Annotated in this window: 59 protein-coding genes (1 of these 59 cut by a window edge); 41 read left to right on the top strand and 18 right to left on the bottom strand. The window is 64.0% G+C overall.

Features of this window, described 5'->3' with window-relative positions; genetic code table 11:
• From HOP51_RS09140 to hemH, 6 genes are all read left to right on the top strand, one after another.
• Positions 1 to 192 carry the 3' end of a YybS family protein gene (locus HOP51_RS09140; protein ID WP_234273622.1) on the top strand. 663 nt of this gene lie to the left of the window's left edge, so 192 of the gene's 855 nt are visible here — the last part of the coding sequence; the start codon falls outside the window, past its left edge; it ends in the stop codon at positions 190 to 192.
• A 15-nt stretch (positions 193 to 207) separates the two neighbouring features.
• Complete coding sequence (gene rplI, locus HOP51_RS09135; RefSeq protein ID WP_159550042.1) at positions 208 to 654, top strand: 50S ribosomal protein L9; 447 nt, start codon at positions 208 to 210, stop codon at positions 652 to 654.
• Between the two features lie 191 nt (positions 655 to 845).
• Positions 846 to 2234 carry a replicative DNA helicase gene (gene dnaB / locus HOP51_RS09130; RefSeq protein WP_234273621.1) on the top strand — a complete coding sequence of 463 codons (1389 nt, stop codon included), beginning with the start codon at positions 846 to 848 and terminating at the stop codon, positions 2232 to 2234.
• Between the two features lie 77 nt (positions 2235 to 2311).
• Positions 2312 to 2605, top strand: coding sequence for a hypothetical protein (locus HOP51_RS09125; protein ID WP_234273620.1), 294 nt, complete (start codon positions 2312 to 2314; stop codon positions 2603 to 2605).
• 153 nt (positions 2606 to 2758) lie between these two features.
• Positions 2759 to 3061, top strand: coding sequence for a DUF6482 family protein (locus tag HOP51_RS09120; protein WP_234273619.1), 303 nt, complete (start codon positions 2759 to 2761; stop codon positions 3059 to 3061).
• A 158-nt stretch (positions 3062 to 3219) separates the two neighbouring features.
• Entirely contained in the window at positions 3220 to 4296 is a 1077-nt protein-coding gene (gene hemH / locus HOP51_RS09115) for a ferrochelatase (RefSeq protein ID WP_234273618.1), read from the top strand.
• A gap of 73 nt (positions 4297 to 4369) precedes the next feature.
• Here the strand turns inward: hemH and HOP51_RS09110 are convergent, their stop codons facing one another.
• From HOP51_RS09110 to HOP51_RS09085, 6 genes are read right to left on the bottom strand one after another with little or no spacing between them, the layout of a single operon-like run.
• Positions 4370 to 4804, bottom strand: coding sequence for a Na+/H+ antiporter subunit G (locus HOP51_RS09110; protein ID WP_234273617.1), 435 nt, complete (start codon positions 4802 to 4804; stop codon positions 4370 to 4372).
• A 13-nt stretch (positions 4805 to 4817) separates the two neighbouring features.
• Positions 4818 to 5087 carry a K+/H+ antiporter subunit F gene (locus HOP51_RS09105; RefSeq protein ID WP_159550058.1) on the bottom strand — a complete coding sequence of 90 codons (270 nt, stop codon included), beginning with the start codon at positions 5085 to 5087 and terminating at the stop codon, positions 4818 to 4820.
• Positions 5081 to 5578: a Na+/H+ antiporter subunit E gene (locus HOP51_RS09100; protein WP_234273616.1), complete on the bottom strand. Its 498-nt coding sequence runs from the start codon at positions 5576 to 5578 to the stop codon at positions 5081 to 5083. Before HOP51_RS09100 ends, HOP51_RS09105 begins: the two co-directional genes overlap by 7 nt.
• Complete coding sequence (locus HOP51_RS09095; protein WP_234273615.1) at positions 5575 to 7131, bottom strand: monovalent cation/H+ antiporter subunit D; 1557 nt, start codon at positions 7129 to 7131, stop codon at positions 5575 to 5577. Before HOP51_RS09095 ends, HOP51_RS09100 begins: the two co-directional genes overlap by 4 nt.
• Complete coding sequence (locus HOP51_RS09090; protein WP_234273614.1) at positions 7128 to 7472, bottom strand: Na+/H+ antiporter subunit C; 345 nt, start codon at positions 7470 to 7472, stop codon at positions 7128 to 7130. The genes HOP51_RS09095 and HOP51_RS09090 overlap by 4 nt, the downstream gene beginning before the upstream one ends.
• A complete protein-coding gene (locus HOP51_RS09085) occupies positions 7473 to 10283 on the bottom strand; it encodes a monovalent cation/H+ antiporter subunit A (protein ID WP_234273613.1) in 2811 nt (936 codons plus the stop codon).
• Positions 10284 to 10712: 429 nt separating this feature from the next.
• On the opposite strand from HOP51_RS09085, the gene HOP51_RS09080 reads away from it, so the two are divergent.
• From HOP51_RS09080 to HOP51_RS09045, 8 genes are all read left to right on the top strand, one after another.
• Positions 10713 to 13046: a putative monovalent cation/H+ antiporter subunit A gene (locus HOP51_RS09080; protein WP_234273790.1), complete on the top strand. Its 2334-nt coding sequence runs from the start codon at positions 10713 to 10715 to the stop codon at positions 13044 to 13046.
• Complete coding sequence (locus HOP51_RS09075) at positions 13039 to 13470, top strand: Na+/H+ antiporter subunit B (protein WP_159550067.1); 432 nt, start codon at positions 13039 to 13041, stop codon at positions 13468 to 13470. Before HOP51_RS09080 ends, HOP51_RS09075 begins: the two co-directional genes overlap by 8 nt.
• A gap of 51 nt (positions 13471 to 13521) precedes the next feature.
• On the top strand, positions 13522 to 13869 hold the full coding sequence (locus HOP51_RS09070) for a Na+/H+ antiporter subunit C (protein WP_234273612.1): 348 nt from the start codon (positions 13522 to 13524) through the stop codon (positions 13867 to 13869).
• Positions 13866 to 15440: a Na+/H+ antiporter subunit D gene (locus tag HOP51_RS09065; RefSeq protein WP_234273611.1), complete on the top strand. Its 1575-nt coding sequence runs from the start codon at positions 13866 to 13868 to the stop codon at positions 15438 to 15440. The genes HOP51_RS09070 and HOP51_RS09065 overlap by 4 nt, the downstream gene beginning before the upstream one ends.
• Positions 15437 to 15910 (top strand): Na+/H+ antiporter subunit E, encoded by a 474-nt coding sequence (locus tag HOP51_RS09060; protein WP_234273610.1) that lies wholly within the window; start codon positions 15437 to 15439, stop codon positions 15908 to 15910. The genes HOP51_RS09065 and HOP51_RS09060 overlap by 4 nt, the downstream gene beginning before the upstream one ends.
• Before the next feature lie 27 nt (positions 15911 to 15937).
• Entirely contained in the window at positions 15938 to 16207 is a 270-nt protein-coding gene (locus tag HOP51_RS09055; RefSeq protein WP_234273609.1) for a monovalent cation/H+ antiporter complex subunit F, read from the top strand.
• Positions 16200 to 16604 (top strand): monovalent cation/H(+) antiporter subunit G, encoded by a 405-nt coding sequence (gene mnhG / locus HOP51_RS09050; protein ID WP_234273608.1) that lies wholly within the window; start codon positions 16200 to 16202, stop codon positions 16602 to 16604. The genes HOP51_RS09055 and mnhG overlap by 8 nt, the downstream gene beginning before the upstream one ends.
• A gap of 119 nt (positions 16605 to 16723) precedes the next feature.
• A complete protein-coding gene (locus HOP51_RS09045) occupies positions 16724 to 17995 on the top strand; it encodes a lytic murein transglycosylase (RefSeq protein ID WP_234273607.1) in 1272 nt (423 codons plus the stop codon).
• Between the two features lie 30 nt (positions 17996 to 18025).
• Here HOP51_RS09045 and HOP51_RS09040 read toward each other — a convergent pair whose 3' ends face one another.
• Positions 18026 to 18667: a hypothetical protein gene (locus HOP51_RS09040; protein ID WP_234273606.1), complete on the bottom strand. Its 642-nt coding sequence runs from the start codon at positions 18665 to 18667 to the stop codon at positions 18026 to 18028.
• A 137-nt stretch (positions 18668 to 18804) separates the two neighbouring features.
• Here HOP51_RS09040 and rloA3 point away from each other — a divergent pair, with 137 nt between their 5' ends.
• Entirely contained in the window at positions 18805 to 19368 is a 564-nt protein-coding gene (rloA3, locus tag HOP51_RS09035) for a retropepsin-like aspartic peptidase RloA3 (protein ID WP_234273789.1), read from the top strand.
• 18 nt (positions 19369 to 19386) lie between these two features.
• Here the strand turns inward: rloA3 and HOP51_RS09030 are convergent, their stop codons facing one another.
• On the bottom strand, positions 19387 to 20100 hold the full coding sequence (locus tag HOP51_RS09030) for a 16S rRNA (uracil(1498)-N(3))-methyltransferase (protein WP_234273605.1): 714 nt from the start codon (positions 20098 to 20100) through the stop codon (positions 19387 to 19389).
• Positions 20101 to 20193: 93 nt separating this feature from the next.
• Between HOP51_RS09030 and phaR the strand changes: the two genes are divergently transcribed.
• The 7 genes from phaR (at position 20194) to HOP51_RS08995 (ending at position 25265) form a co-directional block, all read left to right on the top strand.
• Positions 20194 to 20670, top strand: a complete 477-nt coding sequence (phaR, locus tag HOP51_RS09025; protein ID WP_234273604.1) for a polyhydroxyalkanoate synthesis repressor PhaR — start codon at positions 20194 to 20196, stop codon at positions 20668 to 20670.
• 112 nt (positions 20671 to 20782) lie between these two features.
• Positions 20783 to 22078 carry a phosphoribosylamine--glycine ligase gene (gene purD, locus HOP51_RS09020; protein ID WP_234273603.1) on the top strand — a complete coding sequence of 432 codons (1296 nt, stop codon included), beginning with the start codon at positions 20783 to 20785 and terminating at the stop codon, positions 22076 to 22078.
• A 41-nt stretch (positions 22079 to 22119) separates the two neighbouring features.
• Positions 22120 to 22560 carry an acyl-CoA thioesterase gene (locus HOP51_RS09015; RefSeq protein ID WP_234273602.1) on the top strand — a complete coding sequence of 147 codons (441 nt, stop codon included), beginning with the start codon at positions 22120 to 22122 and terminating at the stop codon, positions 22558 to 22560.
• Positions 22560 to 23432, top strand: coding sequence for a phosphoribulokinase (locus tag HOP51_RS09010; RefSeq protein ID WP_234273601.1), 873 nt, complete (start codon positions 22560 to 22562; stop codon positions 23430 to 23432). Before HOP51_RS09015 ends, HOP51_RS09010 begins: the two co-directional genes overlap by 1 nt.
• 73 nt (positions 23433 to 23505) lie before the next feature.
• Positions 23506 to 23850, top strand: a complete 345-nt coding sequence (locus HOP51_RS09005) for a histidine triad nucleotide-binding protein (RefSeq protein ID WP_234273600.1) — start codon at positions 23506 to 23508, stop codon at positions 23848 to 23850.
• 154 nt (positions 23851 to 24004) lie between these two features.
• Complete coding sequence (gene coq7 / locus HOP51_RS09000; RefSeq protein WP_234273788.1) at positions 24005 to 24649, top strand: 2-polyprenyl-3-methyl-6-methoxy-1,4-benzoquinone monooxygenase; 645 nt, start codon at positions 24005 to 24007, stop codon at positions 24647 to 24649.
• A 10-nt stretch (positions 24650 to 24659) separates the two neighbouring features.
• On the top strand, positions 24660 to 25265 hold the full coding sequence (locus HOP51_RS08995) for a DNA-3-methyladenine glycosylase family protein (RefSeq protein WP_234273599.1): 606 nt from the start codon (positions 24660 to 24662) through the stop codon (positions 25263 to 25265).
• A gap of 6 nt (positions 25266 to 25271) precedes the next feature.
• Here HOP51_RS08995 and HOP51_RS08990 read toward each other — a convergent pair whose 3' ends face one another.
• The 3 genes from HOP51_RS08990 to HOP51_RS08980 form a co-directional block, all read right to left on the bottom strand.
• A complete protein-coding gene (locus tag HOP51_RS08990; protein WP_234273598.1) occupies positions 25272 to 25691 on the bottom strand; it encodes an OsmC family protein in 420 nt (139 codons plus the stop codon).
• A gap of 74 nt (positions 25692 to 25765) precedes the next feature.
• Complete coding sequence (murU, locus tag HOP51_RS08985; protein ID WP_234273597.1) at positions 25766 to 26437, bottom strand: N-acetylmuramate alpha-1-phosphate uridylyltransferase MurU; 672 nt, start codon at positions 26435 to 26437, stop codon at positions 25766 to 25768.
• A complete protein-coding gene (locus HOP51_RS08980) occupies positions 26434 to 27477 on the bottom strand; it encodes an aminoglycoside phosphotransferase family protein (RefSeq protein ID WP_234273596.1) in 1044 nt (347 codons plus the stop codon). The genes murU and HOP51_RS08980 overlap by 4 nt, the downstream gene beginning before the upstream one ends.
• 138 nt (positions 27478 to 27615) lie before the next feature.
• On the opposite strand from HOP51_RS08980, the gene HOP51_RS08975 reads away from it, so the two are divergent.
• The 8 genes from HOP51_RS08975 to HOP51_RS08940 all read left to right on the top strand — a co-directional run bounded on the left by HOP51_RS08975 (position 27616) and on the right by HOP51_RS08940 (position 35469).
• Complete coding sequence (locus HOP51_RS08975; protein WP_234273595.1) at positions 27616 to 30066, top strand: LPS-assembly protein LptD; 2451 nt, start codon at positions 27616 to 27618, stop codon at positions 30064 to 30066.
• A 51-nt stretch (positions 30067 to 30117) separates the two neighbouring features.
• Entirely contained in the window at positions 30118 to 30771 is a 654-nt protein-coding gene (locus HOP51_RS08970) for a SurA N-terminal domain-containing protein (RefSeq protein WP_234273594.1), read from the top strand.
• Between the two features lie 5 nt (positions 30772 to 30776).
• A complete protein-coding gene (pdxA, locus tag HOP51_RS08965) occupies positions 30777 to 31826 on the top strand; it encodes a 4-hydroxythreonine-4-phosphate dehydrogenase PdxA (protein ID WP_234273593.1) in 1050 nt (349 codons plus the stop codon).
• A gap of 27 nt (positions 31827 to 31853) precedes the next feature.
• Complete coding sequence (rsmA, locus tag HOP51_RS08960; RefSeq protein ID WP_234273592.1) at positions 31854 to 32666, top strand: 16S rRNA (adenine(1518)-N(6)/adenine(1519)-N(6))-dimethyltransferase RsmA; 813 nt, start codon at positions 31854 to 31856, stop codon at positions 32664 to 32666.
• Positions 32663 to 33061, top strand: coding sequence for a Co2+/Mg2+ efflux protein ApaG (apaG, locus tag HOP51_RS08955; protein WP_234273591.1), 399 nt, complete (start codon positions 32663 to 32665; stop codon positions 33059 to 33061). The genes rsmA and apaG overlap by 4 nt, the downstream gene beginning before the upstream one ends.
• Positions 33062 to 33146: 85 nt before the next feature.
• Positions 33147 to 33974 (top strand): symmetrical bis(5'-nucleosyl)-tetraphosphatase, encoded by an 828-nt coding sequence (locus HOP51_RS08950; RefSeq protein ID WP_234273590.1) that lies wholly within the window; start codon positions 33147 to 33149, stop codon positions 33972 to 33974.
• A 23-nt stretch (positions 33975 to 33997) separates the two neighbouring features.
• Positions 33998 to 34336 (top strand): thiosulfate sulfurtransferase GlpE, encoded by a 339-nt coding sequence (gene glpE / locus HOP51_RS08945; RefSeq protein ID WP_234273589.1) that lies wholly within the window; start codon positions 33998 to 34000, stop codon positions 34334 to 34336.
• Complete coding sequence (locus HOP51_RS08940; RefSeq protein ID WP_234273588.1) at positions 34333 to 35469, top strand: polynucleotide adenylyltransferase; 1137 nt, start codon at positions 34333 to 34335, stop codon at positions 35467 to 35469. The genes glpE and HOP51_RS08940 overlap by 4 nt, the downstream gene beginning before the upstream one ends.
• Before the next feature lie 13 nt (positions 35470 to 35482).
• On the opposite strand, the gene folK is transcribed toward HOP51_RS08940, so the two are convergent.
• On the bottom strand, positions 35483 to 35992 hold the full coding sequence (gene folK, locus HOP51_RS08935; protein WP_234273587.1) for a 2-amino-4-hydroxy-6-hydroxymethyldihydropteridine diphosphokinase: 510 nt from the start codon (positions 35990 to 35992) through the stop codon (positions 35483 to 35485).
• Positions 35992 to 36357, bottom strand: a complete 366-nt coding sequence (gene folB / locus HOP51_RS08930; protein WP_234273586.1) for a dihydroneopterin aldolase — start codon at positions 36355 to 36357, stop codon at positions 35992 to 35994. Before folB ends, folK begins: the two co-directional genes overlap by 1 nt.
• Positions 36358 to 36482: 125 nt before the next feature.
• Between folB and plsY the strand changes: the two genes are divergently transcribed.
• On the top strand, positions 36483 to 37088 hold the full coding sequence (gene plsY, locus HOP51_RS08925; RefSeq protein WP_234273585.1) for a glycerol-3-phosphate 1-O-acyltransferase PlsY: 606 nt from the start codon (positions 36483 to 36485) through the stop codon (positions 37086 to 37088).
• Positions 37089 to 37116: 28 nt separating this feature from the next.
• Here the strand turns inward: plsY and tsaD are convergent, their stop codons facing one another.
• Positions 37117 to 38148 carry a tRNA (adenosine(37)-N6)-threonylcarbamoyltransferase complex transferase subunit TsaD gene (tsaD, locus tag HOP51_RS08920; RefSeq protein WP_234273584.1) on the bottom strand — a complete coding sequence of 344 codons (1032 nt, stop codon included), beginning with the start codon at positions 38146 to 38148 and terminating at the stop codon, positions 37117 to 37119.
• Between the two features lie 224 nt (positions 38149 to 38372).
• On the opposite strand from tsaD, the gene rpsU reads away from it, so the two are divergent.
• The 3 genes from rpsU to rpoD all read left to right on the top strand — a co-directional run bounded on the left by rpsU (position 38373) and on the right by rpoD (position 42658).
• Positions 38373 to 38588: a 30S ribosomal protein S21 gene (gene rpsU, locus HOP51_RS08915; RefSeq protein ID WP_010629611.1), complete on the top strand. Its 216-nt coding sequence runs from the start codon at positions 38373 to 38375 to the stop codon at positions 38586 to 38588.
• A gap of 143 nt (positions 38589 to 38731) precedes the next feature.
• Positions 38732 to 40555: a DNA primase gene (gene dnaG / locus HOP51_RS08910; protein WP_234273583.1), complete on the top strand. Its 1824-nt coding sequence runs from the start codon at positions 38732 to 38734 to the stop codon at positions 40553 to 40555.
• Positions 40556 to 40804: 249 nt separating this feature from the next.
• A complete protein-coding gene (rpoD, locus tag HOP51_RS08905) occupies positions 40805 to 42658 on the top strand; it encodes an RNA polymerase sigma factor RpoD (RefSeq protein ID WP_234273582.1) in 1854 nt (617 codons plus the stop codon).
• An 89-nt stretch (positions 42659 to 42747) separates the two neighbouring features.
• On the opposite strand, the gene HOP51_RS08900 is transcribed toward rpoD, so the two are convergent.
• From HOP51_RS08900 to HOP51_RS08890, 3 genes are all read right to left on the bottom strand, one after another.
• Complete coding sequence (locus tag HOP51_RS08900; RefSeq protein WP_234273581.1) at positions 42748 to 44319, bottom strand: AbgT family transporter; 1572 nt, start codon at positions 44317 to 44319, stop codon at positions 42748 to 42750.
• 194 nt (positions 44320 to 44513) lie between these two features.
• A complete protein-coding gene (locus HOP51_RS08895; protein ID WP_234273580.1) occupies positions 44514 to 45155 on the bottom strand; it encodes a hypothetical protein in 642 nt (213 codons plus the stop codon).
• Between the two features lie 42 nt (positions 45156 to 45197).
• A complete protein-coding gene (locus HOP51_RS08890) occupies positions 45198 to 46127 on the bottom strand; it encodes a LysR substrate-binding domain-containing protein (RefSeq protein ID WP_234273579.1) in 930 nt (309 codons plus the stop codon).
• A 183-nt stretch (positions 46128 to 46310) separates the two neighbouring features.
• Here HOP51_RS08890 and HOP51_RS08885 point away from each other — a divergent pair, with 183 nt between their 5' ends.
• From HOP51_RS08885 to HOP51_RS08860, 6 genes are all read left to right on the top strand, one after another.
• A complete protein-coding gene (locus tag HOP51_RS08885; RefSeq protein WP_234273578.1) occupies positions 46311 to 47690 on the top strand; it encodes an L-serine ammonia-lyase in 1380 nt (459 codons plus the stop codon).
• A 273-nt stretch (positions 47691 to 47963) separates the two neighbouring features.
• The gene (locus tag HOP51_RS08880) at positions 47964 to 48737 is read left to right on the top strand and encodes an ABC transporter ATP-binding protein (RefSeq protein ID WP_234273577.1); all 774 of its coding nucleotides are present in this window, start codon (positions 47964 to 47966) and stop codon (positions 48735 to 48737) included.
• Positions 48734 to 49486 carry an ABC transporter ATP-binding protein gene (locus HOP51_RS08875; RefSeq protein ID WP_234273576.1) on the top strand — a complete coding sequence of 251 codons (753 nt, stop codon included), beginning with the start codon at positions 48734 to 48736 and terminating at the stop codon, positions 49484 to 49486. The genes HOP51_RS08880 and HOP51_RS08875 overlap by 4 nt, the downstream gene beginning before the upstream one ends.
• Positions 49487 to 49664: 178 nt before the next feature.
• On the top strand, positions 49665 to 50885 hold the full coding sequence (locus HOP51_RS08870; protein WP_234273575.1) for an ABC transporter substrate-binding protein: 1221 nt from the start codon (positions 49665 to 49667) through the stop codon (positions 50883 to 50885).
• 60 nt (positions 50886 to 50945) lie between these two features.
• Positions 50946 to 51833, top strand: a complete 888-nt coding sequence (locus HOP51_RS08865; RefSeq protein ID WP_159550156.1) for a branched-chain amino acid ABC transporter permease — start codon at positions 50946 to 50948, stop codon at positions 51831 to 51833.
• Positions 51834 to 51837: 4 nt separating this feature from the next.
• Entirely contained in the window at positions 51838 to 52821 is a 984-nt protein-coding gene (locus tag HOP51_RS08860; protein WP_234273574.1) for a branched-chain amino acid ABC transporter permease, read from the top strand.
• 45 nt (positions 52822 to 52866) lie between these two features.
• Here the strand turns inward: HOP51_RS08860 and HOP51_RS08855 are convergent, their stop codons facing one another.
• Positions 52867 to 53772, bottom strand: a complete 906-nt coding sequence (locus tag HOP51_RS08855) for a LysR family transcriptional regulator (RefSeq protein WP_234273573.1) — start codon at positions 53770 to 53772, stop codon at positions 52867 to 52869.
• 129 nt (positions 53773 to 53901) lie between these two features.
• On the opposite strand from HOP51_RS08855, the gene HOP51_RS08850 reads away from it, so the two are divergent.
• Positions 53902 to 54298, top strand: a 397-nt coding sequence (locus HOP51_RS08850) for an alcohol dehydrogenase catalytic domain-containing protein (RefSeq protein ID WP_234273572.1), incomplete at its 3' end; no start/stop codon positions are given.

The following is a 54298-nucleotide window of genomic DNA, read 5'->3' as shown; positions in this document are numbered from 1 at the left end:
GTGCCGCTGCTGGTAGCAGGCATCGCGCTGGTGCATGGCTTCATCGGAATAAAGGGTATGAACGGGCTGTGGCTGATCGCGTTCTACGTGCTGCTGATCACCACTTGGCCCATGATTCTGATCGTGCTGCTGGCGGCCTTCATCGACGTGTTCGTGGATTTCCGCGGCCGTCTGGCCTCTCGCAGCGACTGACAAGAGGTTAACGAGATGGAAGTCATTCTGCTCGACAACATTGGCAAGCTGGGCGGTCTGGGTGACAAGGTTACCGTAAAGCCCGGCTATGGCCGTAACTACCTGGTACCTTACGGTCTGGCCGTGCCGGCCACCAAGGACAACCTGGAGGCCTTCCAGGCGCAGCGCGCCGAGCTCGAGGCCCAGGCCGCCGAGCGCAAGGCGATCGCCGAGTCCCGTGCCGCCCAACTGGCCGAGATCGAACTGTCGCTGGTCGCCAAGGCCGGTGACGAAGGCAAGCTGTTCGGCTCCATCGGCCCGCGTGACCTGGCTGAGGCGCTGGGCCAGGCTGGTATCGAAGTCGCCAAGAGCGAAGTTCGCATGCCGGAAGGTCCGATTCGCCAGACCGGCGAGTACGACATCGACCTGCACCTGCATGCCGAAGTCGACGCCACCGTTCGTGTGGTCGTGGTCGCCGAGTAAGGTAAGCGTCAGGCTTCATCCGAGCCGACAATGACGCCAAGGGGGCGCGGGGAGCTTTCCCTGTGCCCTTTTCCTTTTCGATCCTTTGCCGCGACCGATACCGGTTGCGGTTTTTGTCGATTCGAGAGGTAGGGCGGGCTCCGGGCATCGGGTAGAATGGCACGGCCCGTTGCCATCAAGGTTGCCACACCATGAACGACACGCTCGAGCTCGATCAGGAAACCGCTGCGCTCAAGGTGCCGCCGCACTCGCTCGAAGCCGAGCAGTCGGTGCTGGGTGGCCTGATGCTCGACAACCAGGCCTGGGACAACGTCGCCGACCGGCTGGTGGCCGACGACTTCTACCGCTACGAGCATCGCCTGATCTTCAACGCCATGAGCGGCCTTGCCGAAGCGGGCAAGCCGCTCGACGTGATCACGCTTTCCGAGGCGCTGGAGGGGCGCGACCAGCTCGATACCGTGGGCGGCCTCGCCTATCTGGCCGAGCTGGCCCGCAATACGCCCTCGGCGAGCAACATCCGCGCCTATGCCGACATCGTTCGTGAACGGGCCACGCTGCGCAAGCTGATCCGTGCCGCCAACCAGATCGCCGATGGTGCCTTCAGCCCCCAGGGCCGTCCTGCCGACGAGCTGCTCGATGAGGCCGAGCGGCTGGTGTTCCAGATTAGTGAGGAGCGTCCCAAGTCGGGCGGGCCGATCGGCATGAGCGAACTGCTGGCCAAGGCGGTGGATCGCATCGACGAGCTGTTCAACATGAAGGGCGAGATGACTGGCCTGTCGACGGGGTTTCGCGACCTCGATGACATGACCTCGGGGCTGCAGCCCTCCGATCTGGTGATCATCGCCGGGCGACCCTCAATGGGTAAGACCACCTTCGCCATGAATCTGGTCGAGCACGCCGTCATCGCCAGTGATCGGCCGGTGATGGTGTTCTCCATGGAGATGCCTGCCGAATCGCTGATGCTGCGTATGCTGTCGTCGCTGGGGCGTATCGACCAGACCCGGGTACGTACCGGTCAGCTCGAGGACGAGGACTGGCCGCGGTTGACCTCGGCGGTCAACCTGCTCAAGGACAAGCAACTGTTCATCGACGATACTGCGGCGCTATCACCCAACGAGATGCGTTCACGCATCCGCCGGGTGGTACGCGAGCACGGCAACCTGGCTCTGGTGATGATCGACTACCTGCAGTTGATGCAGATCCCCGGCTTTTCGGAGAACCGCACCGGCGAGATATCGGAGATCTCTCGCTCGCTGAAGGGCATGGCCAAGGAGTTCGGCTGCCCGGTGGTGGCACTCTCCCAGCTCAACCGCTCGCTGGAGCAGCGACCCAACAAGCGCCCGGTCATGTCGGACCTGCGCGAGTCCGGCGCCATCGAGCAGGATGCCGACTTGATCGCCTTCGTCTATCGTGACGAGGTCTACAATCCGGATAACCCGGACAACCAGGGGCTGGCCGAGCTGATCATCGGCAAGCAGCGTAACGGCCCCATCGGTACGGTGCACATGGCGTTCATCGGCAAGTACACCCGTTTCGAAGACTTGGCGCCGGACAGCTATGGCGAGGCATTCGGCGAGTGAGGCCCGGCGGCGCTTGAGCCTAGCGTGCGGCCCCGTATAATGCCGAGCCCCCGATAGACGAAAAGCGAGGAGTGACCATGGCAGGCGGATTTCGGCGCGGCAAGCGCCAGCGCACCCCCAAGCTGGAAGCGCGCGGCGAGCTCCAGTCGCTGGAGCGCGAAGGGCCGTTCAAGGAGTGGCTGGGCATGCCGGATCTCTATCGCTTTCACCTGGTCGTCGAGGGTGAGGCATACAGCTACCAGACCGAGGATGCCGAGCTCGCCGTGGCGGTAGGCGACCGCGTGGTGTTCCGCTACAAGGAGACCAAGGCGGGTAAGTGGGTCGACCGTAACTCCCTGGCCAAGGCGATCGATCCCTCCGCCTACCAGTAGCCGCCAGGCGCGCAGTCACGGAACCACTGCGCGCCATCGCTGTCACAAAAACGATATCTTGACGTCATGCAAATCTCATCGGGCACAGTCATGCTGTGCCCGACGCATATCTCGCATACGCCAATGAAACAATTCCAGGACATGGAGGGAACCATGGAATTCGAACAGCTGAAACACTTCGCCACCCGTCACGACAATTTCGAGGTGCGAGTCATCACTCACTCCGGCAGCCACTGCTACCAAGTGGAGCTGGAGGACATGGAAGGGGGACGCCACCTGCTGACCCGCCGCGGCAAGCCCACGGTGTTTCGCTCGCTCGAGGATGTCTATCTCGAACTGCAGCGCGCCGGCATCCATCGTGCCTTCCTGGTTCAGCACGTACCGCAGGACGAGGTCATCGGCCGTGAGACGCATTATCACGATCCGCTGACGTCACGCATGCCGCTGGTCTTCTAGGCTCTACCCGACACTGGCTATGCTTGGCCATGCTGCGCAGGGTGCCAACCTTGATCCAAGTTATACAAATTGGTTTCATAGTATAGCTTGATGCCCTGGCCAGGCTTGCGCCTGATACAATGGCTGCTCCTAGTCTTTCGTCACGAGGAGCGCAGCGCATGGCCGCATCGCAAGTGGAATCGGGCTCGTCGGAGTGCCAAGGTTCCGCCCATACTCCGGCACGGCATCCCGCGATCCCTCGGTCCAAGATCGGCGTCGTGCTGGCCAATCTGGGGACGCCGGACGACACCGACTACTGGTCGATGCGGCGTTATCTCAATGAGTTCCTTTCCGACAAGCGGGTCGTGGATTACCCGAGCTGGAAGTGGCAACCGTTGCTGCAACTGATCATCCTCACTCGCCGTCCGTTCAAGTCGGGCGAAGCCTATCGCAGTATCTGGAACAAGGAGAAGGACGAAAGTCCGCTGCTGACCATCACGCGGGATCAGACCCGCAAGCTGGCCGAGGCGCTCCGGCAACGTCATGGCGAGCGGGTTCTGGTGGATTTCTGCATGCGCTACGGCAACCCTTCCACCGACAGCGTGCTGCGCCGGATGCAGGCTGCCGGCTGTGATCGGATCCTGTTTTTCCCGCTCTACCCCCAGTACGCCTCGCCGACCACGGCCACGGCCAACGACCACGCTTTCCGCAGCCTGATGAAGCTGAAGTGGCAGCCGGCGCTGCGCACCGTGCCGGCCTATTTCGAGCATCCGGCCTATCTCGAGGCGCTGGCCAACTCAGTACGTGAAAAGTACGCTGCTGCGGATACGCCGCCGGAGGTGCTGGTGACTTCCTATCACGGCGTGCCCAAGCGTTTCCTGCTCGAGGGCGACCCCTACTACTGCCAGTGCCAGAAGACCACCCGGCTGCTGCGTGAGCGGTTGGGCTGGGAGGAAGGTGCCATCCAGACCGCATTCCAGTCGCAGTTTGGCCCCGAGGAATGGGTTGGGCCGCAGACCGTGGATCATGTGGCGGAACTGGCGCGTCAGGGCAAGAAGCACATCGCAGTGCTTTCACCGGCGTTCGCTTCCGACTGCGTGGAAACCCTCGAGGAGATAAACGAAGAGATCCGCGACAGTTTCCTTGCCGCCGGGGGGGAGCGATTCACCTACATTCCCTGCCTGAACGATCGTGACGACCATATCCAAGCGCTGCTGGCAATCGCCGAGAATGAGCTGGGCGGCTGGCTGGGTTGAGCCGCAATGACAGCGCAGCGCATGCGACGCCTTGCGGGAGGTGCCAGGCGGAACCGGCCCAGCGCCGGTCGTCTCAGCGGAACAGGCGAGGCCGCTTCTGCTTGCGAGACTTCCAGGGGTGCCTGGCACGGGCGGGCCTTGTCACACGGCTCTGGCCCACGTCCTCGTCGCGGAATTCCGGCACCGAGCCGCGGGTACCGGTGGTGAAGCGCAGGTGCATGTGCAGCCCGGTCTTGGCCAGCATGTGGCCGGTGACCGGAGCAGTGATGAACAGGAATAGCGTGATCAACAGTTCCTGGACGTGCAGTTCGCGCTGGGTGAGGGTGAAGTAGATCATCGAGGCGATCAACACGCAGCCAATCCCCAGCGTGGTGCCCTTGGTGGGACCATGCAGACGCATGAAGAAATCCTTGAACTGCAACATGCCGAGCGAGCCGGTAAAGGCGAACACGCCGCCAGCCACCAGCAGGAAAGAGATCACGCCCTCGGCGATCACGAAGAAGGTCATCTTTCACTCTCTCCTATTCGATGATGTCGCCGCGCAGCAAATAGCGGCAGATGGCCATGGTGCCGACGAAGCCGAGCATGGCGATCAGTATCGCCGCCTCGAAGTAGGTCTTGGTGTTGAGCCACAGTCCGAGCAGCACGATCAAGGCAATCGAATTCACGTAGAGCGTATCGAGGGCCAGCAACCGGTCGGGCACGTCGGGGCCGATGGCGAGCCGGTAGACGTTCATGGCCATGGCCAGCACGATCAGGGTCAGGCTGATCAACAGCGCAGTGTCTAGCATTCGAAGATCTCCTTCAGCGGCCGCTCGTAGCGCTCGCGAATCTCGCGGATCAGGGCCTGCTCGTCATCCATGTCCAGCACATGGATCAGCAGCGAGGAGCCGTCGAGGCGGATGTTGGTCGACACGGTGCCGGGCGTCATGGTGATAGTGTTGGCCAGCAGGGTGATGGCCAGGCGATCCTTCACTTCGAGCGGATATTCGACGAATCCCGGGTGCGGTTCGCGCCGCGGCAGCAGGATCAGCAGACTGACGTGCACGTTGGCCTTGACGATGTCCCACATCACCACCAGTACGAACCAGGCCAGCTTGAGTGGATGCTTGACTCGAGGCAGCGGCTCCCAGAAGCCCTGCGTCAGCAGCGGTATGCCCACCGCCAGCAGGGCCCCCAGCAGCACTTGGCCAGGCGCTAGGCTGCGTACCATCAACAGCCATACCACCAACAACACCAGCGACAGCGTGGGGGTGGGCAGGTAGCGTCCCAAGGCTCTCATGGCGTGTCTCCCGGATGCGGTCCAAGGGGTGGCGGATGGAGCTGGACGAGCTCGCGTTTCGGCGGCTCGCCGAGCAGCTGATGGATGATTGCCTGAGGGCTGGCCAACTGCTCGGCCGTGGCCTGGGCGTAGTGGCTGATGGGGCCGCCCAGGACGACCAGTATCGGAGCAGTGGCCAACAGCCAGACCACGCCGGCGAGCTGTGCCCGGCTGACCTTGCCGGCGGCGACCTCGCCCTTGTAGCTGGCCCAGAAGAACACCGAGCCGGCGCGGGATATGGCAATGAGCGCGCACAAACCCGCCATCAGCAGCAGCGGCCACAGCCACAGCCTGGCGCTGCCCTCGGCGGCCTGCAGCAGCAGCAGCTTGGCCAGTGAGCCTGCCAGTGGCGGCAGCCCGACCACTCCCACCGCGGCGACCAGGAACAGGATGCCGAGCAACTGCCGCTGATGCAGGCGCCGCGCGCGTACCAGGCGGGTGCCGGCCGTGCCGCGCTGCTGGCCGATCAGTTCGGCAATCAGGAACAGTGCTCCGCAGATCAGGGTGGTATGGGGCAGGTAATAGAGCAGTGCGGTCACGGCGGCGGGAGTGCCCAGTGCCGCCGCAGCCAGCAGGGTGCCGACCGAAACCAGTACCAGGTAGGCGATCAGCGGACGCAAGTCACGGGCCGCCACCACGCCGATGGCCGCGAGTACGATGGTGGCCAGGCCCGACCACCACAGCCAGCCGGCAATGGCGGAGGCAGCGGGCGTGTCGATGAAGATCAGCGACTGGACCCGCAGGATGGCGTAGAGACCGACCTTGGTCATGATGGCGAACAGTGCCGCGACCGGAGCGGGGGCTGCCGAGTAGGTGCGTGGCAGCCAGAAATAGAGCGGCAGCAGGGCCGCCTTGAGGCTGAAGACCACGATCAGCAGCAGTCCTCCGGCCGTGACCAGAGCGGCCTGGTCGCCAGACATCTCGGCCACGCGCTGGGCCATGTCGGCCTTGTTGAGTGTGCCGGTAGCGCCGTAGAGCACACCCAGTGCAATCAGGAACAGCGCCGAGCCGGCCACGTTGAGAATCACATAGTGCAGGCCGGCACCGACTCGGGCCTTGTTGCCTCCGTGCATCAACAGGGCATAGGAGGCCAGCAGCAGGATCTCGAAGAACACGAACAGATTGAAGATGTCGCCGGTGAGGAAGGCACCATTCAGGCCCATCAACTGCAGTTGGAAGATACCGTGGAAATTGCTGCCGCGCATGTCTTCGCCGGCGCAGGCGAAAAGCAGGCAGCCCATGGCCAGTACGGCGTTGAGGCTCAGCATCAGCGCCGAGAGCCGGTCGAGCATCAGCACGATGCCGTAGGGGGCTTGCCAGTTGCCCAGCGAATAGAAGGTGAGTTCGCCGCTTGCGGCCTGACGCAGCAACAGCAGACAGACGATCAGCAGTAGGGCGGTGAAGGCGACGCTGAGCTGGCGCTGGGTACGCTCGCTGGCCTTGCCTGAAAGCAGCAGCACCAGGGCGCCCAGCATGGGCAGCAGGATGGGAAGGGAAATCAGGTGCTGGCTCATTGCAGCATGTCTCCGTCTTCGCCCTGCTGCCCGTCCACGTGGTCGGAGCCGAGGTCGCCGCGGGCGCGGATCGCCAGGATCACGACGAAGGCCGTCATGGCGAAGCCGATCACGATGGCCGTGAGTACCAAGGCCTGGGGCAGGGGGTCGGCCGGGGCGAACGATTCGCCGATGACCGCGGCGGCATCGGTATGTAGCCCGCCGGAGGAGAACAGGAACAGGTTCACGGCATAGCCGAGCAGCGCCAGTCCGACGATGACCGGGAAGGTGCGGCCGCGCAGCAACAGATAGATGCCGCTGGCGGTGAGCACTCCGACGACGAGCGAGAACAGGGCTTCCATTCAGTGTTCCTCCAGTGTCGGGCGATTCACCGTAGTGACGCGGCCCAGGTTGACCAGGATCATCAGCGTGGCACCAATCACGGCCAGGTAGACGCCGACGTCGAACAGCATCGCCGTGGCCAGCTCGAACTCGCCGATCAAAGGCAGGTGGAAGTGACCGAAGGCCGAGGTCAGGAAGGGGTAGCCGAACAGCCAGCTGCCGAGCCCGGTGGCCAGGGCAACGGCCAGCCCCGAGACGGCCACTACCGGATAGGAGAGCGGCAGGCGCTCGCGGGTCCAGTCGTAGCCCCTGGCCATGTATTGCAGCAGCAGGGCAGTGGCGGTGATCAGGCCGGCGATGAAGCCGCCACCGGGCTGATTGTGGCCGCGCAGGAAGATGTAGACCGAAACCAGCAGCGCCAGCGGCAGCAGGATCTGGGCCACTACCGCCAGAATTAGCGGATAGCGGTGGCGTGACCAGCGGATGCCCTCGATGTTGCCGGCCGGCATGAACAGGCGCAGGCGGTTGAGCAACTTGAAGGTGGCGAGCCCGGCCAGGGTCAGCACGGTAATCTCGCCGAAAGTGTCGAAACCGCGGAAGTCGACCAGGATGACGTTGACCACGTTGGTGCCGCCACCACCGGGCACGCTCTCGCGCAGGAAATAATCGGCGATGGCCAGGGTCTCGCGGGTCAGGATGGCATAGTTGAGCATCGCCACCACCAGGCCCAGCGAGGCAGCCAGGATCAGATCGCGCAGGATACGCCGGCCCGAGACCATCAGTGGGGGGCGCTGGGGCAGGAAGAACAAGGCCAGGATCATCAGGATCATCGAGGCGACTTCCACCGACAACTGGGTCAGGGCGAGATCCGGGGCGGAGAAACGCACGAAGGTCAGCGATACCGACAGCCCCACTACCGAGAGCATCAGCAGCGACACCAGGCGCCAGCGGTGGCTCAGAGCACTGCCGATAGCGCCGAAGATCATCAGCCCGGCGCCGAGGAACAGCATGCCGTCCAGCGGCTGCATGCCGCGTTCGCCGGTCAGGTTCTCCAGTTGAGTCAGGCCGATGGCGGCCATGGCCAGCGCACTCAGGATGAGCAGCGCTTGGTAGCGCTGCAGCGAGCCGTTCTCCAGACGCAGGGTGAGCCACAGGGTGGCCCTGATCAGGCGTTGGATCGTCGCCTCGAAGATCAACCCCGCGTTGCGCTCGGGAAACAGCGCCGCAAGGTTGGCGAATCGGCGTTGCTGGCGGAGCATCAGCACACCGCCGGCCACCGCGGCCATGCTCATCAGCAACGGCATGTTGAAGCCATGCCACAACGCCAGTTGGAAGACCGGCGTCGTCTCGCCTTGTACCGCGAGGCTCGCGGCGTTGAGCAGCGGTGCCGCCAAGGTCATCGGGAACAGGCCCACTACCAAGCTGATGGCGGCCAGGAACAGGCCGGGAGCGAGCATGCCGCGCGAGGGGTCGTGTGCCTGCAGCGGGGGCTGGGCCTTCTGTTCGCGGGTCAGCTTGGGTTCGGCGAAGAACAGGCTCCAGATCAGGCGCAGGGAATAGGCCACCGAGAGCATGGCGGCGACCACCACCAACAGCGGGATGACGATACTCAGCGCGCCGAGCAGGTTATTGAGTAGGCTCTGCTCGAATAGCATCTCCTTGGACAGGAAGCCGTTGAACGGCGGGAAGCCGGCCATGGCGGAGCCGGCCAGAAGGGTCATGGTGCCGGTCAACGGCATCATCGACCACAGCGCACCGAGACGGTCGATGTCACGGGTACCGGTCTCGTGGTCGATGATGCCCACCATCATGAACAGTGCTGCCTTGAAGGTGGCGTGGTTGAAGATGTGAAAGATAGCGGCCACGATGGCGAGTGGGCTGCCGAGGCCGAGCAGCAGCGTGATCAGGCCGAGGTGGCTGACGGTGGAAAAGGCAAGGATGCCCTTGAGGTCGCGCTCGAGCAGGGCGAACCAGGCCGCATAGAGCATCGTCGCCAACCCCACCAGCGACAGGCTGACCGCCCACAGGGCGGTGTCGCCCAGCGCCGGGTTGAGGCGTGCCATCAACAGCACGCCGGCCTTGACCATGGTGGCCGAGTGAAGGAAGGCAGAGACTGGCGTGGGCGCGGCCATGGCATGGGGCAGCCAGAAATGGAACGGGAACTGGGCCGACTTGGTGAAGGCGCCCATCAGCACCAGCAGTACGATCAGCGGATAGTGCTGGGAGGTACGGATGAGGTTGCCTGCCGCCAGTACGTCGGCCATGGCGAAACTGCCCACCTCCTGGCCGATCAGCAGGATGCCGGCCAGCAGGGCGAGTCCGCCGGCGCCGGTCACGATCAGGGCCATGCGTGCGCCGCGTCGGGCATCGCTGCGGTAGCCCCAGAAGCCGATCAGCAGGAACGAAGCGATGCTGGTGAGTTCCCAGAACAGCCACAGCAGGATAAGGTTGTCCGCCATGGCGATACCGAGCATGGCGGTCATGAACAGCATCATGTAGGCGAGGAAGCGGCCATCGTCTTCTTCTGCCGAGAGGTAGTAACCGGCATAGAACAGGATCAGACTGCCGATGCCCAGGATCAGTAGCGCGAACAGCAGCGTCAGGCCGTCGATGCGCAGGGCCAGGTCGAGACCGAGAAGCGGTATCCAGGATAGCCGCAGGCTGATCACCTCGCCGGCAATGACGGCGGGTGCATGCAGGAGTACCAGGGCCAGGGCGAGAAGGGGAGCGATCAGCGTGGCTGCGACACAGAGCTTGCGGCCATAGCGAGAGGTCATTGCCGGCACGACGACGCCGACAGTGGTGAGAAGGGGGATCCACAGCAATGACATGGTGGTTCGTCCGTTCTGGCAGCGGCTCGGAGCTTGCACCAATGCGCCGTCGCGTGGTGGCGCGCCGAGTACCACACAAGCTGATTGTAATATTCGAGAATCGCCGGAGCGGGCTGCCGGGAGGGAATGAAAAAACGGAGTGAAATCGCTATACTAGCAAGCCATTTCGTCGTGAAATCAACGCTCACCGTAGTCAGCCGCGGCGCAAAGTCTAATGCTTTTGCGCTGCAATAAACAGTCTGGAACGGCTGCCGACGCTCATCCTTTGGGCGTATTTTTTCGGCTGAATCACCGTTTCTTGATCTGGTGCACTATCGGCGCAAAGCTCACGCGAAAGAGGCTTGACAAGGCTGGCTTGCCAGCTTCTCGACGCAACCGTGGCAGGGGTGTCCGTGCCCGGTGGATGGACTGACAGAAGGGAACTGCATGATGCAATTTGCCGTGCTTTCAGGGTTCGTGCTGGCCGCCTTTGCCCCGTTGTTGCATCAATGGTTCGGCCCACGGACCAGCTTCGTGCTGGCTGCATTTCCAGCCCTGCTGGCGCTTTGGTTCCTGGGCCAGGTGCCCACGGTGATGGAAGGGGAGGTGCTCTACCTCCAGTTGGACTGGGTGCCCTCGCTGGGCATGAGTCTCACCTTCCTCATCGACGGCCTGGCGCTGTTGTTTGCGCTGCTGATCACGGTAATCGGTACCTTCGTGTTGATCTACGCCGGCGGTTACTTGAAAGGCCATCGAGATCTGGCGCGTTTCCACATCGTCATTCTGGCCTTCATGGTGTCGATGCTGGGGTTGGTGCTGGCCGACGGCCTGCTGACCCTGTTCGTGTTCTGGGAACTGACCAGTATCACCTCCTATCTGCTGATCGGCTTCAGCCACGCTGACGTCGAGGCTCGCAAGTCGGCCCGCCAGGGCTTGTTCGTCACCTTCGGTGGTGGGCTGGCACTGATGGCAGGGTTGGCGCTGCTCGGCAGCGTTAGTGGCAGCTGGTCGCTGGCGGAGATTACTGCTTCGGGTGTCGACCTGCGCGAGCACGATCTCTACCTGCCGATGCTGCTGTGCCTGCTGCTGGCGGCGTTCACCAAGTCGGCCCAGTTTCCATTCCATTTCTGGTTGCCCAATGCCATGGCGGCGCCCACGCCGGTATCGGCCTATCTGCATTCGGCCACCATGGTCAAGGCCGGCATCTACCTGCTGGCACGTTTGCAGCCGAGTCTGGGTGGCAGTGAGGCCTGGATCGCCATCCTTTCCGTGGTAGGGGCGGTGACGATGTTCACCGGTGCCTTCCTGGCGATCCGCCAGACCAACATCAAGAAGCTGCTGGCCTATTCTACGATCATGGCGCTCGGCACCCTGACCATGCTGCTCGGTATCGGCACCGAGGGAGCGCTGATCACCTTCGTCACCTTCCTGCTCGCACACTCCCTCTACAAGGGAGCGCTGTTCATGGTGGCCGGTATCCTCGATCACGAGACCGGTACCAAGGACGTCACCGCCATGGGGGGGCTGCGTCCGCTGATGCCGGTGACCGCGATCATCGCCATGGTGGCGGCATTGTCCCTGGCCGGGGTGCCGCCATTGTTCGGCTTCATTGCCAAGGAACTGCTGTTCGAGGCAGCCCTGGAGGCTGAAGCCTACGGCTGGCTGGTCCTGCTGCTCTCCTTCGTTTCGGCCTTCCTTACCATCGCCGTGGCGGCCATCATCGCCCTGCGTCCGTTCTTCGGCGAGCGGCGTCCGACGCCACGTGTGGCTCACGAGGCCCCACTATCGATGCTGCTGGGGCCTGCCTGCCTGGCTGCGCTCTCGCTGTTGCTCGGCGTGCTGCCGGTACTGGCCGGGATGGGTGTACTCACCGCAGCGGCCTCGGCAGTCATGGGTGAGCCGGTGACCGTTTACCTGTCGCTGTGGCATGGCATCAACATTCCCCTGGTCATGTCGATCGTGACCTTGGTGCTGGGCTATCTGCTGTTCAAGCGCTGGGATCGTCTCCGCGCCCACCTGGCACGGCTCGACCCGATCATGACCCGAGGTCCCGAGGCCGGCTACGAGGCCGTCATGCATGGCATCACGGTGGTGTCCGACTGGCAGACGCGCATCCTGCAGAATGGCTACATGCGCAACTACATCCTGGTGATGGTGCTGGTACTGATCGCGCTGCTCGGCAACTCGTTGTTGGTACGGCACTCGCCTGAGATCACCTTCGAACTCGACGTGCGTTTTCACGAGGTGGTAGTGGCCATGCTAATGGTGTTGGGAGCACTGTTCGCGGCCATTGCCCGCTCGCGGCTCAGTGCCGTGGTGTCGGTGGGTATCATGGGCTTCTCCATCGCCTTGACCTTCATCCTGTTCAGCGCTCCCGATCTCGGCATTACACAACTGCTGGTGGAAACGCTGACGGTCATCCTGCTGGTGCTGGTGTTGTTCCGGCTGCCGCGCTTTGCCAGCCTGTCGACGCCTCTCGAGCGAGTGCGCGATGCCCTGGTGGCAGGTAGCGTGGGGGCACTGGTGACGCTGCTTATCCTCACCGCCTGGGGCATCGACCAGTTCGTGCCCATCTCGGACTACATGATCGAAAACAGCGCCCCGCTGGCGCATGGCCGCAACATCGTCAACGTGATTTTGGTCGACTATCGGGCGCTGGATACCCTGGGCGAGATTTTCGTGCTGGCGTTGGCGGCGATCGGGGTCATCGCCATGCTCAAGCTAAGGGCGCCGGACAAGGCTGCCAGGTCGACAGCCCAGGAGAAGGATTCAAGACATGGTTAAGTCGGGCACTCTGATACTGCACACGGCGGCACGCATCCTGATGCCGTTGCAACTGCTGTTCTCCGTGTTCCTGCTACTGCGTGGCCATGACGAGCCTGGCGGCGGCTTCATTGCGGGCCTGGTGGCGGCGGGGGCTTTCACCCTCTACCTGTTTGCCTTTGGCGTCAGCGCCACCCGCGAGGTGCTGCGCATGGTCGATCCTCGCGACCTGATCGGCATCGGGCTGCTGCTGGGCATGATTTCGGTATTTCCCGCCTGGTTCGTGGACCAGCCGTTCCTGACCGCCCAGTGGTGGACGATTCCGGGTGTCGATTTCTACGCCTCGACGCCGCTGATCTTCGATATCGGTGTCTATCTCGCAGTGCTGGGCTCGGTGCTGGCCATGGTCATGACGTTGATGGAGGTGGACAAGGATGAGCCCTGAACGCTTGGGTGCCACGGGTGCCGTATCGTCGAACCGATCGGGAGAAACACTATGGAACCGGTAATGGCAGTGGCCATCGGTCTGCTCTATGCCGCAGCCATCTTCCTCATGCTGCGTCGCTCGATAGTCAAACTGGTGATCGGCCTGATGCTGCTTTCCAACGCTGCCAATCTGCTGATCTTTACCTCGGCCGGCATGACCCGCGGGGCTCCGCCGCTGATCCCTGAAGGGATGGCCGCGCCGTTGGGTCCGGTGGCCGACCCCTTGCCCCAGGCCGTGGTGCTGACTGCCATCGTGATCGCCTTCGGCGTGCTGGCGTTCGCTGTGGTGCTGATCCGACGGGCCTATGAGATCGTCAAGGCCGATGACCTGGACAAGATGAAGGAAACCGATACGTGAGGCCCGAGGTCGCTCTTCCCGTTCTGCTGCCGTTGCTGTCGGGGGCCGTGTCGCTGTTGTTCTGGCGTTCGCGTCCCATGCAGCGTTTCACCGCCGTGGCCGGCAATCTCGCTCTGCTCGGTTTGGCCGTGTGGCTGCTGGTCGCGGTGATCCAAGAGGGGTACGTGGTCATCCAGATGGGCGGCTGGCCGGCGCCCTACGGCATCACCCTGGTGGCCGACGTGCTCAGTGCGGTCATGGTGGTACTCACCGCCATCATCGGCTTGGCCTTGGCCATCTACTCGCTGGCCTCCACCGGGCCGGGGCATGAGCGTTTCGGCTTCTATCCGCTCATGCACCTGCTACTGGCCGGGGTGGTTGGCGCCTTTCTCACCGGCGACATCTTCAACCTCTACGTGTGGTTCGAGGTGATGCTCGTGGCCTCCTTCGCGCTGTTGATCCTCGGCGGCGAGAAGGCGCAGATGGAGGGGGCGATCAAGTACGTTACCCTCAACCTGCTGGCCTCGGTGATCTTCCTTTCTGCCGTAGGCCTGCTATACGGCATGGTAGGGACCCTCAACATGGCGGATGCCGCCCAGCGTCTGGCCATGGCCGAGCACCAGGGGATGGTCGAGGTGCTGGCGGTGATGTTCATGGTGGCCTTCGGCATCAAGGCAGCGGCGTTTCCGCTGTTCTTCTGGTTGCCGGCCTCCTATCACACGCCGCCGGTGGCGGTATCGGCGCTGTTCGCCGGCCTGCTGACCAAGGTCGGCGTCTACGCGCTGTTCCGTGTCTTCACTCTGCTGTTCGACCAGACGCTCGGCTACACCCAGGACCTGCTGCTGTGGGGCGCGGCCCTGACCATGGTCACCGGGGTGCTCGGGGCGGCGGCGCAGTTCGAGTTCCGCCGTATCCTGTCGTTCCATATCGTCAGCCAGATAGGCTACATGATCCTCGGCTTGGCACTTTATACGCCGCTGGCGATCGCCGGGGGGATCTTCGCTGTGATGCACAACATCGTGGTCAAGACCAACCTGTTCCTGATCAGCGGCATCACCCGGCGGCTGCAGGGCACCTACGAATTGAAGAAGATGGGCGGACTGTACCGCGAGCGGCCCTGGCTGGCGGTGGCATTCTTCCTCTCGGCCTTTTCGCTGGCCGGGGTGCCGCCCCTGTCGGGCTTCTTTGCCAAGTTCGTCATCGTGCGTGCCGGTATCGAAGCGGAAGCCTACGTGGTCACCGCCGTGGCCCTGCTGGTGGGCCTGATGACGCTGTACTCCATGGTCAAGATCTGGAACGAGGTGTTCTGGAAGACTCTGCCGGAGGACAACCTGGTGCCGGCGGAAGAGGTGGTGGTGGGCGACGACAGCCGCATGGTGCCTGCCAGCCTGTGGCTGATGTACATGCCGGTGGCGGTACTGGCGCTGTTCGCGCTGCTGATCGGGGTATTCGCTGAGCCGTTGATGACGTTGATGAACCGGGTCGGCGACCAGCTCATGAATCCGCAGGGTTACATCGAGGCGGTGCTGGGGCAGGCGGCTGGCGTCGAAGAGGCGCTGATCAATGCCGTGGATGAGGAGGAGCTGCCATGACCGGTGCGATCTGGAACCTGCTGCTGGCGCTGGCTTGGGTCATCCTGTCGGGGGATTTCTCCGGTCTCAACCTGGTGGTCGGGCTGGTCTTCGGCTACATCACGCTGGTGCTGATCGAACCTCAAGTCGATGCCCTGGCCGGCTACCCTGGCCGAGTGCCGCGGATACTGCGCTTCATCGGCTTCTTCATCAAGGAGTTGGTGCAGGCCAACCTGCGAGTCGGCTTCGATATCCTGACGCCACCCTGGCACATGCGGCCGGGTGTCATCGCCATGCCGTTGGCTGCACGCACGGAACTCGAGATCACCATGGTCGCCAACCTGATCTCGCTGACACCGGGTACCCTCAGCCTGGACGTCTCCGACGACCGCAAGGTGCTTTATATCCACGCCATGTTCCTCGACGACGAAGAGGAGCTGCGCCGCAACCTGAAGGAAATGGAATGTCGCGCACTGGAACTGTTCCGTTGAGTTTGGCAAGGCCGAATGGGGAATGATATGGCCACTGTGATTTTGCTCAGCCAGGTGCTGATGAGCCTCGCCCTGATTCTGGCTTTCGTCCGGGTCGTGAGGGGCCCCAGCCTTCCCGACCGGGTGGTGGCGCTGGAGCTGTTCGCCAGCATCGTAGTGGGGTTGGTGGGGGTGTACGCCATTCGTACCGACGTATCCAGCTTTCTCGACGCCGCCATCGTGATTGCATTGATGGGCTTTTTGGCGGCCATCGGCTTCGCCCGATTCCTGGAGCGTGGAGGGCCGCGAGATGATTGAGACCATCAAGGGTTTTCTGATCCTGACCGGGGCCGTCTTCATGTTGCTGGCGGCGCTGGGAATCCTGCGCCTTCCCGACCTGCTCACCCGCATGCATGCGACCACCAAGGCCGCTGCCCTGGGGGTCATCCTGATCATGCTCGCGGTTGCGATGCATTTCGGTGAGGTGGCCGTGGTGGCGCGTGCCTTCGCCATCATCGTCTTCGTGCTGATGACTGCGCCGGTGGCGGCCCACGTAATCGGCCGGGCAGGCTATTTCGTCGGCTCCAAGCTGTGGAGCGGTACGGTGAAGGATGAGCTGCGGCCCAACTACGATCCGTTGACCCACGAGCTCAAGAGCGGCCTGGAAACGGACACCAATGCCGTACACAAGCCTCGCGACAATGATCCCCAGTGATGCCTGCCCCGGCCTGGCCGGTCGGTTACACAAAGCGACGTTTTACGCGGCTCGGGGGCTGGCCTGGAGGCTGCTTCTGGGCCATTATCGGTGGCCTTCGATGTAAAGGAATACGTGCCATGACTCGCCCACTTTTCCCTGCTGTTCTGCTGCTGCTGCTGGCCGGCTGCCAATCCGGCCCCATCCAGGATGTCGTGGCCGACGACCGTCAGGAGGAGGCCGCTGCGAGTGAATCTGCGATACCCGAGCTGGCTCCCAGCGAGGTGGAAAGCCCACCTCAGGACTTCCAGGCCTGGCTGCACGATTTCCGCCGTCAGGCTCGCGCAGAGGGCATCAGCGAGGCGACGCTGGCACGCGCCCTGGATGGTGCGCGTTACCGGCCACGCGTCATAGAACTCGACCGCTCCCAGCCGGAGTTCGTGCGCCCCATCTGGCAGTATCTGGACAGCGCCGTATCGCAGGCTCGCGTCAGCCAAGGGCGGGCCAAACTCGACGAACACCGCGATACGGCCCAGCGCATGGAGCAGCGCTATGGCGTGCCGGCGGAGATCATCGTGGCGATCTGGGGCATCGAGAGTAATTACGGTGGCAACTTCGGCGATTTCTCCACCCTGGAGGCGCTGGCCACGCTGGCCTTCGATGGTCGCCGCCGCGACTTCGCCCGCGGTGAGCTGCTGGCCGCGCTGCGCATCATCGAGGCGGGCGATATCGCCCCGGAACGCATGGTTGGCTCCTGGGCCGGGGCCATGGGCCATACCCAGTTCATTCCGTCGAGTTTTGAAGCCTACGCCGTGGATGGCGACGGCGACGGCCGTCGTGACATCTGGAACAGCATTCCTGACGTGATGGCCTCGACCGCCAACTACCTTGCCCGGGCGGGCTGGCGGCAGGGAGAACCCTGGGGAATGGAGGTGCGCCTGCCGGATGGTTTCGACTATTCGCTGGCCGACGACAGCCGCCGCTCCGCCAGTGAGTGGGCGGAACTGGGGGTGAGGGCGGTGGGCGGCGGCGAGTTGCCGCCGCTGGCCGAGGCCGCCATCCTGGTGCCCGCCGGCGCCAGTGGGCCGGCCTTCCTGGTGGGGCGCAACTATCGCGCCATCCTGCGCTACAACAATGCCACCAGTTACGCCCTGGCGGTCGGTACGCTGGCCGACCGCATCGCCGGGCGGCCCGGTGTCCAGGCCGAATGGCCGCGCCACGAGCGGCCGCTGTCACGCAGCCAAGTGCGCGACATGCAGCAGGCGCTCAACGCACGTGGCTTCGATGTCGGCGCGCCGGATGGCATCATGGGGCCCAACACCCGGCGCGGCCTGCGTGAGTACCAGCGCAGCGCCGGACTCACGCCGGATGGCTTTCCCACCGAGAGCCTGCTGCAACGGCTGCGGCAGTGATGCCGGGAGCCTGCGGAGCGAGTGGTGCCGTTAGTCGCGCCGGTTCCAGCCTTCGAGCGCTTCGCTGATACGGCGTCCGGCGCGTTCTGCGCCCTCCTGGGTGCGTTCCCAGGCGCTCTCGGCACGCTCGCCCACCCGATCGGCGCCCTCCTGGGTGCGCTCCCAGGTCTCCGCGGATCGCTCACCGACCCGGTCGGCGCCCCTGCGGGTCCGCTGCCAGGCGCTTTCGGCGCCGTCTCCCGCTTCGTACCAAGCGTCGCGGGCGCGCTCCCGCGCCGTCTCCCACCACGCCTGGTCGTAGCGCGGCAGGTCGTCGAGCGTGGCGGCGTCGGCTTCGACGATGACCGTGTGGACGACCTCGTCATCTCGTTCGGCATGGACCAGGCGGTAGTGGGTGTTGCTCACCACCAGGCGCTCGCCGCTCCGCTCCAGGCCGTCGCCCACATCCACTACCAGGGCATGGACCCGGAGGTCGTCGCCGAACAGCAGGTCGACGACCTCGCCGGACGGTCCGTCCGGGGTGACCTCGAAGTGCACCTCGGCGCCGAGCAGGGCCTGGGTGGAATAGAGCCCCTGGGCGTCGAACGGTGGCACGTCGGCAGAGGCGGGAGCGCCCAGCAGCGCCGCGAGGGAGAGTGCGAGGGGGAGGCGGGGCAGAGAGTTCCGTGTCATCGTGCTGCTTTCCTTCTGCGGGGTGACAGCCATAGTGTAGCCGACACCAGAGCACGTCTCGTACGGACGGCTGTCACATCCCTGTGTTTTCATGCTTATCATTCGCCAGCGAAAGGAGAACTGCGTTCATGAGGGAGATGCGTTTCGGCCGCCGCCTGCTCGGCGCGCTCATGGGGACCTTGCTGACGGTGTGCGCCGTCCAGGCCGCCGAGGAGCAAACGGTGTACGGCTGGGTGGAGAAGGCGACGATCGAGCCGTGGGGTATCGAGGTGAAAGCCAAGCTCGATAGCGGCGCGCTCACCTCGTCGTTGGATGCCCGTGACATCGAGGTCTTCGACAAAGAGGGCGAGGAGTGGGTGCGCTTCCGTCTCGAATTGCTCGACGAAGCCACCGACGAGGTGTTCGAGGAGAGCCTGGAGCTGCCGATATACCGCGATATCCGCGTGCGTGGCGCGGGGGGCCGCGACGAGCGCCCAGTGGTGCTGATGAAGATCTGCATGGGCGATATCATCCACGAGGAGCAGTTCAGCCTGCGCGACCGTGAGGAGATGCTTTATCCGCTGCTGCTGGGGCGGCGCACCATCTCGCACCTGGGCCTGCTCGATGTGACCGAGACCTTCCTCGTCGCGCCGGAATGCGGGGAGGATGCCGAGGTGCGGCGCTACGAGTCGGAAGAGGACGAGGCCAGCGAGGAGCCCTAGGGGGATAGGGCGCGGCGCCTAGAAGAGCCGGGCCAGCAGCGCTGTCACCGCCGTTTCGACCCGCAGGATGCGCGGGCCGAGGTGGATGCCCTCGCAGCCGGCGGCGAGCAGGCGCTCCACCTCGTGGGGAATGAAGCCGCCCTCGGGGCCCACCAGCAGCACGCAGGGCTCGTCGATGCCGCGTGGGCAGGACCGGGGCATGCCGGGATGGGCCAGTAGCCCGCGTCGTTGGGTGAGCAGCTCCGGCAGCCGCCCATCGACGAAAGGGCGAAAACCCTTGGTCAGGTTCACCTCGGGCATCACCGTATCCCGTGCCTGCTCCAGTCCCAGTACCAGGTGGTGGTGGATCTTTTCCGGGGCAAGCTCCGGCGACTGCCAGTAGCTCTTCTCCACCCGCCGGGTATGCAGCAGCGTGATCTGTTTCACCCCCATGGCCGTTACGTGCTCGAGACTCCTGGCCAGCATCCGCGGGCGCGGTAGGGCGAGCACCAGGTGCACCGGCAACGGCGGTGGCGGAGGGGTGTCGAGCCCATCGAGGGTGAAGCGGGCCTCGTCGTCGGAGAGCAGCATGAGCTCACCGCGACCGATGCCGCCGCCCGCCACGCCCAGGGTCAGGACATCGCCGACCCGGGCGCGATGGACCTCCTTCAGATGGCGCAGGCGCCGTGGGTCGCGCAGACAGGCCAGGCGGTCGTGGTGGATCTCCTCGGGGGCAAGCAGGATCAGGTTCATCGGCTCTCGTTGGTCGCTTTGATTTGCAAGGGCGGTGGCGCGGTGCACAATAGCAGCCAAGGGCAGTTTGCCTTCCAAACAAGGAGTGCCATCGTGCGCGTGATTCGCAAGTATGCCAACCGTAGGCTCTATGATACTCAACAGAGTCGCTATGTGACGCTCGAAGATCTGCGGCGCCTGGTCCTCGACGAAGAGCCGTTCCGGGTCGAAGACGCCAAGAGCGGCGAGGACCTGACCCGCACCATCCTGCTGTCGATCATCATCGAGCAGGAGCAGGCCGACGGCGAGGCCGAGGTCTTTTCCAACGATCTGCTGGCCCAGTTCATCCGTGTCTATGACATGGCCCAGCCGCTGCCGCTGGCACGCTACCTGGAGCAGGGCACGCAATTGATGCTCGAACAGCAGAGGCGCATGCAGGATCAGTGGCAACAGGCCATGCGCCACTCGCCGATGGAGCTGATGCGCGAAATGGCCGAGGAGAACATGAAGTTCTGGCAGCAGGCCATCGGCCAGGCGCAACCCGGCAAGCCGCAGGGCAAGCCCGACAAGAACGGGGACAAGTCATCCTGAAGGCGGCGTGTTGTGCCGCTTTCTGCCATAATGCCGCGACGTCTTCCCAGCCGAACACCAGGCCCGGTCATCTCGCCGGGCCTGCGCAGCAAGAGACAGGAACAGCAAGCGGATGAAGGTTTTGATCATCGGCGGCGGTGGCCGCGAACACGCCCTGGCCTGGAAAGTTGGCCAGTCGCCCCGTGTCGAGCGGGTTTTCGTGGCCCCCGGCAATGCCGGCACGGCTCATGAGCCGTGCCTGACCAACGTCGCCATCGAGGCGAGTGAACTGGAACGCCTGGTCGAATTCGCCCGTGCCGAAGACGTTGCATTGACCATCGTCGGCCCCGAGGCGCCACTGGTCGAAGGGGTGGTGGACCGCTTCCGCGAAGCGGGGCTGGCCATCTTCGGCCCTACGCAGGGAGCTGCCCAGCTCGAGGGGTCGAAGTCCTTCACCAAGGACTTTCTTGCCCGCCACGCCATCCCCACCGCCGCGTATCGGACCTTTACCGAGGTCGGGCCGGCGCTGGCCTATCTCGCCGAGCAGGGCGCGCCGATCGTGATCAAGGCCGACGGACTGGCGGCGGGCAAGGGCGTGATCGTGGCCATGACCCTGGCCGAGGCCGAGGCGGCAGTGCGCGACATGCTCGAGGCCAATGCCTTTGGCGATGCCGGGGCACGGGTGGTGATCGAGGAGTTCCTCGAGGGCGAGGAGGCCAGTTTCATCGTCATGGTCGACGGTGCCACGATACTGCCGATGGCCACCAGCCAGGACCACAAGCGTGCACTGGATGGCGACGCCGGTCCCAACACGGGGGGCATGGGTGCCTACTCGCCGGCGCCGGTGGTGACCGAGAGCGTGCACGAGCGCATCATGGAGCGGATCATCGTCCCCACGGTGCGAGGCATGGCGGCCGAGGGGCATCCCTATACCGGGTTTCTCTACGCCGGCCTGATGATCGACGCCGAAGGCAACCCCAAGGTGATCGAATACAACTGCCGTTTCGGCGATCCCGAGACCCAGCCGATCATGCTGCGCTTGCAGTCCGACCTTGCCGAACTGTGTCAAGCGGGAGCGCGCGGTGATCTTGCCGGACATACCTGCGAGTGGGATCCGCGAGCCGCCGTGGGCGTGGTGCTGGCGGCGGGTGGCTATCCAGGCGGTTACCGCAAGGGTGACGAAATCGAAGGCCTCGAGGCTGCCGCAGCGACAGGCTGCAAAGTGTTCCATGCTGGTACCGCCGAGAACGAGCATGGGCGCATCGTGACCAGCGGCGGCCGGGTATTGTGCGTCACTGCGCTGGGCCTAGGAGTTTCCCAGGCCCGCGATCTGGCTTACCGGGGCGTGGCGGAGATTCGCTGGAACGAGGTGCAGTTCCGTCGCGACATCGCCTATCGTGCCATTGCCCGTGAGCGCCAGGCTGGCTGAATCGCAACGCACCTCCGATAACATAGAGACAGGGAGCGAGCATGGAGCGCATCAAGCTGGAATTTCCCGAGTCCGCTATCGTGCATCGGCAGCCGTTGTCAGTGCGCATCACCGACATGAACTATGGTCGGCACTTGGGGCACGACACATTGGTGTCGCTGCTCCACGAAGCGCGTATCCAGGCATTCGGCTCGCTTGGGCTGACCGAGTGGGACATGGGGGGATTTCCCAGCGTAGTGGTCGACCTTGCCATTCAATATCAGTCCGAAGCGCGCTGGCCGGATGCGCTGGTGGTGGAGACGGCGATACCCGGGTTCACGGGCAAGGCGATCGTAGTCTACCACCGGGTACGACATGCCGAGGACGGCCGGCCGGTGGCGACGGCTCGTCTCAACCTCGTCCTGGTCGATCCGTCACACGGGCGTAGCGTGGCCATACCCGACGCCGTGCGCCAAGCCTTTGTCGGAGTGGAGAGCGCCTGATGTCGCGCGAGTACCCCATCATCGCCGTGACCGGCTCCTCCGGGGCCGGCACCACCACGGTGAAGCGCACCTTCGAGCGCATGTTCGCCCGCGAGGACGTGCATGCGGCCTTCGTCGATGGCGACGCCTTCCACCGCTACACCCGCGATGAACTGGCGCGCATCTTTCGCGAGGAGCCGGAGCGCAAGCACCAGCTCTCGCATTTCGCCGTGGAGGCCAACCTGCTCGGTCGCCTGGAGGCGCTGTTCCAGGAGTATGGCGAGCATGGCACCGGTACCTTCCGCCACTATATCCACGCCGAAGACAAGCAGATGATCGAGGCCGGCTATCGGGTCGGCACCTTCACCGAATGGCAGCCGCTGCCCTGCGGCACCGACCTGCTGTTCTACGAGGGCCTGCATGGCGGTCTGGTCACGGCGGAGCGCGATATCGCCCGCCACGTGGACCTGTTGGTGGGCGTGGCACCGACCATGAACCTGGAGTGGATCCAGAAGATCGACCGCGACACCAAGCTGCGCGGTTATTCCCAGGAGGCGGTGATCGACACCATCCTGGGCCGGATGAACGACTACGTGCGCTATATCCAGCCGCAGTTCTCGCGCACCCACATCAATTTCCAGCGTGTGCCCACGGTGGACACCTCCAACCCCTTCGAGGTGCAGGATATTCCCAACGACTCGGAGTCCTTCGTGGTGATCCGCTTCCGCGACCCCTCCACGGTGGACTTCCCGTGGTTGCTGGCGATGATTCAGGACGCCTTCATGAGTCGGCCGCACACCCTGGTGGTGCCGGGTGCGCGCATGTCGCTGGCCATCGAACTGATTCTGGCCCCTCTGGTGCGACATCTGCTGGCCCAGCGGCGCTTTCGTTGAGGCGTTGCGCCAACTCTCTCGCTCCCGATAACGAGACAAGAGCGGGACAAGAACGCGACAGGAGCTCGAGCCGATGCAAGATTGTCTCTTCTGCAAGATCGCCCAGCGCGAGATTCCCGCCGACATCGTCTACGAGGACGATCAGGTGCTGGCGTTCAACGACATCAATCCCCAGGCTCCCACTCATATCCTGGTCATCCCCAAGTCACACATCGCCACGCTCAACGACATCGAGGAGCGCGATCAGGCGTTGGTCGGTCGCCTGCCCTATGTCGCGGCACGGTTGGCCGGGGAGCGCGGCTTTGCCGCCGACGGCTACCGCGTAGTGATGAACTGCAATGACCAGGGCGGCCAGACGGTCTATCATATTCATATGCACCTGATGGGCGGTCGCCGCTTTACTTGGCCGGCTGGCTAGCTGGCGCTATGCGGAGCAGTCCGCGCGCGTCGAGGCGTGCGACGCATCAGGTGCACCTAACTTCATGGCGCCACCCCAATGGGTGGCGCTGCCGCGCTTGTCGGTGCCTTTCTGGCGGGCGCGATGCGAAGGCAGCGTACAGGAACCGAGTGAGATGAACCGCCAATACTCCCACGCCGATAATCTGATCCATCAGTTCGATACCGTGCTGCGCACCCTGGTGCCCCAGGCGGCGCGCGCCTCGCGCCCTTCACCGGCAACCGCGGAGGTGCAGGATGACGACATGAGCGCCGAAGAGCGCCGACACGCCGCAGGGTTGATGCGCGTCAACCACACCGGAGAGGTATGCGCCCAAGCGCTCTATCAGGGCCAGGGCTGTACCGCCAAGCTGCCCGAGGTACGCAGTCAGATGGAACACTCCGCCCAGGAGGAGATCGACCATCTGGCCTGGTGCGACGAGCGGTTGCAGGAGCTCGACAGTCACACCAGCTTGCTCAATCCGCTGTTTTACGCGGCCTCCTTCGGTCTAGGCGCGGTGGCGGGGGCAATTGGCGACCGGATCAGTCTGGGCTTCGTTGCCGCTACCGAGGAGCAGGTTGGAAGGCATCTGGATGAGCACATGGTCAAGCTGCCTGCGGGCGATCATCGCTCCCGCGCCGTGCTGCGTCAGATGGCCATCGACGAGGCGCATCATGCCCAGTTGGCCCTGGAGGCAGGCGGCGCGCGCTTCCCGGCACCGGTCAAGTTCGGCATGTCGCTGATGTCGAAGGTCATGACCAAGAGCGTCTATCGGATCTGAGTGGCGGGGCATGTCCGAGGAGATCCATCTGCGTTTCGTCGAGGTCGCTCGTGAGCTGAGCCCCGGTCTTGCCGATGCCTTCGAGCGCGGAGGGCCGATAACGCTCCAGGCCGACGACAGCCGACCGCTGGCCGAGCGCCTGTGTCGGTCGATCGCGGGGCAGCAACTGTCGGTCAAGGCGGCACGCTCGATCTGGACACGGGTCGTCGATACGGCTGGCGAGACGCCGCTGATGGAGTTTTTCGTCGAGCCGAACCAAGAGGCGCTGCGTGGCTGCGGTCTGTCGGGGGCCAAGTCGCGGGCGCTGTGCCTGATTGCCGAAGAGGCCCGGGCCGGGCGGCTCGAAGCCGACGAACTGCGACGGTTGGATCATGCCCAGCGCTCGCAGCGGCTGACCGCGCTATGGGGCGTGGGTCAGTGGACCGCCGACATGATCTCCATCTTCTACTTCGGTGAGCCGGATGTCTGGCCGGAAGGCGACGTGGCGGCACGCAAGACCCTCGAGCTTCTCACCAGCCCCCGGCGCAAGACGCTGCGTACCGCAACGCGCTTCGCCCCTCATCGCTCATATCTGGCGCTCTACCTGTGGCGGCATGTCGATGCACCGCCCGTCTAGGGCAGGTCAGTCGTCGACGATGCTGTAGGAGTGCGTGACTTCGACGCCGCCCTTGGCCAGCATGATCGAGGCGCTGCAGTACTTCTCTGCGGAGAGTTCCACTGCGCGCTTGACCTGATTTTCCTTGAGATTGTGCCCGCTGACAGTGAAGTGTACGTGGATCTTGGTGAAGACGGCGGGCACCGTGTCGGCACGCTCGGCCTCGATGCTGGCCACGCAATCGGTCACGCCAGCGCGGGCTTTCTCGAGGATCTCCAATACGTCGAAAGAGGTGCAGGCGCCCATGCCCATCAACAGCATCTCCATGGGGCGCGGGCCGGTATTGCGGCCGCCATGGTCGGGCGGGCCGTCGATCACTACGCTGTGGCCACTTCCCGATTCGGCGACGAACTGGCGACCATCAGTCCACTTGACGCTGGCTTTCATGAGCAAGGCTTCCTTATCGGTACGTTTTATCGGTTCATGTGGGTCGAACAGCTTACCATCCTGCGGCGCCTGACTCAGCCCTGGCGTCGGCGCTGTGCCCTGTCCAGCTCGGCCAGCCGCTCGGGCGTGCCGACGTCGACCCAGCCTCCGCGGTAATGCGTCCCGCCGACACGTCCGGCGGTCATCGCTTCGCGCAACAGCGGGGCCAGGGGAAACTCCCCGAGCGGTTGGTCGGCGACCAGGGCCGGGTCGATCAGGCTGAGTCCGGCGAAGGTCAGGCGAGGCATGCCCATCGCCTGTACCCGGCCCGTGGTGGAGAGATGAAAATCCCCCTCGGGGTGATGGTTGGGATTATCGACCAGCACCAGGTGGGCCAGGTCGCCACTCAGCGGCGGCAGGGTGCGGGGATCGAGTTCGCACCAGACATCGCCGTTGACCAGCATGAAAGGGGCTTCGCCCAGTAGCGGCAGCGCCTGGCGGATGCCGCCGCCGGTCTCCAGCGGGCTCGCCTCACGGCTCCAGGCGATGTCGACGCCATGGGCAGTGCCGTCACCCAGCGCCTCGATGATCTGTTCGGCGCGGTAGCTGACGTTGATCACCACCTCGCGGATACCGGACGCTGCCAGCCGCTCCAGGTGGTGCACGATCAGCGGCTTGCCCGCCACCGGCAGCAGCGGCTTGGGGCAGTGGTCGGTCAGCGGCCGCATGCGCTTGCCGAGGCCGGCGGCTAGGATCATGGCCTTCATGTCGTCTCCGGATCGGCGCGGTTTGCCAGGCGGTGCTCCAGGGCGGGGCGAAAGGTGGCGGTGAGCCAGTCGCTGAAGGCGGCATGCTCGGGCAGTGTCACGAGGCTTGCTTCGAGATGGGCGAGGAAATGCGGCAGGCGTTCGAGATAGCCTCTGCGGCCGTCGCGCAGGGTCAGGCGGCAGAAGATGCCGAGTACCTTGAGGGCGCGCTGTGCGGCCATGGCCTGGACCTGGCGATGAAACGTCGTGCTATCGGTCGCGCTGGCGAGGCGGCCCTCGGCGATTGCCCGCCGGCGAAAGCCCTCGACCCAACCGGCGAAGCGCTCGGCGGAAAAACGGCAATAGCGTCCGCGCAGCAGCGAGATCAGATCGTAGCTGATGGGGCCGGCCACGGCATCCTGAAAGTCGATCAGGAACAGGCGCTCGTCGTATACCATCAGGTTCATGGCATCATAATCCCGATGCACCGTAACCACCGGCTGGGCCAGGGCGGATTCGATCAGGGCCTCGCGCAACCCGGTCCAGCCGGGCGGCAGGGCAGTTTCGCCCAGCCACTGCGAGAGGCACCAGTCGGGAAACAGGTCGAGTTCGCGGCCAAGCAGGGCGGCATCGTAGGCCGGCAGGGTATCGGGAGCGGCGCGGTTCTGCAGTTCGTGGATCAGGTCCATGGCGCGTTCGTGCCAGTCCAAGGTGTCGACGTGCGCCTCATCGGCGAAGCGCTCCTGCAGTGGGGTATCGCCCAGGTCGTCCAGCTCGAGAAATCCGGCCTCCAGATCCACCGCGTGCAGGGCCGGTACCGGTAGCCCGCCGGCTCGCCAGCGACGAGCGATCTCGACGAATGGACGGCTGTCCTCCTGGGTGGGAGGAGCATCCATCAACATGCGTGAGCTGCCGTCGGGCAAGCGCAGGCGAAAGTAGCGGCGAAAGCTGGCATCGCCCGCGGCCAGGCGCAGGTCGAGCGTTGCGGTTGGCAGGTGGTGCCGGTTCGCCGCCCACTGGCGTAGGGCTTCGAATCGCGTCGCGGTATCGACCGAGGTCATGCTGGCTCCTTGTTGTGCCGGACGGTGCCGGTTGACGCCTGTGGGGCACCGCCGCATGCTGACTCGATCAGTCGCATACGACAGGCTGGGTGCGGTCTGTATAATACCGATTCTCTTCGCCAAGGACATTGAGGGACCATGGGCAAGCGACACGCAGGAACGGCATTGGCCGGGCTGATCACGTCAGGTCTGGCGCTTGGCGCGCCGCAGGCGATGGCGCTCGATCCATTGCCGGCCTGGCAGCTCGATTGGCATCCCTGGAGCGACGACCGGCCCGCCGAGGCACTTTGCCGCGGCACCTACATCATGCCGGCCTATCGGCTGCCCGCCACCGATGAGCCCGGTCAGGTTCGTTCCGAGTCCGATAGCGCCTATTACGGCGATGAGGGCGAAACCATTCTCGGTGGCGAAGTGATCCTGCGGCGTGGCGATACTCAGCTCGAGTCGCCGCGGGTGAATGTGCCTGCTGCGCGTGATCGAGCCCACGCCGAGGGGCCGCTGGCTCTGCGCGACCTCAACCTGCTGGTACGCGGCGAGGCCGGTGAAGTCTCATTGAATAGCGATGCCGCCAGCATCGACTCGGCCCACTTCGTGGTACATGACCAGCATCTGCGCGGCGATGCGATGCAGCTCGAACGGCTGGAGGATGGACGCTTCCGGCTCACCTCGGCGAGCTTCACCACCTGCGACCCGGGCAGCAACCTGTGGCAGTTGGTCACCGGCGACCTGGTACTGGATCGCGAGAGCGGTTTCGGCACTGCACGCCACGCCCGTCTCGAGATGGGCAATGTCCCGGTGTTCTACTGGCCCTGGGTACGCTTCCCCATCGACGATCGCCGTCACACCGGCTTCCTGTGGCCGGAGTTGGGATTCTCGGGTGGCGCCCTGGACTATGCCCAGCCGTTCTACTGGAACATCGCGCCCAATCACGATGCCACCATCGTGCCGCGCTGGATCAATGACCGCGGCCTGCTGCTTGGCGGCGAGTACCGCTACCTTTATCCCAGCGATGCCGGCCAGATCGAAGGGGCCTACATATCCAGCGACGGAGGGGGCTCCAACGAGAATCCCAACGATCCCTCGCGGCGCTACGAGGGTGAGGATCGCTGGTATCTCGACTACCGTCATAGCGGCCGCTTCGATGCGCGTACCCGCTACGACCTGCGCTACGGTGCCGCCAGCGACGGGCGCTATTTCGACGATTTCGGCAGTCCGTTCGGCGACGACCCCAACAACATGCAGCGCCTGGCCCGAATCAACTATCGTGGCGACCTGTGGAACCTCGATGCACGCGCTCAGGGTTTCCAGCGGCTGGACGACCCCCTGCAAGATCGCAAGAAGCCCTTCTATCGCTTGCCCAGCCTGACAGCCACGGCGCGCTGGTCGCAGCCGGGCGGGTGGTATCAGCAATGGCGCTCCAATTACACTTATTTTTGGCGAGATATTGATGAAGCTGGGCTGCCTCCCCGCGAGCGGTTTGATCGCGAGTCGGCCGTTGGCTCCCGACTGCACCTTTCTCCCACCACCGGTTGGCGTTTCGACGAAACCTGGGGTCATCTGGAGCCCCGTGTGGAGTGGCTATATACCGCCTACGATCTCGATTACGGTGAGCGCGTCACCGAGCGTGACACCTCCCTGCAGCGTGCGGTACCGGTGAGTTCCATCGATGGCGGCCTGGTATTCGAGCGCGAGCTGGAACTCGGCGGGCGTGAATATCGCCAGACGCTCGAGCCACGCTTCAACTACGCCTATGTGCCGGCACGGGACCAGAGCGAGTTTCCCGATTTCGACAGCGACGAGCGCGCTTTCTCCTGGAACCAGCTGTGGTCGCCCTATCGTTTCTCGGGCTCCGACCGCATCGGCGATCTCAATCGCCTCTCGCTGGGCGTCAGCAGCCGCTTCCTCGAGGATGCCAGCGGCCGTGAGCGCTTCACGCTCGGCCTGGGGCAGGCGATCTACTTCGACGACCGCAACATCGACATGGACGGCGATCCCGATACGCTGCCCCCGCCCGGGGCCGATGATGGTGAGCGGCTCTATCAGGCCATCCGCGATCGTTCGCCGCTGGTCACACGGCTCGACTGGCATATCGACGAACGCTGGAGCACACGCTACGAATGGCTCTACGACGACCATCGCAGCCGTACCGAGCGGAGCAGCTTGGGCGTGGCCTATCGCGATCCGCGTGGGCATGTATTGAACCTTGCCTATCGCTGGCAACTCGAAGGATTCGACCCTTCGGGGGAAGACGAGGACCGCCTGGGGTATGATCGCGAGGAGTACGAACTCTCCTTCGCCTACAAGATGAACCCAAGGATAGACCTCATCGGCCGCTTCCTGTACGACCACACCAACCGTCGCAGCCTGGAACAGCTGGCCGGTGTACAGTGGAACGACTGCTGTTATGGTCTGCAGGTGGTGTGGCGCGAGTGGGTCAACGACAATGACACCGCCAATACCATTGAGGACGATTTCAACGAGCGCGGCTTGTTCCTGCGCTTCGTCTTCAAGGGGCTGGGTGGCGTCGGCGGCGATGCCGGCGATTACTTCGAGCGGGCCATACCAGGCTACCGGGCCACTTCCTTCTGAGCAGTGGCTCGAGGGGCTCTACGAGTGAGACAGATGAGAGGAAAGAGAAACATGCGGATTTTGCCAATTGCCACCCTGGGCTTGGCCCTGTGCCTTGGTGCCGTACCGCTGACGGCCGTGGCCCAGGACTTCCAGCCGGTGCAGCGGCAGTCCCTAGACCGTATCGTGGCCGTAGTGAACCAGCAGGCCATCATGCAGAGCCAGCTCGAGGAACGCATGGAACAGGCGCGCAGCCAGCTTGCCGCCCAAGGGCAAGGATTGCCTCCCGAAGGGGTACTGCGCGAGCACATGCTGGAGCAGATCATCCTCGAAGAGATCCAGTTGCAGATGGCGGCGGATGCCGGCCTCAGCATCGACGATACCATGCTCAATCGGCAGATTCGCGAAATTGCCGAGAGGAACCGCATGACCCTCGACCAGTTTGCCGATGCGCTGGAGGCCGATGGCCTGAGCATGGCCGCCGTGCGTGAGGAGATTCGCCGCGAGATGCTGCTGCGTGAGCTGCAACAGCGTCAGGTTGGCGGTCGCATCAACGTCAGCAATCGCGAAGTGGAGCGTTTCATCGAGCAGCAGGGTGGTAACGTGAGCCTGGATCAGGCGCGCCAGATGGTCTTCCAGCGCAAGGCCAACGAGGCGCTCGACGCCTGGCTGCAGGAGATTCGAGCCGAGGCCTTCGTCGACAACCGGCTCGCCAACGGGCGTTGAACGTCGTGGCCGATGCCGTTCCCGTATTGGTCGTGACCACTGGCGAGCCTGCCGGTATCGGTCCCGAGTTGACCCTGCAACTGGCACTGGCCGAGCGTCTCCCGGGGCGGGTCGTGGCGGTGGGCGACCCGCACTTGCTCGAGGAACGAGCCGAGCGGCTTGGACTCGATGTCTCGTTGGTGGTGCTCGAGCCCGGTAAGCCGGTGCCGAAGGCGCGCTCCGGTGTGCTGCCGGTATGGCCGGTGGCGCTGCGCGCACCTAGCCGGCCGGGTGAGCTCGCCGTGGCCAATGCCGCCTACGTACTCGAGACGCTCGATGTGGCGGTCGAGGCATGTCGTACGCAGCAGGCCGCCGCCATGATCACCGCGCCGCTGCACAAGGGCGTGATCCTCGATGCCGGCCATGCCGGCTTCCGCGGCCATACCGAATACCTGCGCGATGCCTGCGGCGTCGACGAGGTGGTGATGATGCTGGCCACCGACAGTGCTTTGCATGCTGGGCAGCCCGGCTGGCGGGGCGGCACTGCGCTGCGCGTGGCCCTGGCCACCACGCATTTGCCACTGCGGGAAGTGGCCGATGCCATCACCGCGCCGAGCCTCGAACGTATCCTGCGCATCATGCAGGCGGATCTAAGGCGCTGGTTCGGCGTGGCGACACCGCGCATCGCCGTGTGCGGCCTCAATCCTCACGCGGGGGAGGGCGGCCACCTGGGGCGCGAGGAGATCGAGGTGATCGAACCCTGTCTCGAGCGGCTGCGTGGCGAAGGCTTTCTGCTTGACGGGCCGTTGCCAGCCGATACCCTGTTCACCCCGCGCCATCTCCGCGAGGCCGATGCCGTACTGGCGATGTATCATGACCAAGGGTTGCCGGTACTCAAGTACGCCGGCTTCGGCCGGGCGGCCAACATCACCCTGGGGCTGCCGTTCGTACGCACCTCGGTGGATCACGGTACGGCACTGGATCTGGCCGGCCGGGGCCTGGCCGATCCCGGCAGCCTGCGGGTCGCCGTGGCACTGGCCGCCGAGATGGCAGGTCGCGCCTCGGTCGCTTCCTGACGAACGAACAGACAAGGATTCTTTGCAATGGCATCGCGCCCGCCGGTCCATCGCGCTCGCAAGCGCTTCGGCCAGAATTTCCTGCGTGACCCCGGCATCATCTCGCGGATCGTACGCGCGATCGCACCGCGCCCCGGCGACCGGTTGGTGGAGATCGGCCCCGGCCAGGGGGCTCTGACCGAGCCGCTGATCGAGGCGGCCGGGGGACATCTCGAAGTGATCGAACTCGACCGGGACTTGATCCCGGGACTGCGCGTGCAGTTCTTCAACCACCCCGGCTTCGTCGTGCACGAGGGCGATGCGCTGAAGTTCGACTTCCGCGCGCTGCGTGGCGAAGGTGAGCCGCTGCGGGTGGTGGGCAACCTGCCCTACAACATCTCGACGCCGCTGATCGGCCACCTGCTCGAGGCGGGCGAGGCCATTGTCGACATGCACTTCATGCTGCAGAAGGAAGTGGTCGATCGTTTGGCCGCCGGGCCGGGTGGCCCCGATTGGGGGCGGCTGTCGGTGATGGCACAGTACCGCTGCCGTGTCGATGACCTGTTCACGGTGCCTCCCGAGGCATTCGTACCCCGTCCCAAAGTCGACTCGGCTATCGTGCGGCTGACACCCTACCGCGAGCTGCCGTGGCCGGCCAAGGACGAGGCGCTGCTGTTTCAGGTCGTGCGTCAGGCCTTCTCGCAGCGGCGCAAGACCCTACGCAACAACCTCAAGGGGTTGATCGATGGCGATGCACTGATGGCGCTCGGCATCGATCCCGCACGGCGTCCTCAGACTCTTGGCGTGGAGGAGTTCGTGCGTATTGCCAATCATCTCGTCGTAATGGAGGCGACGCCATGACCGAGGCTTCGAACATGCCGCTCGAGGAGGAGGTGCTCGTCGACGTGGAGCCTGCCTTTTGCGATGACGAATCCTCCCGCGAAGAGTCACGCTACGTATTCAGCTACACCGTGACGATCCATAACCACTCGAGTCGCAGCATACAGCTACTGGCTCGCCACTGGCGTATCACCCAAGGCAGCGGCAAGGTACAGGAGGTGCGTGGCAAAGGGGTGGTGGGTCAGCAGCCCCTGATCGGCCCGGGACAGACCTTCCGCTACACCAGTCGGGCCATCCTCGATGGCCCGGTGGGTGTGATGGAAGGCGCCTATACCTGCATTGATGCTGCCGCCCAGCGGCCCTTCGAAGTGGCCATTGCCCCCTTCCGCCTGGCCGGCCCCAACCAGGTACACTGATGGCAGCCGGGGATTCATCACCGAGCTAGCTCTGTGTCACGTCCATTCGCCAAAGCTATTCGCCAAAGCCACAAGGGAAGGTGCCATGACCGCCTACGCCATTGGAGACCTGCAGGGCTGCCATGCGGAATTCGTCGAACTGCTGGAGCGGATCGACTTCGATCCCGGTCGCGACCGCTTGTGGTTGGCTGGCGATCTGGTCAACCGCGGTCCCGAGTCGCTCGCCTGCCTGCGCGAGGTGCAGGGATTGGGCGATGCCGCGCTGGCCGTGCTTGGCAATCACGACCTGCACCTGTTGGCGGTGGCGCGGGGTGGGGCACGGCTCAATCGCAAGGATACGCTGGCCGACATTCTCGAAGCCCCCGATCGCGAGGCGCTGCTCGACTGGTTGCAATCGCGCCCGTTGCTGGTGCGCCAGACTTTTGTGGACCAGGGAGATACGGTAATGGCCCATGCGGGGCTGCTGCCGCAGTGGTCGGCGGAAGAGGCGCTCGGCTTGGCGCGTGAGGTCGAGATGCGGCTCACCAGCGAAAGCAGTGGGGCGTTTCTCGAGCAAATGTACGGCAACGAGCCCTCATGCTGGCAGGCCTCGCTCGATGGTATCGATCGCTTGCGTGCCATCGTCAACGTGCTGACACGCATGCGCTTCATCGATGCCGATGGCTGCCTGGACTTCAGTGCCAAGGAGGGAGTCGACAGCGCTCCTGCCGGCTTCGCGCCCTGGTTCCGTTATCCCCGTGGCGATGAGCTGCGCCTGGTATTTGGCCATTGGGCGGCGCTGGAGGGGTGTGTCGAAGGCGCCCGGGTACGCGCCGAGGCGTTGGATACCGGCTGCGTATGGGGCGGCAGCCTCACCGCACTGAACCTCACCACCGGCGAGCGCATCGGCGTACCCAGCCGACAGCGCCGTTGAACGATACGGTACGGGAGACCTCGATGGAGAACCCCGCATTTCGTCATCTGTCGATCGACACCCTGACGACCTGGCTTGATGCCGATCACCCGCTTACGATGGTCGACATTCGTGACTCGGCCAGCTTCGCTGCCGGTCACATTCCTGGTAGCAGTCACCTCGACAACGACAGCGTCGCCGCGCTGTTCGAGGCGACTCCTCGCGAGCGTCCCTTGGTGGTGGTCTGCTATCACGGCCATTCCAGCCAGCAGGCTGCGGCCTGGCTGGTGGGTCAAGGCTTCAATGAGGTCTACAGCCTCGATGGAGGCTTCACCGAATGGGAGCACCGTCTGCCTGGTCGAGTGGAGCGTGGCGTCCCATGAAGGGCACGCGGGACCGCTCGATCGAGGGGCTCGAGGTTTACCGCGTGGGCGGGGCAGTGCGTGATGCCCGGCTGGGCTGGCCCACGGCCGATACCGACTGGGTGGTAGTGGGAGCGACGCCAGCCGAGATGCAACGGCGTGGCTTCCGGCCCGTGGGCCGCGACTTTCCCGTCTTCCTACACCCTCTCACCCATGAGGAGTACGCCCTGGCGCGCACCGAACGCAAGTCCGGTCACGGCTATACCGGCTTCGAAGTGCATGCCAGTCCCGAGGTGACGCTGGAAGAGGATCTGGCCCGTCGCGACCTGACGATCAATGCCATGGCCGAGACGCCGGAGGGCAAACTGATCGATCCGTACGGAGGGCAGGCCGACTTGCACGCCAAGGTGTTGCGGCACGTCTCGTCGGCTTTCATCGAGGATCCGCTGCGGGTGCTGCGCACCGCTCGCTTCCTGGCACGCTATGCCCGGCTTGGTTTCGCCATTGCCGATGAAACCCTCGACTTGATGCGTCAGCTGGCCGAGAGCGGCGAGCTGGCGCACCTGGTGGCCGAGCGGATCTGGACCGAGACCGAGAAGGCGCTCGGCGAAGCCGAGCCAGCGGTCTACTTCCGTATGCTGCACGAATGCGGTGCGCTGTCGGTGCTGATGCCGGAACTCGCCGATGAGGCTGCAGAGCTCGAGCGGGCACTAACGCGGCTGGCGAACCTACCCGATGACCTGTCCGAGGAATCGTTGCTCCGCTGGCGCTGGGCACGGCTGGTGGAACATCTCACCGATGCCCGGTTCGAAGCGTTGGCCGAGCGCCTGCGTTTGCCGCGCGCATACCGCGATGCGGGGCGTCAGGCTGCGCTTACCCGGCGGCTGCGTCAACAGGCCACGCTCGATGCGAGCGCGGTAAAGACCTGGCTGGATGGCATCGATGCCTGGCGGCGCAGCGAACGGGTCGAGCCCCTGCTCGCGCTGATGACGGTGGATGACCCGACCCTGGCCCGGCGGATCGAGCGGGCCTGGCGGGCGGTCTCGCGGCTCGAGGCCAGAGAGCTCGTGGCGGAAGGCTTTCGCGGCGGCAGGCTCGGCGAGGAACTGGCCCGGCGTCGGCGATGCATTCTCGAGGAAGCGCTGGCGTGCTAGTGAGTGGCAGGGATCAGCGTGGTCGGTCGCCGTTCCACTCGAAGGCGATCGGCCACAGGCGCTGGCGTTTGTATTCGAACGCCGACCACAATTCGCCGTAGGTGCGCCCGTCGACGGGATGCGGTGTATCCGGCAGCAGCTCCGAGAGTGGCAGCAGGACGAAGGCGTGATGGAGAATCTCGTCGCGCGGCAGCCTGACTCCGTCGTGCTCGCCGATGAGGTCGCCCGCCGTCAACAGGTCGATGTCCAATGTCCTGGGGCTGAACTTGGGCGTGTCCTTGCGTCGGCCATGCTCACGTTCGATGCGCTTGCACCACGCCTGTAGCTCGCCCACCGTCCAGTCGCTGTCGAATACCGCTACCAGGTTATAGAAGTTGCGGCCGTCCTCGAAGCCTACCGGTTCGCTCTCGTAAATGCGGGAGACTCGCAGCCCATCGAACGTGGCGGCCAGGGCTTCCAGGCACGCCCGTACGTGATATTCACGTTCGATGTTGCTGCCGATGCTGACGCTGATCAGGGGCATCAGGTTCCCTCCGGCCGGGTGCCGCGTTCGATACGCACGCCCACTGCGGCGGCGGCGGGTACCGCGCCGGGCTTGCGTAGCGTCAGGCGTAGCCAGGGAACGGCAAACTCCTCCATCAGGAGTTGGGCGAGCCGCTCGGCAAAGGTTTCCACCAGGGCGAAGTCGTGCTCGTCGGCGAAACGTGCGATGCGCTGGCTGATGGCGGCATAATCGAGGGTCTTTGCCAGATCGTCGCCGGCTGCCGCCGGGCGGATATCGGTTCCCAGTTCCAGGTCGAGCGTCAGCCGCTGCTGAATGGTGCGCTCCCAGTCGTAAACGCCAATCACCGTCTCGAACTCGAGTGATTCGATGAGTATGCGGTCCATGCCGACGGCCCCACGGAAAAAAAGGAGGCCCGATTGTACGTGAGCGTTGGGGCAAAAGCACAGGTCTGCGGCGCTATCCTTGGGAAAGCTGGGCTGGCAGAATTCGTTGATAACTCCGGAGAGGCATGTTGGGGGGGGGGCAATTGGGCGAAGGGCTCTGGGCGCTGCTGGGCTTGATGCTGCTGGGGTATCTCAGCGGCTCCTGGCTGGGTGCGCTGTGGGTCTGCCGGTTGGCGGGTGTCGGCGATCCGCGCCAGCAAGGTTCCGGCAATCCCGGTTTCTCCAACGTGCTGCGGGTGCACGGCCGCTGGCTGGCCGCGGCAACCCTGCTGCTCGATGCAGCCAAGGGCATGCCGGCGCTGTGGCTCGCCATGATGCTGGGCATGCCGCCATGGGCTCAAGGGGTGGTGGGGCTGGCCGTGCTGCTGGGGCATAGCTTTCCACCCTGGCACCGCTTTCGAGGTGGCAAGGCGGTCGCCAGCGCCTTCGGGGTGCTGCTGGTGCTGACGCCAGGGGTGGCCTTGTGCTGTGCCGCGTTGTGGGCGCTATTGGCCTGGCGGGTGCGCACGGCCGCCGTGGCGTCGCTGGCCAGTGCCGGTGTGGCCCCGCTGGCCAGCCTGTGGCTGGCGCCGGACTACGTCCTGGTGATCGTGGCCTTCACTGCACTGGTGTTGGTACGGCACCTGCTCAACATCCGGCGCCTGGGCAGTGGCGACGAGCACGCTTTATAGCGAGCGATTTGATTGATGGAGTGGTCGATCAGGCGGGGGGCTCCAGGGTTTCCATCGGCCAGCGCGGCACGGCTCTCATCTGGCCGATCACGTCGCGCTCGCCGGCCAGCAGGCGCCGGGCGCCGGCCAGGGCGATCATCGCGCCGTTATCGGTGCAGAACCTTCCGCGTGGGTAGTAGACCTGAGCGCTGCGCTTTTCAGCTTCGTGGGCGAGGCGTTCGCGCAGTCGTGCATTGGCGCTCACGCCGCCGGCCATGACCAGGCGTTTCAGGCCGGTGTCGTCGAGTGCCCGGCGGCACTTGATCACCAGGGTGTCCACTACTGCCTCCTCGAAAGCGCGTGCCACGTCGGCTCGTGCCTGCTCGTCGAGCCGATCGTCCCTCTCGAGTTGCTTGAGAGTGGTGAGGGTATGCGTCTTGAGCCCGGAGAAGCTGAAGTCGAGCCCCGGGCGATCGGTCATGGGGCGGGGGAAGCGAAAGCGCTTCGGGTCGCCTGTTTCGGCCAGCCGGGCGACTTGAGGGCCGCCGGGATAGGCCAGGCCGAGCATCTTGGCAGTCTTGTCGAAGGCCTCGCCGGCGGCGTCGTCCACTGATTCGCCCAGCAGGCGGTAGCGGCCCTGGCCCTGAACCTCGACCAGCTGGGTGTGGCCGCCGGAGACCAGCAGGGCGACGAAGGGGAATTCGGGCGGCGAATGCTCGAGCATGGGAGCCATGAGATGGCCCTCCATGTGATGCACGCCGAGCACCGGGATGGCCAGGGCGCGTGCCATTCCGTGGGCGGTGCTGGCACCCACCATCAGCGCGCCGACCAGCCCCGGTCCGGCAGTATAGGCGATGGCGTCCAGCTCGCTGCGTGCCATGCCGGCTTCGTCGAGCACCTGTTGGATCAGCGGCAGCAGGCGCCGCGTATGATCGCGGGAGGCGAGTTCCGGCACCACGCCGCCAAATTCGGCATGCATGGCAACCTGGCTGTAGAGCGCATCGGCCAGCAGGCCGCGGTCGGTGTCGTAGATCGCGACGCCGGTTTCGTCGCAGGAGGTCTCGATGCCAAGGACTCGCATGGTGCAGACTCGTGATGAGTGAGAGCCGCATTCTAACAAATCGTGACGCTGCCAGCCCCACCCCGGTACGGGGGATTTGCAATGCTTGGCATCGCCGTCTAAACTATCGTGCGCTGTACAATTGGGTCGTGCACCCGAGCCTCTCATCGTTAGTGTAGCGGTGGGGCAAGTTCGAGGTGTACGTACGAACCGAACTCAAGATTTCTAAGGTAGGTGAGTGCTTAATGCCTTCTGTCAAAGTACGTGATAACGAGCCGTTTGACGTCGCGCTGCGCCGTTTCAAGCGTTCCTGTGAGAAAGCCGGCATCCTTTCCGAAGTGCGTCGTCGCGAGCACTACGAGAAGCCGACTGCAGAGCGCAAGCGCAAGGCGGCAGCTGCGGTGAAGCGTCACGCGAAGAAGCTCCAGCGTGAGCGCAAGCGCTTCGAACGGCTCTATTGATCCGTACTAAGGGAGCATCGATGCCCCGGGTGTCGAGGTTCCTGGAAGGATGACCAAGCGGCTGCCGTCAGGTGGCCGCTTGTCTTTCGCGACCGCTCCATTCCATTCCCTCATCTGCCCCGCCGGGAGGTGGCAAGACCCGCATGGCCGGCCAGATCCCTCAGCGCTTCATCGATGACCTGCTGGCGCGTGTCGACGTGGTCGAAGTGGTGGGCGAACGAGTGCAGCTGAAGAAGGCCGGGCGCAACTATTCGGGGCTGTGCCCCTTTCATCAGGAAAAGACGCCGTCCTTCACCGTCAGCGCCGACAAGCAGTTCTATCACTGCTTTGGATGTGGCGCTCACGGTAATGCCCTGCGCTTCCTGATGGAATACGACAAGCTGCGCTTTCCCGAGGCCGTGGAGCAGTTGGCTTCGCGGCTGGGGCTCGAAGTGCCGCGTGAAGGCGCCGATGATCCGCGTGCCCAGGCCCGCGAGCGCAAGCGTCAGGAAGGGGTCAATCTGCTGGAGCTGTCAGCCAGCTTCTTCCGTGAGCGGCTGAAGATGCCGGAGGGGCAGCCAGCGCGGGATTACCTGGTCCGGCGCGGCCTCTCGGAAGAGGTACAGCGGGACTTCGGGATCGGTTATGCCCCGGATGACTGGGAGGCGCTCAAGCGTCACCTGAGTGCCAGGGGCATTGCCGAAGCGGTGCAGGTCGAATACGGCCTGCTGGTGCAGCGCGAGGAGAGCGGGCGGACCTATGATCGTTTCCGCGACCGGGTGATGTTCCCGATTCGCGACGTGCGCGGACGGACCATTGCCTTTGGCGGCCGGGTGCTGGGAGATGCCAAACCCAAGTATCTTAACTCGCCCGAGACGCCGGTCTTTCACAAGGGGCGTGAACTCTACGGATTGTTCGAGGCCAGGCAGGCCAATCCGCGGCTGGAGCGGGTGGTCATCGTCGAGGGCTACATGGACGTGGTGGCGCTGGCACAGTTCGGCATCCGCAACGCCGTGGCCACCCTGGGCACCTCGACCAGCGAGGAGCACCTGGCACGACTGTTTCGCATGGTCAACGAAGTGGTGTTCTGCTTCGACGGCGACAAGGCCGGGCGCCAGGCGGCCAGCCGTGCGCTGGAGACGGTATTGCCGCAGATGATCGACGGCCGCGAGGCGCGTTTCCTATTCCTTCCCGAAGGGGAGGACCCGGATACGCTGGTGCGTCACGAAGGGCCCGAAGCCTTCGAGGATCGCATCACCTGTGCCAGCCCGCTGTCCGAGTTCCTGTTCGATCAGGCATCACGTGGGCGCGACCTGTCACGGGTGGAGGAGCGCGAGCGCTTTGCCAGTCAAGTGCTCAAGGCGGCACAGCGGCTGCCTCAAGGCATGTTGCAGACGGTGTTGCTGGCGGAACTCGCGCGCCGTACCGGGGTCGATCAGTCTCGCTTCGAGGCGCTCATGGCGCAGGAGCGGGAGGCGGCCGTGGCGCCGGTCGGGCCAGCGGTGCCGCCCGTGGCAGGGCCCGTTGAGCAGGGCGCGACGAGCGATGCGCCGCCAGCGGGTGGCGGCTCGCTGAGCCTGGTGGCGCGCGTGTTGCAACTCCTGGTGCATGAGCCAGCGTTGGTCGAGCGGCTGCCCGTCGAGAGCGACTGGTGTCCCGAGAGGGATGGGGATGGCGTGCTGTGCCGCGAGCTGATTCGGTTGCTGAGGGCCGGTCGTTACCGCAGCCCCCAGGTGGTGCTGGCCCACTTCCAGGGCAGCGCTCAGGGCGAGCGGCTGGCGGCGCTGGCTCGGCGCGAGCTGTTGATTCCCCGCGCTGCCAGAGCCGAGGAACTCGATGGTCTGGTCGAGTACTTTCGTCGGCACCAGATGCGGCCATCCCGCCAGGAACGGATTGATGCCCTGCTGGCGAAGCAGGGGGCGGGGGAGCGGCTTTCGCCCGAGGAGCGACAGCAGCTCATGACGCTGTTGGCCGAACTGGGAAATTGAGAGCGGGAAGTTGAGAAGCAATGGCACGGATGGCGGTGGGGTTGAATTCTTTTCTGCCATCACCATATAGGGCGCATGGACTGGGCCCTGCGGCAGCACAACCAGACGAGCTAGCACACCTGAGCGATAGAGCAAATGGGGCTGTACTGGCGGGCTTGCAATGTTTCCCGCTATACTATTGGGCTTCATGAGTTTTCTCCACCCCAGCGCTTCAGGTGCTTCATTCTTCTTCGTCGAGATAGGGTTTCTATGGCTGGAAATACGCAGCAGCAGTCACGTCTGAAGGAGTTGATCGCGCGTGGCAAGGAACAGGGTTACCTGACCTATGCCGAGGTCAACGACCACCTCCCCGAGGATATTGCCGACCCCGATCAGGTGGAAGACATCATCGGCATGATCAATGACATGGGCATCAGCGTCGTCGAGGAAGCTCCCGATGAAGATACCCTGATGATGTCTGATCACTCCGCCGACGAATCCGCCGCCGAAGAAGCCGTGGCTGCTCTGGCTGCGGTAGAGAGCGATGTAGGTCGTACCACCGACCCGGTGCGCATGTACATGCGCGAGATGGGCACCGTGGAGCTGCTGACCCGTGAGGGGGAAATCGAGATCGCCAAGCGCATCGAGGAGGGTACGCGCGAGGTGATGTCGGCCCTGGCCTGGCTGCCCGGCGCGGTGGACTCGATTCTCGAAGCGTATGACGCTACCCAGGACGAAGAGGCCCCTGGACGTCTTTCCGATCTCTTCTCGGGTTTCATCGATCCTGACGAAGGTATACCCGGAGTGGCCGAGGCCGAAGAGCCTGAGCCCGAGATCGGCGCCGACAATGTCGTCGACGACGACAGTTCCGACGAAGACGACGATACCGAGACCGAGGACGATAGCTCCGGCGGTCCCGACCCCGAAGAGGCCCGAGCGCGCTTCGAACAGATCCGTGCCCAGAACGAGCTGGTGCGCGACGTCTTGGCCAAGCATGGGCGCAACAGTGCTGAAGCCCGGACCGAGATGGAGCGTCTGGCCGAACTGTTCTCGCCGATCAAGCTGGTACCCAAGCACTTCGAGCGTCTGGTCGGTCAGGTGCGTATCAGTGTCGAGCAGATCCGCACTCAGGAAAAGGCGGTGATGCAGCTCTTCGTCAAGAAGGCCAAGGTGCCGCGCAAGAGCTTCATCAAGGCGTTTCCGGGTAACGAGTCGCGTCAGGAATGGGTCGAAGAATTCTCCTCCGAGAATGCCAAGTTCGCCGAGCGCCTGGAGCCTCTGCGTGCCGATATCCAGCGTGCCCAGCGCCGTATCGCCTTCGAGGAGGAGATGGTCCAACTGCCGGTGGCGGAACTCAAGGAGATCAATCGCCGGCTCTCCATTGGCGAGGCCAAGGCGCGCCGTGCCAAGAAGGAGATGGTCGAGGCCAACCTGCGTTTGGTCATCTCGATCGCCAAGAAGTATACCAACCGCGGGCTGCAATTCCTGGATCTGATCCAGGAGGGCAACATCGGCCTGATGAAGGCGGTGGACAAGTTCGAGTACCGTCGCGGCTACAAGTTTTCGACCTATGCCACCTGGTGGATCCGTCAGGCGATCACCCGCTCGATTGCCGACCAGGCGCGGACCATCCGTATCCCGGTGCACATGATCGAGACGATCAACAAGCTCAACCGCGTGTCGCGCCAGATGCTGCAGGAAATGGGCCGCGAGCCGACGCCGGAGGAGCTCGGCGAGCGTCTCGAGATGCCTGAGGACAAGGTGCGCAAGGTGCTCAAGATCGCCAAGGAGCCGATCTCCATGGAGACGCCCATCGGCGACGATGACGACTCCCATCTGGGCGATTTCATCGAGGACAGCACCATGCAGTTGCCGGTCGATCTGGCTACCGGGGAAGGCCTGATCGAGGCGACGCGCAACGTGCTGGGCGGGCTCACCGCGCGTGAGGCCAAGGTGCTGCGCATGCGTTTCGGCATCGACATGAATACCGATCACACCCTCGAGGAGGTTGGCAAGCAATTCGACGTCACCCGCGAGCGGATCCGTCAGATCGAAGCCAAGGCTCTGCGCAAGCTGCGCCATCCGAGCCGCTCCGAGCCGCTGCGCTCGTTCCTCGACGACTGAGCGAGTAGCGCCCCCCGAAAAAAACCGCGGCCCTGTAGCCGCGGTTTTTTTCGGCCGCACCGCGGGCGGTGCGGCGTAGGGGCCTTGCGTCAGAGCACGTAGTGAGTGGCCGATCCCGGGCCCACCGGCAAGCCGAACAGGAACACCCAGACGAAGAACAGCAGGCTCCAGCCGACCAGCATGAACAGGGTGTAGGGCAACATCAGTGCCACCAGGGTGCCGATGCCGAGATCCTTGCGATAGCGGGCGGCCACCGCCATGATCAGGCCAAAGTAGCTCATCATCGGTGTGATCAGGTTGGTCACGGAGTCGCCGATACGGTAGGCGGCCTGAATCACTTCGGGGGCATAGCCCATCAACATCAGCATGGGCACGAAGATCGGCGCGGTGACGGCCCACTGGGCCGAGGCGCTGCCCAGCGACAGGTTGACGAAGGCGCACATCAGGATGAACAGCGCGAACAGCAGCGGGCCGCGGAGCCCCAGCGTCTGCAGCAGATCGGCGCCGGCCACGGCGATCACGGTACCGAAATTGCTCCAATTGAACAGTGCCACGAACTGGGCGGCGAAGAACACCAGCACGATATAGAGCCCAAGACTGCTCATGCTGCGTGCCATGGCGTCGACGATGTCGCGGTCGCCGCGCATGGTGCCGGCAAGGCGGCCATAGATGAAGCCGAGAACGCTGAACGAGACCGCCACGATGACCACGATACCGCTGAGGAAAGGCGAGCCGCTGATGGCGCCGGTTTCCGGATGACGCAGGATGCCGTTGGCGGGTACCACCATGGCGGCAAGTGTCGCCACGATGGCCAGCGTCGCCAGCCCAGTGCCCTTGAGGGCGCGCTTCTCTTCGCTCGACAGGCCTTCCATGCGCTGGCCGTCGATGTCGTCCGCGGCCTGGGTGGCATCGAACTTGCCGAGCTTGGGCTCGACGATACGCTCGGTGACCAGGCCGCCGATCAGCGTCACCACGAAGGTGCTGGCGATCATGAAGAACCAGTTGGCCTCGGCGCCTACGCTGTAGCTCGGGTCGAGTAGGCGGGCGGCCTCCTGGGTGATGCCGGAGAGCAGGGGGTCGACGGTACCGATCAGCAGATTGGCGCTGTAGCCGCCGGAGACGCCGCAGAAAGCGGCAGCGAGCCCCGCCAGTGGATGGCGGCCGAGGGAGTGAAAGATCATCGCCGCCAGCGGAATCAGTACCACATAGCCGAGTTCTGCGGCCATGTTGGACATGATGCCGGCAAAAACCACGGCATAGGTGACGATGCGCGGCGAACGGTCCAGCACCAGGGCGCGCATGCTGGCCGAGAGCAGCCCGGAATGCTCGGCCACGCCCACGCCGAGCATGGCGACCAGTACCGTGCCCAAAGGGGCGAAACCGGTGAAATTGGTCACCATCTCGGTGACCAGGCGGCGTAGCCCTTCGGCATTGAGCAGAGAATTGACCGCCAGGCGTTCGCCTTCGTTGGCTGGTCGAGGATCGGCGACCGAGACGTCCAGGGCGCCGGCAATGCCACTGGCGACGACCACGATGACGCAGAGCAGGGCGAAAAGCGTTACCGGGTGCGGCAACAGGTTGCCCAGCCACTCCACGCTGTCGAGAAAGCGAGTGAAAGCGCCGCGCCGTAGGCGTTCGCTGCGTTGGGATAAAGTAGGCATTGGAAAACTCTTTATATGCGAATATTGCAGTGGAATTTTTTGCCTTTATGGCTTGGCGCGCGACATTACTTTGATATGGCTTCGTCTGCAAATCGACTTTCGGGGCAGGGGGCAAGCAGACCGGTCAAGCAGAGGGCCGACCGGCAGGCTATGAAGAGACGATAGTTGCAGCGGAAAGGTCGTGCTGGCTGGGTTCAGCGTTGGGCTGTGCGCCAGCGTCTGGCCAGGAGCGCGAGTTCGACGATGGCAATCAGGATCAAGGCATAGCCGAGCAGCTCCACCACCTCCTCGGCGGCATTCTTGAAGTCGCGCACATAGTTCTTTTCCAGCACCGCCTGCCAGAATATGGTGCGGCCATAGAGCCGGGAGAACACATAGGTCACCAGTACCCCAGCGGCGAACATGCCGAAGGAGAAGGTATTGCTGTAGTGGCGGAACTCCTCCACGAAGCGCCGCCGCCGACGAGCCACCCAGTAAAGGGTGGGCGCGATCACGAGGGTCACCAGTACCTTCCAGGTGTGGTTGGCCACATAGGTATCCAGCCAGTAGTCCTGCTCGCGGATGAAGGAGCTGAAGGTGAAGGCGAATAGCAGCAGCGTGACCGTGGGCATCACTTTCAGGCTGTGCCGCACGTAGAGTAGCAGCAGCGATGCCATGAGCAGCAGCACGCTCTGAGCAAGCTCGGTGAAGCCATACTCGGAAAAGCGTACCGTGGGCAGGTGGAGCGCTTCGAGGTAGGTGCCCTGGGTCAGGGCGGCGAGCAGCAGGATGTACAACGTGGCGCGTAGAAAGGCGGCGGTGAAGCTGATGGGCTGGTGAAGGGAGTCGGGAGGCATGGGTCTCGAACGTAACATACAAAGGTGTATGTCATTATATCGTCACGTATCTATGCTGCCTAGCCGTCTAGCCTCTTCGACGATCCAGTCGTGCACCGCGGCCACCCGACGATCGTCCAGCGCGCCGCTGGGATGGACGATGCCGTAGCGCTTGCCGGTGGGGATGCGCTCGGGGAAAGGGGCGATCAAGGTGCCTGTCTTGAGTTCATTGGTGAGCAGCGCTTGGCGAGCGATGGAGACGCCCAGGCCGGCGATGGCTGCCTCCAGCGCCAGCCGGTGACGGTTGAAGGTATAGCCGCGTCGCACATTGAGCGGAGGGGCTTCGATGGCATGCAGGTAGTGCTCCCACTCAGCGTAGGGATGCCCACCGCGCCAGGCGGTGACGTCATGCAGCAGCGGGTACCAGGCCAGTTCCTCGGGGCGTGACAGCGCAGGCCGGCGTCGCATCAGCGCCGGAGCGCAGACGGGAAAGATCACCTCCTCCATCAGAGGGGTAATGGCAAATCCCGGGTAGTGGCCGTCGTTCAGGTCGATGGCCAGATCGAACTCCCCCTCCCGCAATGACAGGCTGCTGTCCTCGGCCACCACGTGAAGCTCGATATCGGGGAAGCGGGCCTGCAGGCGCGGCAGGCGTGGCATCAGCCACATGCTAAGGAATGCCGGCACGCTGCGCAGGCGAATCACGCCGCTCATCACGCCGCTGCGTAGGCGCTTCACCTCCAGACCGACCGCCTGATAGGCCTCGTCGACCACGGCGGCCAGCCGCTTGCCCTCATCAGTGAGCTCCAGGCGACGGGGCAGGCGGCGGAAGAGCCTGAAGCCGAGCCGTTCCTCGAGCTGCTTGATCTGCTGGCTCACTGCGCCGGTGGTGACGTGCAGCTCCTCTGCCGCGCGGGTGAAGGAGAGATGGCGGGCGCTGACAGTAAAGACTTTCAGCCAGGCATGGGTCTGGGCATGCAGCAGTCGGCTCATGGTTTAGTTTTGCTATACCTCAAAGCAGTTATTCTCGTTTGTCCATTGGCCTCATTCGCCACCAACATAAGATCATCAATGCCCTAAGGCAAACATGTTTTAGTCAAGCTGATCCATAAGCCAAGTATGGCCATAAACCAAGCATGGCATGAAGTGATTGAGCGGCGAGCGACGAGGTGATCCATGGCAATCAGTGTCTTCGATCTGTTCAAGATCGGTATCGGTCCATCCAGTTCCCACACCGTGGGGCCGATGCGCGCCGCCTATGACTTCGTTCAGGCGCTGCGTGAGAAGGGTCTGCTCGAAAGGGTGGCTCGCATCGAGGTGAAGCTGTTCGGCTCCTTGAGCGCTACCGGCAAGGGGCATGCCACCGATCTTGCCGTGATCATGGGGCTGATGGGCGAACGTCCCGACCGGATCGATCCCGCCATCGTTGCGCCTTGCATCGAAGAGCTGCTCGAAGCCAGCACTCTGATGCTCGACGGCCGCCTGGCGATTCCCTTCCTCTGGTCACGTGACATGCAGTGGCACGACGAATGCCTGCCCTATCATCCCAACGCCATGACCTTGGTGGCTCACGGCCATGCCGAAACGCTGTGGAGCAACACCTACTATTCGATCGGTGGCGGCTTCGTCATCGATGAGGTGCAGGCCGAGCGGGGCGAGCTGGACCAGGACGATACCGTGCTGCCTTACGACTTCAGCTCGGCAGCTGAACTGATGGCGCTATGCCGCATGCACGACATGCGTATCAGCGAGCTGATGCTGGAGAACGAGAAGGCTTGGCGCAGCGAGCAGGAAGTGCGCGATGGGCTGTGGCAGATCTGGCAGGCCATGCAAGCTTGTGTGCAGCGTGGCCTGGAGCAGGAAGGCGTACTTCCCGGCGGGCTCAACGTCAAGCGGCGGGCCGCGTCACTGCATCGCCGCCTGCTGGCGACGCGCGACGACCAGAGCCTGATCGCCTCTACGTTCGGTGCCATGGACTGGGTCAACGTCTTTGCCCTCGCGGTCAACGAGGAGAATGCAGCCGGTGGGCGCATGGTGACGGCGCCGACCAACGGGGCTGCCGGCATCATTCCGGCCGTGCTGCACTACTACATGAAGTTCCAGCCCGGCGCCTGCGAGCGCAACGTGGTGGATTTCCTGCTGGCCGCCGCCGCAGTGGGCATCCTGTGCAAGAAGAACGCTTCTATCTCAGGGGCGGAGGTGGGCTGCCAGGGTGAGGTCGGTTCGGCCTGCGCCATGGCGGCCGCCGGGCTGGCCGAGGTCATGGGCGGCAGCGTTGCCCAGGTGGAAAATGCCGCCGAGATCGGCTTGGAGCACAATCTCGGGCTGACCTGCGATCCGGTGGGCGGCCTGGTCCAGGTGCCCTGCATCGAGCGCAACGCCATCGCTTCGGTCAAGGCGATCAACGCAGCACAGATGTCGCTGCGTGGTGATGGAGAGCATTTCATCTCTCTCGACAAGGCGATCCGCACCATGCGGGATACAGGGCGCGACATGCAGGATAAGTACAAGGAAACCTCACGCGGCGGCCTTGCGGTCAACGCCATCGAATGCTGAAAACGGCAGGGTGGCGCCAGCCACCCTGCCGAGCCCTCCCTCTCGACGCGATGCCTTGGCAGCATCGCGTTTTTCATTCGCAAGCTACTGAAGTGTCGATGTCTCTACGCCATTGGTCGAGTTCGGCCCTTCGGCTATTGCTCCGAGAGATTCTGTCCTCTAGCTTACGTTAACGTAAAGGTTAGAAGTCCTGGCGAGGCCAGCCAGCCATCGCCTTCACGACAACGACAACAATCAGCATGGATCGCCACGGCGATCCAGAGAGGACGTCTCATGACCCAGGAGTTCATACTGGAAACTCGCGGGTTGACCAAGCAGTTTCGCGGCTTTACCGCTGTGGACGACGTCAACCTGCAGGTCCGGGAGGGGCATATTCACGCCTTGATCGGCCCCAATGGCGCCGGCAAGACGACCGTCTTCAATCTCCTTACCAAATTTCTGCCGCCAACCCGGGGCGAGATTCTCTATCGGGACAAGCCGATCACCGGCATGAAGGCCAACGAGATTGCTCGCATGGGCCTGGTGCGTTCCTTCCAGATATCGGCAGTGTTCGCCCACATGACCGCGCTGGAAAACGTGCGAGTGGCGCTACAGCGACCGATCGGCACCTCGTTCCATTTCTGGAAATCCGAGCGAACCCTCGAGCACCTCAATGAACGGGCCATCGAGCTGCTCGACGAGGTGGGCCTGCGGGATTATGCCGATGTGCTGACCATGGAGATGCCATACGGACGCAAGCGTGCCCTGGAAGTGGCGACCACTCTGGCCATGAACCCAACCTTGATGCTGCTCGACGAGCCGACCCAGGGCATGGGCGCGGAAGATGTCGATCGTATCGTCGAGCTGATACGGCGCGTGGCCAAGGGGCGTACGGTGCTGATGGTAGAGCACAATCTCAGCGTGGTGAGCCGGCTGTGCGATCGAATTACCGTACTGGCTCGCGGGGCGGTGCTGGCGGAGGGGGACTACGAGACGGTTTCCGCCGACCCGCAGGTACGGGAAGCCTACATGGGCAGCGAAGCTGCGATAGAGGAGGCCCGCGCATGAATCAGGTGATCGAACGGCCGACGCGTCCCGAATATCGAGACCACGACGGTGCTGAAATGCTGCGTATTCGCGACCTGCATGCCTTCTATGGCGAATCGCACATCCTGCATGGGGTCGACTTGAAGGTGCGCCGCGGCGAGCTGGTCACCCTGCTGGGGCGCAACGGCGCCGGACGCAGCACCACGCTCAAGGCAATCATGAGCATGGTGGGGCGACGTACCGGCTCGATCGTGATCAACGGTACCGAAACCATCGGTATCAAGCCCCACCGTATCCCGCGGCTGGGGATCGGTTACTGCCCCGAGGAGCGAGGTATCTTTGCCAGCCTCGACGTGGAAGAGAATCTTCTGCTGCCGCCCACGGTGCGCTCGGGTGGGATGTCGATCGACGAAATCTACGAAATGTTCCCCAATCTCTACGAACGCCGCCGTAGCCAGGGCACGCGCCTTTCCGGCGGTGAGCAGCAGATGCTGGCCATGGCTCGTATTCTGCGCACCGGGGCGCGAATGCTGCTGCTCGACGAGATTACCGAAGGCTTGGCGCCGGTCATCGTGCAGAAGCTTGGCGAGGTTCTCGTCAAGCTGCGCGACCGTGGCATGACCATCGTACTGGTGGAACAGAACTTCCGTTTTGCCGCGCCCTTGGCCGACCGTCACTACGTCATGGAGCACGGGCGCATCGTCGAGGAAATCAGTGCTGCCGAGCTGCCATCCAGGCGCGACCACCTGAATTCCCTGCTGGGCGTCTAGCCGCTTGGCCTGAGGAAAATGGCACGTCCTGCTACGAACAGGCGAGTCATTACCCATCCGCACCTTGCGGAACATAAGAAGCACAACAGCACGACATTGTTCTCGTAACCACAACCAAACGCGTCCTTGCAGGGTGCGTGATAACAACAAACTGCCCGACTGGGCTTTGGAGACGGAAATGACCTTCATCAGGAAGACCCTCGCCAGCAGCATTGCCATTGCCACCACCGCCGCCATGGCGACTGCCGCCCAGGCCGAGATCAGCGATGGTGCCGTGCGCATCGGCTACCTGGCCGACATGTCCGGTACCTATCGCGACCTGGCTGGGCCGGGCGGTCTGGAGGCGCTGCGCATGGCGATCGAGGACTTCGGTGGCAGCGTCAACGGGGCGCCCATTGAGGTGTTCAGTGCCGACGACCGTAACAGCGCCGATGTCGGCGCCAATACCGTGCGGGAATGGTACGACACCCGCAATGTGGACATGGTGGCGGGCCTGGTAGCCTCTTCGGTGACCATTGCTGCGACCAAGGTGATCGAGGAGAACGGTGGCCTGGGTATCGTTTCCGGCTCAGCGGCTTCCAGCATCACCAACGAGCATTGTACGCCGAATCACATTCATTGGGTCTATGACACCTATCCGTTGGCCAACGGCACCGCCAAGGCCATCGTCGATCAAGGCGGCAACAGCTGGTTCATGCTCACTGCCGACTATGCCTTTGGCCACGCCCTGGAAGGCGATGTGAGTCGAGTCGTGCAAGAGAGCGGCGGCGAGGTGGTGGGCGGCGTTCGCCACCCGTTCCCCACCGACGACTTCTCGTCCTACATCCTCCAGGCCCAGGGTTCCGGAGCCGAAATCATCGGCCTGGCCAACGCCGGGGCCGATACCGTCAATGCCATCAATACCGCCAGCCAGTTCGGGGTGGTGGAAGCCGGTCAGCAGCTTGCCGGCCTGCTGGTCTTCCTCAACGACGTCTATGCCATGGGGCTCGATACCACCCAAGGGCTGCTGCTGACCACCGGCTGGTACTGGAACATGGACGACGAGTCTCGCGAGTGGGCCGAGCGTTACTACGAGCGTGTGGGCAGCATGCCGACCATGGTCCAGGCCGGTATCTACTCCAGTACCATGCACTACCTGGAGGCCGTACAGGCCACCGGCAGCGATGACGCCCAGACGGTGCGCGAGCACATGATGCGCCAGCCGATCCACGACTTCTTCGCCCGCAACGGTCGTATTCGCGAAGACGGTCGCATGGTGCACGACATGTATCTGGCGCGAGTGAAGTCGCCGGATGCTTCCACCCATGAGTGGGACCTCTACGAGATCCTGACTTCCATTCCCGCCGAAGAGGCCTACCGCCCGCTTTCGGAGAGCCAGTGCAAGCTGGTGCAGAACTGAAGCACGCACGATTGGCGGCGGCTGAGGCCGCCGTCCCTCTGACGGCGAGGAGAACCTGACATGACGATGATATTCGGCGTGCCGTTGGCGGTATTCATGGGCCAGCTTCTGTTGGGTCTGATCAACGGCGCCTTCTACGCCCTGCTGAGCCTTGGGCTGGCAGTGATCTTCGGCCTGCTGAAGATCGTCAACTTCGCCCATGGAGCCATGTACATGCTGGGGGCGTTCGCCACGCTGCTGGGCATGCGCTACCTGGGAATCAACTACTGGGCGGCATTGTTTTTGGCGCCGCTGGCGGTGGGCCTGTTCGGCATGGTGATCGAGCGAGTCCTGTTGCGCCGCATCGGCCATCTCGACCATCTCTATGGCCTGCTGTTGACCTTCGGCCTGGCGCTTATCTTCGAGGGGTCGCTGGTCAATTTCTTCGGCGTGTCCGGGGCGCGCTACCCGACCCCTGAATTGCTGCAGGGCGGTTATCAGACCGGCTTCATGTTCCTGCCCAAGTACCGCGCCTGGGTATTGCTGGCTGCTGTCGTCGTGTGCTTCGCCACCTGGTACATGATCGAGCGCACACGGCTCGGTGCCTATCTGCGGGCTGGTACCGAGAATCCGGCACTGATGCAGGCATTCGGCGTCAACGTGCCGTTGCTGGTCACGCTGACCTATGGCTTCGGCGTGGCGCTGGCCGCCTTTGCCGGGGTGCTGGCTGCACCGCTCTATCCGGTTTCGCCGACCATGGGCTCCAACCTGCTGATCGTGGTCTTCGCCGTGGTGGTAATCGGCGGCATGGGCTCGATCTTGGGAGCCATCGTCACCGGGTTGGCGATGGGGCTGATCGAAGGCCTGACCAAGGTGTATTACCCAGAGGCGGCCAATACCGTGATCTTCCTGGTGATGATCCTGGTATTGCTGCTCAGACCCGCCGGACTCTTCGGCAAGGAGGCATGACGACATGGCCACGACTCAGACCCTGACCCCGTCGATGAAGCGCGAGCGTCGCGCCAGCCTGCGTCGCAATGTCTTTTACCTGGTACTGATCGCCATCGGCCTGGTAGCGCCCTTTGTCGCCTATCCGGTGTTCCTGATGAAGGTGCTGTGCTTCGCCCTGTTCGCTTGTGCCTTTAATCTGCTGCTGGGGTACGCCGGCCTGCTTTCCTTCGGTCATGCGGCGTTCCTGGCGACCGGGGGCTACGTGACAGGCTATTTGCTGGCAAGCTATCCGGCTCTGACCCCCGAGCTGGGGATGCTGATCGGTACGGCTGCGGCCGTGGTGCTGGGTGCCATCTTCGGCGCACTGTCGATTCGCCGCCAAGGCATCTACTTCGCCATGGTCACGCTGGCCCTGGCGCAACTGGTGTTCTTCTTCTATATCCAGGCGCCCTTCACCGGCGGCGAGGATGGCCTGCACGGGGTCCCGCGGGGACACCTGCTTGGCATCGTCGACCTGCGCAGCAACCTGGCCATGTACTACTTCGTCTTCGCCGTGTTCCTGTTCGGTTTTGCCCTGATCCAGCGCACCGTGCATTCGCCATTCGGCCAAGTGCTCAAGGCGATCCGGGAGAACGAACCGCGGGCCGTATCGCTTGGCTACAACGTCGATGCCTACAAGCTGGTGGCGTTCATCCTTTCGGCCGGTCTGGCCGGCCTGGCCGGTTCCACCAAGACCGTGGTGTTCCAGCTCGCCTCGCTCACCGATGCGCATTGGCACATGTCCGGCGAAGTGATCCTGATGACGCTCCTGGGCGGGGTGGGTACGCTGTTTGGCCCGGTGGTGGGGGCGGGGTTGGTGGTCAGCCTGCAACACTTGCTGGCGCAGTCGCCGCTGGGCAACTGGGTTGGCCCGATTCTCGGTGTCATCTTCGTGATCTGTGTGCTCAGCTTCCGCAGCGGCATCGTGGGTGAGGCGATGAAAATGTACCGCAAGAACTTCAAGTGAAGACGTCGGCTAGGCCTCTTCCTGGCGCCCTGCGGGGCGCTTTTTTCATTCCACAGTAGAGCGACAGGCCTGCTCCAGCCGGGCGGGGAGATGTTCCACCAAGTAGTCGACGAACTGGCGTACCTTGGCGGCATGCTGGCGGTGTCGAGGCATGACCGCCCACACCCCCGCATCGCGGCACTGGAAGCGCGTGAGGACCGCGGTCAGATTGCCGTTGGCGAGATAGGGCATGACATAATAGTCGGGCAGCTGTGCCAGCCCCAGCCCCTTGAGTGCGGCATCGAGCAAGGCGGGGCCCGAGTTGGCCTGCCATGGCCCCTGCACGCGAACCTCACGGTGCAGTCCATCGATGTCGAAGCGCCAGACATCGCGCGAGCCGATCAGGCAACGGTGGTGAACCAGTTCTGCGATCGAGTGGGGCTGCGACACGCCCTGAAAGTAGTCGGGAGAGGCAACGACGAATTCGCGCCGCTCGCACAGGCGGCGTGCTATCAGTGATGAGTCCTGCAGGGTGCCCATGCGAATGACCACATCGTAACCCTCGTCGATCACATCCACCTGGCGGTTGGTCAGGTGCAGGCGCATCTCGAGCTGGGGATGCAGACGTAGGAAGTCGTTGACCAGTGGCGCAAGGAAGCGCTCGCCGAAAGTGGTGGCGCAGCTGAGCCGTAGCACTCCGTGGGGCCGCTCCTGCAAGCTCTGCAGGGCGGTTTCAGCCTCGCGAAAGCCATCCAGAAGTTCGCGGCAGCGCGTATAATAACGTTCGCCAGCATCGGTGAGATGGATCTGGCGCGTGGTTCGATAGAGCAGAGGCAGCCCCAGCTCCTGTTCGAGTTGAGCTACCTGGCGACTGATGTGGGAATTGGATACATGAAGCTGGCGTGCGGCCGCGGCGAAGGTGCCCAGCCGGACCACTTCCACGAAGGCTTCGATGCCGTCCCAGTGAGCCATTGGCGCCTCATCGTTGCACAGCTGAAATAATGTTGTGTCGTCGTTTCCCTATCATCATAACGTTGGGCGAACCTAAACTGATAGGGGTTGCGATAATACATCAGGACATCAGGACATCAGGAGATTTGCATGAAGTCGCGTGCCGCCGTCGCCCTCGAAGCGGGTAAGCCGCTCGAACTCACCGAGATCGATGTGCAAGGTCCCAAGGCTGGGGAGGTACTGGTGCGCATCGCCGCGACCAGTGTGTGCCACACCGACGCCTTCACGCTTTCCGGGGCCGACCCCGAGGGCCTGTTTCCCTCGGTGCTGGGCCACGAAGGGGCCGGCATCGTCGAAGCGGTGGGCGAGGGCGTCACCAGCGTCAAGCCCGGCGATCACGTCATCCCGCTCTATACCGCCGAGTGCGGCCAGTGCAAGTTCTGCCGCTCGGGCAAGACCAACCTGTGCCAGGCGGTGCGCGCCACCCAGGGCCAGGGGCTGATGCCCGACGGCACCTCGCGCTTCTCGCTCGACGGCAAGATGCTGC

The sequence above is a fragment of the Billgrantia zhangzhouensis genome, assembly GCF_021404465.1.
GTDB classification, from domain to species: Bacteria; Pseudomonadota; Gammaproteobacteria; order Pseudomonadales; family Halomonadaceae; genus Halomonas; species Halomonas zhangzhouensis.
This window is presented reverse-complemented; position numbering and strand designations above follow the sequence as displayed.

Bases quoted from the DNA above. Each gene is read 5' to 3' on its own strand.
- rplI (WP_159550042.1), top strand. From the start codon at position 208: ATGGAAGTCATTCTGCTCGACAACATTGGCAAGCTGGGCGGTCTGGGT.
- dnaB (WP_234273621.1), top strand. From the start codon at position 846: ATGAACGACACGCTCGAGCTCGATCAGGAAACCGCTGCGCTCAAGGTG.
- HOP51_RS09125 (WP_234273620.1), top strand. From the start codon at position 2,312: ATGGCAGGCGGATTTCGGCGCGGCAAGCGCCAGCGCACCCCCAAGCTG.
- HOP51_RS09120 (WP_234273619.1), top strand. From the start codon at position 2,759: ATGGAATTCGAACAGCTGAAACACTTCGCCACCCGTCACGACAATTTC.
- hemH (WP_234273618.1), top strand. From the start codon at position 3,220: ATGGCCGCATCGCAAGTGGAATCGGGCTCGTCGGAGTGCCAAGGTTCC.
- HOP51_RS09110 (WP_234273617.1), bottom strand. From the start codon at position 4,804: ATGACCTTCTTCGTGATCGCCGAGGGCGTGATCTCTTTCCTGCTGGTG.
- HOP51_RS09105 (WP_159550058.1), bottom strand. From the start codon at position 5,087: ATGCTAGACACTGCGCTGTTGATCAGCCTGACCCTGATCGTGCTGGCC.
- HOP51_RS09100 (WP_234273616.1), bottom strand. From the start codon at position 5,578: ATGAGAGCCTTGGGACGCTACCTGCCCACCCCCACGCTGTCGCTGGTG.
- HOP51_RS09095 (WP_234273615.1), bottom strand. From the start codon at position 7,131: ATGAGCCAGCACCTGATTTCCCTTCCCATCCTGCTGCCCATGCTGGGC.
- HOP51_RS09090 (WP_234273614.1), bottom strand. From the start codon at position 7,472: ATGGAAGCCCTGTTCTCGCTCGTCGTCGGAGTGCTCACCGCCAGCGGC.
- HOP51_RS09085 (WP_234273613.1), bottom strand. From the start codon at position 10,283: ATGTCATTGCTGTGGATCCCCCTTCTCACCACTGTCGGCGTCGTCGTG.
- HOP51_RS09080 (WP_234273790.1), top strand. From the start codon at position 10,713: ATGCAATTTGCCGTGCTTTCAGGGTTCGTGCTGGCCGCCTTTGCCCCG.
- HOP51_RS09075 (WP_159550067.1), top strand. From the start codon at position 13,039: ATGGTTAAGTCGGGCACTCTGATACTGCACACGGCGGCACGCATCCTG.
- HOP51_RS09070 (WP_234273612.1), top strand. From the start codon at position 13,522: ATGGAACCGGTAATGGCAGTGGCCATCGGTCTGCTCTATGCCGCAGCC.
- HOP51_RS09060 (WP_234273610.1), top strand. From the start codon at position 15,437: ATGACCGGTGCGATCTGGAACCTGCTGCTGGCGCTGGCTTGGGTCATC.
- HOP51_RS09055 (WP_234273609.1), top strand. From the start codon at position 15,938: ATGGCCACTGTGATTTTGCTCAGCCAGGTGCTGATGAGCCTCGCCCTG.
- mnhG (WP_234273608.1), top strand. From the start codon at position 16,200: ATGATTGAGACCATCAAGGGTTTTCTGATCCTGACCGGGGCCGTCTTC.
- HOP51_RS09045 (WP_234273607.1), top strand. From the start codon at position 16,724: ATGACTCGCCCACTTTTCCCTGCTGTTCTGCTGCTGCTGCTGGCCGGC.
- HOP51_RS09040 (WP_234273606.1), bottom strand. From the start codon at position 18,667: ATGACACGGAACTCTCTGCCCCGCCTCCCCCTCGCACTCTCCCTCGCG.
- rloA3 (WP_234273789.1), top strand. From the start codon at position 18,805: ATGCGTTTCGGCCGCCGCCTGCTCGGCGCGCTCATGGGGACCTTGCTG.
- HOP51_RS09030 (WP_234273605.1), bottom strand. From the start codon at position 20,100: ATGAACCTGATCCTGCTTGCCCCCGAGGAGATCCACCACGACCGCCTG.
- purD (WP_234273603.1), top strand. From the start codon at position 20,783: ATGAAGGTTTTGATCATCGGCGGCGGTGGCCGCGAACACGCCCTGGCC.
- HOP51_RS09015 (WP_234273602.1), top strand. From the start codon at position 22,120: ATGGAGCGCATCAAGCTGGAATTTCCCGAGTCCGCTATCGTGCATCGG.
- HOP51_RS09010 (WP_234273601.1), top strand. From the start codon at position 22,560: ATGTCGCGCGAGTACCCCATCATCGCCGTGACCGGCTCCTCCGGGGCC.
- HOP51_RS09005 (WP_234273600.1), top strand. From the start codon at position 23,506: ATGCAAGATTGTCTCTTCTGCAAGATCGCCCAGCGCGAGATTCCCGCC.
- coq7 (WP_234273788.1), top strand. From the start codon at position 24,005: ATGAACCGCCAATACTCCCACGCCGATAATCTGATCCATCAGTTCGAT.
- HOP51_RS08995 (WP_234273599.1), top strand. From the start codon at position 24,660: ATGTCCGAGGAGATCCATCTGCGTTTCGTCGAGGTCGCTCGTGAGCTG.
- HOP51_RS08990 (WP_234273598.1), bottom strand. From the start codon at position 25,691: ATGAAAGCCAGCGTCAAGTGGACTGATGGTCGCCAGTTCGTCGCCGAA.
- murU (WP_234273597.1), bottom strand. From the start codon at position 26,437: ATGAAGGCCATGATCCTAGCCGCCGGCCTCGGCAAGCGCATGCGGCCG.
- HOP51_RS08980 (WP_234273596.1), bottom strand. From the start codon at position 27,477: ATGACCTCGGTCGATACCGCGACGCGATTCGAAGCCCTACGCCAGTGG.
- HOP51_RS08975 (WP_234273595.1), top strand. From the start codon at position 27,616: ATGGGCAAGCGACACGCAGGAACGGCATTGGCCGGGCTGATCACGTCA.
- HOP51_RS08970 (WP_234273594.1), top strand. From the start codon at position 30,118: ATGCGGATTTTGCCAATTGCCACCCTGGGCTTGGCCCTGTGCCTTGGT.
- rsmA (WP_234273592.1), top strand. From the start codon at position 31,854: ATGGCATCGCGCCCGCCGGTCCATCGCGCTCGCAAGCGCTTCGGCCAG.
- apaG (WP_234273591.1), top strand. From the start codon at position 32,663: ATGACCGAGGCTTCGAACATGCCGCTCGAGGAGGAGGTGCTCGTCGAC.
- HOP51_RS08950 (WP_234273590.1), top strand. From the start codon at position 33,147: ATGACCGCCTACGCCATTGGAGACCTGCAGGGCTGCCATGCGGAATTC.
- glpE (WP_234273589.1), top strand. From the start codon at position 33,998: ATGGAGAACCCCGCATTTCGTCATCTGTCGATCGACACCCTGACGACC.
- HOP51_RS08940 (WP_234273588.1), top strand. From the start codon at position 34,333: ATGAAGGGCACGCGGGACCGCTCGATCGAGGGGCTCGAGGTTTACCGC.
- folK (WP_234273587.1), bottom strand. From the start codon at position 35,992: ATGCCCCTGATCAGCGTCAGCATCGGCAGCAACATCGAACGTGAATAT.
- folB (WP_234273586.1), bottom strand. From the start codon at position 36,357: ATGGACCGCATACTCATCGAATCACTCGAGTTCGAGACGGTGATTGGC.
- plsY (WP_234273585.1), top strand. From the start codon at position 36,483: ATGTTGGGGGGGGGGCAATTGGGCGAAGGGCTCTGGGCGCTGCTGGGC.
- tsaD (WP_234273584.1), bottom strand. From the start codon at position 38,148: ATGCGAGTCCTTGGCATCGAGACCTCCTGCGACGAAACCGGCGTCGCG.
- rpsU (WP_010629611.1), top strand. From the start codon at position 38,373: ATGCCTTCTGTCAAAGTACGTGATAACGAGCCGTTTGACGTCGCGCTG.
- dnaG (WP_234273583.1), top strand. From the start codon at position 38,732: ATGGCCGGCCAGATCCCTCAGCGCTTCATCGATGACCTGCTGGCGCGT.
- rpoD (WP_234273582.1), top strand. From the start codon at position 40,805: ATGGCTGGAAATACGCAGCAGCAGTCACGTCTGAAGGAGTTGATCGCG.
- HOP51_RS08900 (WP_234273581.1), bottom strand. From the start codon at position 44,319: ATGCCTACTTTATCCCAACGCAGCGAACGCCTACGGCGCGGCGCTTTC.
- HOP51_RS08895 (WP_234273580.1), bottom strand. From the start codon at position 45,155: ATGCCTCCCGACTCCCTTCACCAGCCCATCAGCTTCACCGCCGCCTTT.
- HOP51_RS08890 (WP_234273579.1), bottom strand. From the start codon at position 46,127: ATGAGCCGACTGCTGCATGCCCAGACCCATGCCTGGCTGAAAGTCTTT.
- HOP51_RS08885 (WP_234273578.1), top strand. From the start codon at position 46,311: ATGGCAATCAGTGTCTTCGATCTGTTCAAGATCGGTATCGGTCCATCC.
- HOP51_RS08880 (WP_234273577.1), top strand. From the start codon at position 47,964: ATGACCCAGGAGTTCATACTGGAAACTCGCGGGTTGACCAAGCAGTTT.
- HOP51_RS08875 (WP_234273576.1), top strand. From the start codon at position 48,734: ATGAATCAGGTGATCGAACGGCCGACGCGTCCCGAATATCGAGACCAC.
- HOP51_RS08870 (WP_234273575.1), top strand. From the start codon at position 49,665: ATGACCTTCATCAGGAAGACCCTCGCCAGCAGCATTGCCATTGCCACC.
- HOP51_RS08865 (WP_159550156.1), top strand. From the start codon at position 50,946: ATGACGATGATATTCGGCGTGCCGTTGGCGGTATTCATGGGCCAGCTT.
- HOP51_RS08860 (WP_234273574.1), top strand. From the start codon at position 51,838: ATGGCCACGACTCAGACCCTGACCCCGTCGATGAAGCGCGAGCGTCGC.
- HOP51_RS08855 (WP_234273573.1), bottom strand. From the start codon at position 53,772: ATGGCTCACTGGGACGGCATCGAAGCCTTCGTGGAAGTGGTCCGGCTG.